The sequence below is a fragment of the Acidovorax sp. IB03 genome, assembly GCF_016406015.1.
Lineage (GTDB): Bacteria > Pseudomonadota > Gammaproteobacteria > Burkholderiales > Burkholderiaceae_C > Acidovorax > Acidovorax temperans.
In genome coordinates this window covers 1-47890 of the sequence record NZ_JAEFCH010000034.1, presented here as the reverse complement: position 1 = coordinate 47890, position 47890 = coordinate 1, and the positions used below count along the sequence as shown (strand labels likewise).

The 47890-nt window shown below is 64.1% G+C and carries 43 protein-coding genes, 2 tRNA genes and 2 pseudogenes; 16 read left to right on the top strand and 31 right to left on the bottom strand.

Features of this window, described 5'->3' with window-relative positions:
- Nucleotides 1-233 precede the first annotated feature (233 nt).
- The 3 genes from IHV84_RS16150 to IHV84_RS16140 all read right to left on the bottom strand — a co-directional run bounded on the left by IHV84_RS16150 (nucleotide 234) and on the right by IHV84_RS16140 (nucleotide 3247).
- Nucleotides 234-2177, bottom strand: a complete 1944-nt coding sequence (locus IHV84_RS16150) for a bifunctional sugar phosphate isomerase/epimerase/4-hydroxyphenylpyruvate dioxygenase family protein (protein ID WP_198847615.1) — start codon at nucleotides 2175-2177, stop codon at nucleotides 234-236.
- An 81-nt stretch (nucleotides 2178-2258) separates the two neighbouring features.
- Entirely contained in the window at nucleotides 2259-3092 is an 834-nt protein-coding gene (locus IHV84_RS16145) for a shikimate dehydrogenase (RefSeq protein WP_198847614.1), read from the bottom strand.
- Nucleotides 3089-3247 carry a hypothetical protein gene (locus IHV84_RS16140; RefSeq protein WP_198847613.1) on the bottom strand — a complete coding sequence of 53 codons (159 nt, stop codon included), beginning with the start codon at nucleotides 3245-3247 and terminating at the stop codon, nucleotides 3089-3091. Before IHV84_RS16140 ends, IHV84_RS16145 begins: the two co-directional genes overlap by 4 nt.
- A 604-nt stretch (nucleotides 3248-3851) precedes the next feature.
- Between IHV84_RS16140 and IHV84_RS16135 the strand changes: the two genes are divergently transcribed.
- Together IHV84_RS16135 and IHV84_RS16130 are read left to right on the top strand one after the other, a co-directional pair.
- Nucleotides 3852-5474 carry a sensor domain-containing diguanylate cyclase gene (locus IHV84_RS16135; RefSeq protein WP_198847612.1) on the top strand — a complete coding sequence of 541 codons (1623 nt, stop codon included), beginning with the start codon at nucleotides 3852-3854 and terminating at the stop codon, nucleotides 5472-5474.
- Between the two features lie 483 nt (nucleotides 5475-5957).
- The gene (locus IHV84_RS16130; RefSeq protein WP_198847611.1) at nucleotides 5958-6950 is read left to right on the top strand and encodes an endonuclease/exonuclease/phosphatase family protein; all 993 of its coding nucleotides are present in this window, start codon (nucleotides 5958-5960) and stop codon (nucleotides 6948-6950) included.
- A 20-nt stretch (nucleotides 6951-6970) separates the two neighbouring features.
- On the opposite strand, the gene IHV84_RS16125 is transcribed toward IHV84_RS16130, so the two are convergent.
- Nucleotides 6971-7924 carry a DMT family transporter gene (locus tag IHV84_RS16125; RefSeq protein WP_198847610.1) on the bottom strand — a complete coding sequence of 318 codons (954 nt, stop codon included), beginning with the start codon at nucleotides 7922-7924 and terminating at the stop codon, nucleotides 6971-6973.
- A gap of 89 nt (nucleotides 7925-8013) precedes the next feature.
- On the opposite strand from IHV84_RS16125, the gene IHV84_RS16120 reads away from it, so the two are divergent.
- Nucleotides 8014-8904: a LysR family transcriptional regulator gene (locus IHV84_RS16120; protein ID WP_198847609.1), complete on the top strand. Its 891-nt coding sequence runs from the start codon at nucleotides 8014-8016 to the stop codon at nucleotides 8902-8904.
- Nucleotides 8905-8926: 22 nt separating this feature from the next.
- On the opposite strand, the gene IHV84_RS16115 is transcribed toward IHV84_RS16120, so the two are convergent.
- Together IHV84_RS16115 and IHV84_RS16110 are read right to left on the bottom strand one after the other, a co-directional pair.
- Nucleotides 8927-9574 carry a DsbA family protein gene (locus tag IHV84_RS16115; RefSeq protein WP_198847608.1) on the bottom strand — a complete coding sequence of 216 codons (648 nt, stop codon included), beginning with the start codon at nucleotides 9572-9574 and terminating at the stop codon, nucleotides 8927-8929.
- 66 nt (nucleotides 9575-9640) lie between these two features.
- Complete coding sequence (locus IHV84_RS16110) at nucleotides 9641-10507, bottom strand: MBL fold metallo-hydrolase (protein WP_198847607.1); 867 nt, start codon at nucleotides 10505-10507, stop codon at nucleotides 9641-9643.
- A 116-nt stretch (nucleotides 10508-10623) separates the two neighbouring features.
- Between IHV84_RS16110 and IHV84_RS16105 the strand changes: the two genes are divergently transcribed.
- The gene (locus tag IHV84_RS16105) at nucleotides 10624-11517 is read left to right on the top strand and encodes a LysR family transcriptional regulator (protein ID WP_198847606.1); all 894 of its coding nucleotides are present in this window, start codon (nucleotides 10624-10626) and stop codon (nucleotides 11515-11517) included.
- 105 nt (nucleotides 11518-11622) lie between these two features.
- Here IHV84_RS16105 and IHV84_RS16100 read toward each other — a convergent pair whose 3' ends face one another.
- Genes IHV84_RS16100 through IHV84_RS16090 form a run of 3 tightly spaced genes read right to left on the bottom strand, consistent with a single transcriptional unit; the run spans nucleotide 11623 to nucleotide 14423 of the window.
- Complete coding sequence (locus IHV84_RS16100) at nucleotides 11623-12615, bottom strand: tripartite tricarboxylate transporter substrate binding protein (RefSeq protein ID WP_198847605.1); 993 nt, start codon at nucleotides 12613-12615, stop codon at nucleotides 11623-11625.
- A gap of 48 nt (nucleotides 12616-12663) precedes the next feature.
- The gene (locus tag IHV84_RS16095; protein ID WP_121730342.1) at nucleotides 12664-13017 is read right to left on the bottom strand and encodes a hypothetical protein; all 354 of its coding nucleotides are present in this window, start codon (nucleotides 13015-13017) and stop codon (nucleotides 12664-12666) included.
- Nucleotides 13018-13046: 29 nt separating this feature from the next.
- Nucleotides 13047-14423 carry an acyclic terpene utilization AtuA family protein gene (locus tag IHV84_RS16090; RefSeq protein WP_198847604.1) on the bottom strand — a complete coding sequence of 459 codons (1377 nt, stop codon included), beginning with the start codon at nucleotides 14421-14423 and terminating at the stop codon, nucleotides 13047-13049.
- Nucleotides 14424-14508: 85 nt separating this feature from the next.
- Between IHV84_RS16090 and IHV84_RS16085 the strand changes: the two genes are divergently transcribed.
- The 4 genes from IHV84_RS16085 to IHV84_RS16070 all read left to right on the top strand — a co-directional run bounded on the left by IHV84_RS16085 (nucleotide 14509) and on the right by IHV84_RS16070 (nucleotide 17611).
- Entirely contained in the window at nucleotides 14509-15414 is a 906-nt protein-coding gene (locus IHV84_RS16085; RefSeq protein WP_198847603.1) for a LysR family transcriptional regulator, read from the top strand.
- Between the two features lie 192 nt (nucleotides 15415-15606).
- Nucleotides 15607-15855: a DUF3297 family protein gene (locus IHV84_RS16080; RefSeq protein ID WP_066698259.1), complete on the top strand. Its 249-nt coding sequence runs from the start codon at nucleotides 15607-15609 to the stop codon at nucleotides 15853-15855.
- A gap of 31 nt (nucleotides 15856-15886) precedes the next feature.
- The gene (locus IHV84_RS16075; RefSeq protein ID WP_198847602.1) at nucleotides 15887-16387 is read left to right on the top strand and encodes a ribonuclease HI family protein; all 501 of its coding nucleotides are present in this window, start codon (nucleotides 15887-15889) and stop codon (nucleotides 16385-16387) included.
- A 411-nt stretch (nucleotides 16388-16798) separates the two neighbouring features.
- A complete protein-coding gene (locus IHV84_RS16070) occupies nucleotides 16799-17611 on the top strand; it encodes a PhnD/SsuA/transferrin family substrate-binding protein (protein ID WP_233100067.1) in 813 nt (270 codons plus the stop codon).
- Nucleotides 17612-17635: 24 nt separating this feature from the next.
- Here IHV84_RS16070 and IHV84_RS16065 read toward each other — a convergent pair whose 3' ends face one another.
- From IHV84_RS16065 to IHV84_RS16035, 7 genes are all read right to left on the bottom strand, one after another.
- The gene (locus IHV84_RS16065; protein WP_198847601.1) at nucleotides 17636-18583 is read right to left on the bottom strand and encodes a cation diffusion facilitator family transporter; all 948 of its coding nucleotides are present in this window, start codon (nucleotides 18581-18583) and stop codon (nucleotides 17636-17638) included.
- A gap of 98 nt (nucleotides 18584-18681) precedes the next feature.
- Nucleotides 18682-20316, bottom strand: a complete 1635-nt coding sequence (locus IHV84_RS16060) for an ABC transporter ATP-binding protein (protein WP_198847600.1) — start codon at nucleotides 20314-20316, stop codon at nucleotides 18682-18684.
- Nucleotides 20316-21392, bottom strand: coding sequence for an ABC transporter permease (locus IHV84_RS16055; protein ID WP_142081340.1), 1077 nt, complete (start codon nucleotides 21390-21392; stop codon nucleotides 20316-20318). The genes IHV84_RS16060 and IHV84_RS16055 overlap by 1 nt, the downstream gene beginning before the upstream one ends.
- A 29-nt stretch (nucleotides 21393-21421) precedes the next feature.
- Nucleotides 21422-21838, bottom strand: a complete 417-nt coding sequence (locus IHV84_RS16050; protein WP_066692162.1) for a DUF86 domain-containing protein — start codon at nucleotides 21836-21838, stop codon at nucleotides 21422-21424.
- Nucleotides 21828-22262 (bottom strand): nucleotidyltransferase domain-containing protein, encoded by a 435-nt coding sequence (locus IHV84_RS16045; RefSeq protein WP_082758637.1) that lies wholly within the window; start codon nucleotides 22260-22262, stop codon nucleotides 21828-21830. Before IHV84_RS16045 ends, IHV84_RS16050 begins: the two co-directional genes overlap by 11 nt.
- A 10-nt stretch (nucleotides 22263-22272) precedes the next feature.
- Entirely contained in the window at nucleotides 22273-23307 is a 1035-nt protein-coding gene (locus IHV84_RS16040) for a microcin C ABC transporter permease YejB (protein WP_198847599.1), read from the bottom strand.
- A gap of 73 nt (nucleotides 23308-23380) precedes the next feature.
- Nucleotides 23381-25207 carry an extracellular solute-binding protein gene (locus tag IHV84_RS16035; protein WP_198847598.1) on the bottom strand — a complete coding sequence of 609 codons (1827 nt, stop codon included), beginning with the start codon at nucleotides 25205-25207 and terminating at the stop codon, nucleotides 23381-23383.
- A gap of 102 nt (nucleotides 25208-25309) precedes the next feature.
- Here IHV84_RS16035 and fabI point away from each other — a divergent pair, with 102 nt between their 5' ends.
- Together fabI and IHV84_RS16025 are read left to right on the top strand one after the other, a co-directional pair.
- Nucleotides 25310-26110, top strand: coding sequence for an enoyl-ACP reductase FabI (gene fabI, locus IHV84_RS16030; protein WP_044400807.1), 801 nt, complete (start codon nucleotides 25310-25312; stop codon nucleotides 26108-26110).
- A gap of 98 nt (nucleotides 26111-26208) precedes the next feature.
- The gene (locus IHV84_RS16025) at nucleotides 26209-27105 is read left to right on the top strand and encodes a DNA ligase (protein WP_198847597.1); all 897 of its coding nucleotides are present in this window, start codon (nucleotides 26209-26211) and stop codon (nucleotides 27103-27105) included.
- A 69-nt stretch (nucleotides 27106-27174) separates the two neighbouring features.
- On the opposite strand, the gene IHV84_RS16020 is transcribed toward IHV84_RS16025, so the two are convergent.
- Nucleotides 27175-29544, bottom strand: a complete 2370-nt coding sequence (locus tag IHV84_RS16020; protein ID WP_198847596.1) for an arginine/lysine/ornithine decarboxylase — start codon at nucleotides 29542-29544, stop codon at nucleotides 27175-27177.
- Between the two features lie 157 nt (nucleotides 29545-29701).
- Between IHV84_RS16020 and IHV84_RS16015 the strand changes: the two genes are divergently transcribed.
- Nucleotides 29702-30127 (top strand): NfeD family protein, encoded by a 426-nt coding sequence (locus tag IHV84_RS16015; protein WP_198847595.1) that lies wholly within the window; start codon nucleotides 29702-29704, stop codon nucleotides 30125-30127.
- Nucleotides 30128-30167: 40 nt separating this feature from the next.
- Entirely contained in the window at nucleotides 30168-31085 is a 918-nt protein-coding gene (locus IHV84_RS16010) for an SPFH domain-containing protein (RefSeq protein WP_066698073.1), read from the top strand.
- Between the two features lie 233 nt (nucleotides 31086-31318).
- On the opposite strand, the gene IHV84_RS16005 is transcribed toward IHV84_RS16010, so the two are convergent.
- Both IHV84_RS16005 and IHV84_RS16000 read right to left on the bottom strand, forming a co-directional pair.
- Nucleotides 31319-32242 carry a ribose-phosphate diphosphokinase gene (locus IHV84_RS16005; RefSeq protein WP_198847594.1) on the bottom strand — a complete coding sequence of 308 codons (924 nt, stop codon included), beginning with the start codon at nucleotides 32240-32242 and terminating at the stop codon, nucleotides 31319-31321.
- 2 nt (nucleotides 32243-32244) lie between these two features.
- Nucleotides 32245-33840 (bottom strand): thymidine phosphorylase family protein, encoded by a 1596-nt coding sequence (locus IHV84_RS16000; RefSeq protein WP_198847593.1) that lies wholly within the window; start codon nucleotides 33838-33840, stop codon nucleotides 32245-32247.
- Nucleotides 33841-33955: 115 nt separating this feature from the next.
- Between IHV84_RS16000 and IHV84_RS15995 the strand changes: the two genes are divergently transcribed.
- The 3 genes from IHV84_RS15995 to galU all read left to right on the top strand — a co-directional run bounded on the left by IHV84_RS15995 (nucleotide 33956) and on the right by galU (nucleotide 38310).
- Nucleotides 33956-34045 (top strand) — tRNA-Ser (locus IHV84_RS15995).
- Nucleotides 34046-34286: 241 nt separating this feature from the next.
- Complete coding sequence (locus tag IHV84_RS15990; protein WP_198847592.1) at nucleotides 34287-37325, top strand: valine--tRNA ligase; 3039 nt, start codon at nucleotides 34287-34289, stop codon at nucleotides 37323-37325.
- A gap of 97 nt (nucleotides 37326-37422) precedes the next feature.
- On the top strand, nucleotides 37423-38310 hold the full coding sequence (gene galU, locus IHV84_RS15985) for a UTP--glucose-1-phosphate uridylyltransferase GalU (RefSeq protein ID WP_198847591.1): 888 nt from the start codon (nucleotides 37423-37425) through the stop codon (nucleotides 38308-38310).
- A gap of 133 nt (nucleotides 38311-38443) precedes the next feature.
- Here the strand turns inward: galU and IHV84_RS15980 are convergent, their stop codons facing one another.
- The 3 genes and pseudogenes from IHV84_RS15980 to cysM form a co-directional block, all read right to left on the bottom strand.
- Nucleotides 38444-38671: a sulfurtransferase TusA family protein gene (locus IHV84_RS15980; RefSeq protein ID WP_044401862.1), complete on the bottom strand. Its 228-nt coding sequence runs from the start codon at nucleotides 38669-38671 to the stop codon at nucleotides 38444-38446.
- 5 nt (nucleotides 38672-38676) lie between these two features.
- Nucleotides 38677-39245: pseudogene (locus tag IHV84_RS15975) on the bottom strand (NUDIX domain-containing protein).
- Between the two features lie 114 nt (nucleotides 39246-39359).
- Nucleotides 39360-40262, bottom strand: a complete 903-nt coding sequence (gene cysM / locus IHV84_RS15970; RefSeq protein ID WP_198847590.1) for a cysteine synthase CysM — start codon at nucleotides 40260-40262, stop codon at nucleotides 39360-39362.
- Between the two features lie 41 nt (nucleotides 40263-40303).
- Here cysM and IHV84_RS15965 point away from each other — a divergent pair.
- A tRNA-Leu gene (locus IHV84_RS15965) sits at nucleotides 40304-40388 on the top strand.
- 799 nt (nucleotides 40389-41187) lie between these two features.
- Here IHV84_RS15965 and IHV84_RS15960 read toward each other — a convergent pair.
- The 9 genes and pseudogenes from IHV84_RS15960 to IHV84_RS15920 form a co-directional block, all read right to left on the bottom strand.
- Complete coding sequence (locus IHV84_RS15960) at nucleotides 41188-44082, bottom strand: DUF927 domain-containing protein (RefSeq protein WP_198847589.1); 2895 nt, start codon at nucleotides 44080-44082, stop codon at nucleotides 41188-41190.
- A gap of 157 nt (nucleotides 44083-44239) precedes the next feature.
- Complete coding sequence (locus tag IHV84_RS15955) at nucleotides 44240-44530, bottom strand: hypothetical protein (RefSeq protein WP_198847588.1); 291 nt, start codon at nucleotides 44528-44530, stop codon at nucleotides 44240-44242.
- 181 nt (nucleotides 44531-44711) lie between these two features.
- Nucleotides 44712-44951 (bottom strand): hypothetical protein, encoded by a 240-nt coding sequence (locus IHV84_RS15950; protein WP_198847587.1) that lies wholly within the window; start codon nucleotides 44949-44951, stop codon nucleotides 44712-44714.
- A complete protein-coding gene (locus tag IHV84_RS15945) occupies nucleotides 44948-45169 on the bottom strand; it encodes an AlpA family transcriptional regulator (protein ID WP_198847586.1) in 222 nt (73 codons plus the stop codon). The genes IHV84_RS15950 and IHV84_RS15945 overlap by 4 nt, the downstream gene beginning before the upstream one ends.
- A 200-nt stretch (nucleotides 45170-45369) precedes the next feature.
- The gene (locus IHV84_RS15940) at nucleotides 45370-46143 is read right to left on the bottom strand and encodes a hypothetical protein (protein WP_198847585.1); all 774 of its coding nucleotides are present in this window, start codon (nucleotides 46141-46143) and stop codon (nucleotides 45370-45372) included.
- 9 nt (nucleotides 46144-46152) lie between these two features.
- Nucleotides 46153-46584, bottom strand: a pseudogene (gene radC / locus IHV84_RS15935) (DNA repair protein RadC); the annotation flags it as partial.
- Nucleotides 46585-46716: 132 nt separating this feature from the next.
- Nucleotides 46717-46989: a hypothetical protein gene (locus IHV84_RS15930; protein ID WP_198847583.1), complete on the bottom strand. Its 273-nt coding sequence runs from the start codon at nucleotides 46987-46989 to the stop codon at nucleotides 46717-46719.
- The gene (locus tag IHV84_RS15925) at nucleotides 46986-47243 is read right to left on the bottom strand and encodes a hypothetical protein (RefSeq protein ID WP_198847582.1); all 258 of its coding nucleotides are present in this window, start codon (nucleotides 47241-47243) and stop codon (nucleotides 46986-46988) included. Before IHV84_RS15925 ends, IHV84_RS15930 begins: the two co-directional genes overlap by 4 nt.
- Nucleotides 47240-47497 carry a hypothetical protein gene (locus IHV84_RS15920; RefSeq protein WP_233100066.1) on the bottom strand — a complete coding sequence of 86 codons (258 nt, stop codon included), beginning with the start codon at nucleotides 47495-47497 and terminating at the stop codon, nucleotides 47240-47242. The genes IHV84_RS15925 and IHV84_RS15920 overlap by 4 nt, the downstream gene beginning before the upstream one ends.
- Nucleotides 47498-47890: the final 393 nt, after the last annotated feature.

The following is a 47890-nucleotide window of genomic DNA, read 5'->3' as shown; positions in this document are numbered from 1 at the left end:
TGGCAGCAGTGAGTGAGGGCTTGGCTTATTCGGGGCGTCCATATAAGGTTCTTACACCCAAGGGCATGGCAGGGGTACCCAGCCGCGCAGGGGATGGCTGCATGGGTCAGGGCTGCGGCTTGGCTCCAGGCAATAGCACTATCAAATCAATAGCTGCCAGCGCTTATGCAGCAAGCGCCAGTGCCGTTTTTGTCCATATTCCCACCCCAACAAGAGGCCCACGGGCATCCCTCTCACGGCCCAGCACCGGCGCGCTGGTGCGCATTCTCTTGCGCGGCCATGCGCACAGCGGCGTTCACCGCGCCATAGCCGTCGTAACCGCCCTCGCGCTGCACCACTTCAAAGAAGAAGCGGTCGGCAAAGGGTTCGGTGTAGGCGTGCAAAAAGCGCCCGCCGCCGGGCGACACATCGGCCACGATGTTCAGCGCCTGCATGCGGCGCACCAAGTCTTCATCCAGATCCAGGCGTGCCAGCAGGTCTTCGTAATAGTTGGGGCTGATGGGCAGCCACTTCACGCCATGGGCCTGCAAAGTCTGCACGGTGGCAAAAATATCCTGCGTGGCCAGCGCAATATGGTGCACACCCCCGCCCGATCGGCCCGTGGCCCGCACCTGCTGCGCCGTGCGCGTGCGCTGGCTTTTGGAGACATTGAGCACCATGCGCAGGCTGCGTTGGGCATTGCTCAGCGCGCAGCTGCGTACCAGCCCGAACGGGTCGGCCAGCTCCAGGCTTTCGCCCGCACTCAGGCCCAGGATGGACTGGGCAAACAGCGTCCAGGTGTCGAGCTGGTCGTGCGCCAACGCCAGCGCCATGTGGTCCACATGCGTGAGGCCGCCTGCCTGCGGCACCGGCGCGCGCGGCACGGGCGCCACAAAGTCGGCATCCAGCGTGGAGCCCGCGTGCACAAAGTGCACCACCGCGCCGCCGGGCGAGATGATGGCGGGCAGCTGCAGCTCGTTCGGCCCCAGCGGGCTGGTGTGCCGGGCCGACAGCAGGGCTGCTGCGCGGTTGGCGGCCTGCACCGGGTCGGGCGCGACCAGGCCCATGGCACACACCGACGGGCCCAGCTCGTCAAAGCGCTGGCGCGCCTCCGACCCCGGCTGGGTGTTGATGACGAACTGGATGTCGCCCTGGCAATACAAATCCACCGCCTTGCTGCGGTGGCGGCCCGTGTGCTCAAAGCCCAGGGCGGTGAAGGTGCTGGCGAGGGCCTGGCCCGCGGCCTCGTCCACACCAAATTCGATGAAGCTGAAGCCACCCAGCGGCTGCGCAGCGGGCGGCGCGGCCAAGTCCAGCCGCTGCAAGGCGCGGGTGGCGGCAGGGGCGCGGGCCTCGGCAGATGCGGCCTGCGTGCGGGCCGTCAGGCGGTTCTTGCATTCGCTCTCCAAAAACAGCAGCGAGCGCATGGCGTCCAGCGCCGTGCGGCGGTTGGGCGTTTCGCGGAACACGTCGTTGAAGATTTCGAGCGACAGGTTGCCGGTGTAGCCCGCCAGCAGCGCCTGCTCAAAAAACGTCACCACATCCAGCTGCCCCTGGCCCGGAAAGTTGCGGTGGTGGCGCGCCCACTGGATCACGTCCATGGCCAGCAGCGGCGCATCGGCCATCTGCACAAAGAAGATGCGGTCGCCGGGAATGTCGGCAATGCCCGTCGGGTCGTCGCGCAGCGACAGGGTGTGAAAGCTGTCCAGAATCAGCCCCAGGTGCGGGTGGTCGGCCTTCTCGACAATGTTCCACGCCTGCTTGTAGAGGTTGACCCACTTGCCCCAGGCCAGGGCCTCGTAGCCAATGCGCAGGTTGCGGCGGCTGGCGCGCTCGGCCAGCTCGTGCAGTTGCGCCGCCGCGCGCTCGGCATCGCCCAGCGATGCGGGCGAGGTGTTGGAGCACACCAGCATCAGCGGGCAGCCCAGCTCTTGCATCACATCGAACTTGCGCTCGGCGCGGTACAGGCTGCGGCGAAACAGCTCGTCGGGCATGCCTTCAAAGTCGCGAAACGGCTGGTACAGGTCAATGCCCAGGCCCAGGTCAGCGGCTTGCTGGCGCAGCTCGCGGGCGCTGCCGGTGAAGCTGATGAAGTCGGGCTCAAACAGCTCAATGCCATCGAAGCGCGCAGCGGCAATGGCTTCGAGCTTCTGGCGCAGGGTTCCGCTCAAAGAGACGGTGGCAATGGATCGGCGCATGGGTACACCTCGTGTCTCAGCAATCAATGGTTCAGAAAAGCCAAGGGCCGGGCACCGCGCCCCGCCCTGCGGGCGGCAGCGTCAATACTTGATTTGCGCCACAGCGCGCAGCTCATCGGCTGTGGCGGTGCCGTAGCCAAAGAATTCGAGGTAGGCCGGAATCATCTCGAACAGCATGTCGGTACCCACCTGCACGCCGCAGCCCTTGGCCAGCGCGGCTTGCAGCAGGGGCGTGTATTCGGTCTTCATCACCACTTCGCCCACCATGGCCGCAGGGTCGATGCGAGTCACATCAAACGGCAGCGGGTCGCCCTCTTTCATGCCCAGCGGCGTGGCGTTCACCACCACATCAAAACCGGCAGGGTCGTTGGAGCCCGTCTGCACCACCAGCTTCGGGTAATGGGTACGCAGGCGCTCGGCCAGCCCTTCGGCGCTGGCGGCACAGGTGTCATACAGGCTGATGTGGGCCACACCCTCGGCCGCGAGCGATGCCGCGATGGCCGAGCCTACGCCGCCCGCCCCCGACACGATCACCCGTGCCCCGCGCAACGTGCGCCCCTTGCGCAACAGCCCGCGCACAAAACCCGATCCGTCAAATTGGTCACCCAGCCAGGTGCCATCAGGCCGCAGCAGCAGTGCGTTGCAGGCCCCGGCAATGCGGGCGGTGGGCGTGATTTCATCGGCCAGCGACAAGGTGGTGACCTTGTGCGGCATGGTCACCAGGGCGCCCTTGAGGTTGGTCACACGCGCAAGCGCCGCCAGCGTGCCAGCATAGTCGCCGGGCTTCACGCCCATGGGCACCACCACGGCGTCAATCCCCCGCTTTTCAAACCAGGGGTTGTAGATCATGGGCGCCTTGAACGACTCCGTGGGGTAGCCCAGATGGGCAATCAGTTGCGTGGTGCCCGAGATCATGCGGTGTGCACTCCGCGCAGTACCCATGCCAGTGCAGGAGCCAGCGCCACCCCGCAGCCCCACCCCGCCGCCAGCCCGGCGGGCCCATGCGGCTTGGCGGGGGAGGTAGCGGGTGGTGCCAGCCGCTGCGGCTGGCCTGGAAGATTGGAAGTCATGCACATCCAGCACAGAAAAGTGCCTTGGTTGATGGGAAGTGCATGAAATGTACGAACTAGTACGTTATTCAATGATTAGGGCAAACCCTGAACTGCTGTGAACATGGGTAACGCGGTGTGCAGCGCGACTTGGGCGGGTTAGGTGCCAGAACCGCCAACCTACAGCGTTCAGGGATGGAGCCGCTTCGCAGCGTTTGAAGTCAGTCGCCGTTTTCGCTGGTACTCGCGCTGAATGCAGCGAAGCGGCTGTTGGACGCTTCAACTTTCCCCGGCCCGAGTGCCGGCTGGAGAAGGTACTGCTGCCATATCGTTTCGCGACCCAACTGGTACCCCGCAGCCGAGCCCCACTCAGTAACTTAGACTGACGGTTTCGACTCGTAGCGGTCGCTGGCGACCAAAGAAAAGCCGTCGCTCAGCGTTAACTGCAGTCATTCAAGATCGACGGGCTGAGCCACTGCTTCGAGCATGACCAGCCAATCGACTAACGACTTGTCAGTGGTGTATGGCACGAGCCTGCCCAAAACCCCTGCCATACTTGATCGGGTGTGGTTGATTTTCCTATCCGTTGGCTTCACCTGACCCCGTTTTTTTGCGACAGCCCTGCATGCTTCCCACTTCCCCTCCGTCCGCAAAACTGCTGCAACTGCTGCCCGAGGCGGTGGTGCAAACCGATGCGCTGTGGGAGATCACTTATCTGAATCCAGCGTGGCACAAGCTCACCGGCCATCCGGTGGCTGCGGCACTCGGCAGGTCTTTGCTGGAGTTCGTACACCCCGATGACGTCGGCACCATGCGTTCGGGCATGCCGGTGTTCCGCTTGCGCTTTGCCGACGCGGACTACTGCTGGGTGCGCCTGCAACTCCACCCCGAGACAGACGCAGCGGAGCGGGTGATCAGCCGCCAGGGTGTCCTGATCGAGATTGCCGACGTCACCGAACAGGTGCTGGTGGAGATTCGCCAGCGCTTTTTGCGCTTGCTCGAAACGATTGATGGCGTGGTGTGGGAGGCTGAGATCGGCGTGGGCAATACCTTTCTGAGCCCGCAGGTCGAGCGCTTGTTCGGCTACTCCGTGGAAGAGTGGCGGGCTGACCCGAACTTCTGGCGGGCGCATGTGCACCCCGATGATCTGGAGGAGGCTCTGCGCATCGACGATGCCGCCTACAACGCCACGCACAGCCATGCCTACGAGATGAGCTACCGGCTGATTGCCAAGTCTGGCAAGGTCGTGTGGGTGCGTGATCTGTGCCGCGCCGTGGTCGAGCCGGGGCGGCCGAACCGCATGATCGGCCTGATGATCGACGTGACCCAGCAGAAGAACACCGAGCTGGAGTTGTTGCGCTCCGAAAACCGCTATTCGCTGGCCACGCGCGGGTCCAACGACGGCATCTGGTACTGGGACTTGCGCACGGACGCGCTGCATGTGTCCGGGCGCTTTCACCAAATCGTCGGGCTGGGCAGCTTCGATCTGGTGCATAGCGGTGGCTGGCGCTTTCTGGAGCAGTTCATCGATCCCGAGGACCGCGCCCGAGTGCAGGCGGCCTACCGCAGACACCTGGCGGGGAACAGCCCGAACTTTTCGGTGGATTTCCGGGCGTTCCACGGAGATGGGCGGCTGGTGTGGGTCAACTGGCGCGGGCTCGCCGAGTTTGAAAACGGCATTGCGGTGCGCATGGCGGGGTCGCTCAGCGATCTGGCCGAGCGTGGCAGTTCCTACGATGCGCTGACCAACTTGCCGGGACGGCCGTTGTTCCGCGATCGCCTTGCGCAACTCATCGCGCTACAGCAGAGCGAGGCGGTGAACGATGATGGTAGGCCGACACGCGGCGAAACCACGATGTTCGCCGTGCTGCTGCTGGACCTCAATGGGTTCAAGGCCGTCAATGACACCTACGGGCACCATGTGGGCGACCAGCTTTTGCAACAGGTGGCGCGGCGGCTCGAATCCTGCGTGCGGTCGGTGGATCTGGTCGCCCGCATGAGCGGCGACGAGTTCAATGTGCTGCTGGAGTCCATTGACCCCGCGGAAGCCAGCCAACGCGCAGAGCAGATTGCCGCCGCCCTCGCAGCGCCTTATGTGGTCGGCGAACACACCGTGATCAGTGGCGCGAGTATTGGATTGGTCAGCAGTGCATCCAGGCTGGCGACGGTGGACGACTACCTGCGCGCTGCAGACGCCGCCATGTACCGGGCCAAAAGTCAGTCATCGGGCGTGTGCGTGTTTCAGTAAAAGATGGTCGAGGCAGACTTTCTGCGCGGCTGTCGCATGGCTCGTTGCACTCGGCCCCTTATGGCCCGGGCAGAACATGACCCTGCCCCCGTTTGATGCCAAAGTTCACTGCTGCGGAGACTGACTGAATGACCACAAACGGGCTTCGCAACGATGGGACGCCGCCATCACCGGATGCCTCAGTTCAGCCTGAAGCTGCCTGCCGGACAAACATGCTCGCCGGTTGCTCATCGCCGAAAACAGTCTTTATTCACGAACACCCGTACGCCGCCTCCCCCCGAGACGCAAACCCCACATACAACACCCGCACATGGTTGAGCCTCGACTGGAATAGCACAGCCTCATCCTCCTCCGGAGTCAGCACCACCAAATACCATGCGGCCTTGTCTCGCGCCCAGCCCGCATACTCCGGCACTGCGCCGCATGCCACCCGAAGCGCTGCATAGCGCGACAGCCACAAATCCCTCTCCCTTGCACCCCACCATGCCCAGCCGCTCCTCCGTTTCTCAGTTCTTCGCCATCAGAGCCCAGTGGCTTGTGTGGCTGTGCGCATTGGGTGGGCTGACGGCGCCCTTGTCGCGCGCGCTGCCCACAAACCATGTGCCTTGGCTGCAGTGGCTGGTGGAGCTGGCAGCGCATTGGCAGTGGATCTATGCCACGTTGGGCGCTGTGGCGATGGGCCTGGCGGCGTGGATGTTGCGGCGCAGTGCATGGCGGCTGGCTGTGCCCGCGCTGGTGGTGGCGGGGTCATTCGTGTGGCAGCCCGCTACCCTGCCCCCAGCAGCCGAGCCTGACATCGCCAACGCGAAGGTGCTGAAGGTAGGCACCGCCAACTTGAACCTGGACACCACCGACTTCACGCCGCTGCGGCAATGGCTGGCATCTGCCGATGCGCCGGATGTGGTGTTTTTGCAGGAATTCACCGAACTGGCCCAGCGTGCACTGGTCGATGACGCAGCCATTGCCGCGCACTACCCCCACCGCCTAGCCGTGCCGCAGTCCGACCCGTTTGGGCTGGCGATTCTCTCGCGCCACCCGCTGGCTGATGCGAAGGTGCTGCAGCCCGCCACGGACCTCGATACCCTGCGCCTGCGCGCCACGCTGCTGTGGAACGGCCAGCCCGTGCACCTGAGCGCCCTGCACCCCATGCCGCCCATCAGCAGCGCCTTTGCCCAGGCGCGCGACAAGGCGCTGGAGGATGAAGCCCGGCACCTGGCCCAGGCCGGCGGGCTGGCCGTGATGGCGGGTGACCTGAACACCACGCCCTGGGCGCGCGGCCTGTGGGGCACGGAGCAAGCGCAGATGCGCCGCGCAGGCCCTGGGGTGCCCACCTGGCCCAACGCCTGGGGCTGGCTGTCGGTGCTGCCGCTAGACCATGTGCTGGCCTCGCCGGGGTGGCAACTGGTGGAGGCACACACGGGGCCGGACCTGGGCTCGGACCACCGGCCGATGGTGGTGCGGCTGGTGGCGCGGTAGTCCCTAGCGACCTGCGGCCGTCAGCTTGCCAGCCGGGGCCGCCGCAGCGTCCACAGCGCAGCCGCCATCAACCCCACGCCCGCCAACTGCACGGGGCTGAGTGTGCGGCCATACACGGCCCAATCCACCAGCACCGCAGTGAGCGGGTACACAAACTGCAGCACTGCAATGCGACCCAACCCCAGGCGCGCCATGCCCGCAAACAGCACCACATAGGCCAGCCCCGTGTGCAGCACGCCCAGGCCCAGCAACCAGCCCCAGGCGGCGCCCAGCGGGGGCCAGCCCAGCACCCAAGGGGCCCAGGCCAGCGCCACCGCCCCCACCAGGCACTGCCACAGCGCCATGGCATAGGGGCTGATGGCCTTTTGCGTGTTGGCCAGCAGCGTGACGCCCGCGTAGCAGAGCGATCCGCCCAGGCACATCAGCACACCGGCCAGATAGCCTGGGCTGTGGCTTGCGGCGGCAGCAGCGGCTGCGCCATCGAGCAGCCCGGTGGTCAGCACCAGGCCCGCCAGCGCGGCCACCGTGGCCACCCATTGCAGGAGCGAGATCGCCTCGCGCAAAAACAGCGCGCCAAACACGATGACCCAGATGGGCTGGATGTGAAAGATGACCGTGGCCACGGCGATGGAGGTGCGCGGGATGGCCGCAAAGAACAGCGCCCAGTTCAGCACCATGAGCACGCCCGTGGCACAGGCCAGCCAGCGGGCTTTGCCGCTGAGCAGAAGCTCGCGCCCCCGCCCCGTGCCCAGGCACCACGCCAGCAGCGCCAGTGCGCCAAATGCACAGCGAAACCAGACGGTGACCAGTGGGTGCTGGCCCGCCTCTTCCACAAACACGCCGATGGTGCCCAGCAGCACACCACCAGCAATCAGCAGCCATTGGCCGTCGCGCTCGCGGGTGCTACTGTTGGCGGGCAGCGGTTTGGCGGCAAGGGGCGCTGTTGCCGTGGCGCGGGATGGGGAGTGATTCATGCCGCCGATGCTCAGGCTTTGCGGCCAGCCTGTAAAACGGATAAATCGAACAGCTACCATTCGATAAACGAATTCAAAGCCAACCGCCCATGAACTACCCAGACTTTCAGATCGACTGGCTGCGCGCCTTTCTGGCGGTGGTGGATGCAGGCTCGCTCTCGGGTGCAGCGCCACTGGTGCACCGCTCGCAGTCGGCCGTGAGCATGCAGATCAAGAAGCTGGAGACGGCGCTGGGCCGCCCGGTGCTGCTGCGCGGGCCGCGCCACCTGGAGGTAACGCCTGCCGGGGCCGAGCTGCTGTCGTACGCACGCCGTGTGCTGGACTTGCAGGCCGAGGCGCATGCCGCGCTGTTTGGCCCCCAGCTGGCAGGCCGGGTGCGGCTGGGGGTGCCGGACGACTACGCCAGCGCCTACCTCACGCCGGTGCTGCGCAGCTTTGCGCACCGTTACCAGGGGGTGGAGATTGAGCTGACCTGCGAGCAGTCCACGTCACTGATCCCGCGTGTGGTGAAAGGCGAGCTGGACTTGGCCCTCATCTCGCGCGACAAGCCGCAGCGGGGGCATTTTCTGTTTGACGAACCGTTGGTCTGGGTGGGCTCCGCGCAGTACGAGGTGTGGCGGCGCGACCCACTGCCGATTGCGGTGTATGAATCGGCCAGCATGGCGCGGCAGGCCACGTTGTCTGCGCTGGCGGCGCGGCGCCGGGCCTACCGCATCGTTTACCACAGCTCCAGCCTGGTCGGGCAGCTGGCTGCGGTGGAAAGCGGCCTGGCGGTGGCCGTGCTCACGCGGTGCAGCGCCCCAGCCCATTTGCAGATCTTGCAGAACCTGCCGGTGGAGTTTGACCTGCCGCCGCTGGCATCGATGAATGTGGCGGTGCTGCGCAGCAAGGTGTCGATACGCTCACCGGCCGTGGATGCGATGTATGAGCAGATGGTGCGGACCTTGGGGCGACGGGGCGAACTATCACCTAAGACCTGAGCACCGCCTTCCGCTCGGGGCGTCAGGCCGCCAGGATGTGATCCCGCAGTTTCTCGCGCGGCCCCAGCAGCTCATCGCTTCCGATCAACCGCAGCGCACCGCCCTGCCCCACCACCAGTTGTGGCACACCCCGTGCGCTCACGGCGCGCAACGTGGCCTGTGCGCGGGCCACGCGCTCGACCACCAAGCTGTGCAGCGCGGCATCTGGCGCCAGCGTCAACCCAGCAGCATCGGCCAGGCCCAAAGCACGCAACAGATCCGCCAGCACCTCGGGCTCTGCGGTGTCGCGGCCTTCCACATAGCGTGCATGCTGCAGGGCGTGCAAGGCTTCCAGTTCACGGTCAGGCGCAGTCTGGGCCACGGCGGTCAGAGCCAGCGTGGCGGGGCTGGAATCAAAACGCCGGTTGGCAGCACCGAGGATGTGGTCGCGGTATGCGCGCGTGAAAGGCTGGCCGGTGAGCTGCTGGATGCGCTGGTCGTTGGCCCAGGCATAGGCGGCAAATTGCGCGTCCATGGGACGTGCGCCCGCGCCAGCGAACAGGCCGGTGGGTGCGAGTGCCACCTCAATGACCTCCACGCCCTGCAGGTAATTGAGCGCAGGTGCTGCGGCGTAGCACCAGCCGCACAAGGGGTCGAACAGATAGGTCACCGTGATGGAGGGCGTGGTCATGGGCGTGTGTCTCTGGTAATCAAAGCGGTTGCAAGAGCCCCGTGGGGCGTGAACTTGTGGCCGGTCTCACCATTTCATCTCGCCCTTGTTCACCTTGGCGCCGATGTCCAGCGACAGGCCCATAGGGGCGGCGGGGTAGGCCTTTTTCATGGCGTCGATGAGTTCGGCACTGTTCTTGGCGGCAGCGGCGTTCTTCTCGAACGCTTGCAGGTAGCCCTTGGTGTAGGTCACGTTGGTCACGTCCAGCGCCGTGCCTGCGGGCATGTGGCCAGGCACGACCATGGCGGGCTGCAGGGCAGCCATTTCGTCGAGCTGGGCCACCCAGGCACTGCGCTCGGCCACGGTCTGGGTGTCGGCCGTCCACACATGCATGTTGGTGCCGAACACGCCGATGTTGCCCACCACGGCCTTGATGGATGGAATCCACGCGTATGGGCGGTGCCCCAGTGCGCCTGTGGCGCCACGGATCTCCACCGTCTGGCCATCCACCGTCAGCGTGTTGCCGCTGATGGCCTTGGGCAGCACGGGGGTGCGGGGTGCGTTGGCGCCCATCTTGGGGCCCCAGAAGGCGATCTTGCCTGCCAGCTTGGCGTTGATCTTTGCCAGCACGGCGGGGGTGGTCACCACCTCGGCCTTGGGGAAGATTTCCTTGACGGTCTCCACGCCAAAGTAGTAGTCAGGGTCGGCCTGGCTCACGTAGATGGTTTTGAGTTCCTTGCCGCTGTCGAGCACATTGGCAGCGATGCGCAACGCGTCGGCACGGGTAAAGCCAGCGTCAATCACCATGGCTTCTTTTTCGCCATAGACCAGGGTGGAGTTGACGTTGAAGCTGTTGCCATCGGCGTTGTAGACCTTGACCTGCAAGGGCTGCGCGGCATGGGCGCCAGCGAAGGCGATGGACAGGGTGGCGGCGATGAGGGTGGTGCGGAACATGGTGTTTTCTCCAAGGGGTGTTTGAAGGATGGGAGAAAGTTTATTTGCGCCATTCGATCTAATAAACCCGATAATTCGCGCATATTTATTTCATCAATAGAACAAATAAGCAGACTATGGACCGCCTGACCGCCATGCGCGTGTTTGCCGAAGTGGCCACCAGCGGCAGCTTCAGCGCCACCGCCGACAAGCTCGATATGTCGCGCGCGATGGTGACGCGCTATGTGGCCGAGATGGAGCAGTGGCTGCAGGCCCGCCTGCTGCAGCGCACCACCCGCAGCGTGACGCTGACCGACGCGGGCGAGCTGGCGCTGCGCCGCTGCCAGCAGATGCTGGCGCTGACCACCGACCTGGAAGAAGAAACCGCCACCACCGCCGAGGGCGAGCTGCGCGGCCAGCTGCGGCTGACGTGCAGCGTGTCGTTTGCCTATGCCCAGCTGGGCGCGGCGATTGCCGACTTTCTGGCCCGGCACCCGCAGCTCAAGATTGACCTGGACGCGAGCGAGGGCTCATTGAACCTGGTGGAGCGGCGCATTGATCTGGCCATCCGCATCAGCGCCGAGCCGGACTCGATGCTGATTGGCCGCCCGCTGGCGCAGTGCGATTCGGTGCTGGTCGCATCGCCCGCCTACTTGGCCGCCCATGGCACCCCGCAGCAGCCCGCCGACCTGGCCCGGCACCGCTGCCTGAGCTACGCCAACTTTGGCAAAAGCGTGTGGCAGCTTTCACGGGGCGATGTGGTGGAGCGCGTGAGCGTAACGAGCCCCTTCAGCGCCAACGAGGCCACGACGCTGATGCGCGCGGCCCTGGCGGGTGGCGGCATTGCGCTGCAGCCCACCTACCTCGTGAACCCGTACCTGCGCAGTGGCGAGTTGCAGGCGGTGCTGCCTGGCTGGGATCTGCCGGTGATGACGATCTATGCGCTGTACCCCTCGCGCAGGCACTTGTCACCTGCGGTGCGAGCGCTGCTGGACTTTTTGGTGCAGCGGTTTGAAGGGGTGCCGTGGTAGCGCCCGCCCGCCTGCCACGGCCCTTTTTGCTACGCTATTGATAGCTGCCTGCGCTTATCCAATAAGCGCTGCAGGCATTTTTTACCTAAAACCTGCCAGCGGCACTCACTCCGCCTCAATCCCGGCGGCCTTGATCACCTTGCCCCACTTCAGGGTCTCGGCGGCCTGGAACTTGGCCAGGTCGGCGGGGGTGGTGGTCCAGGCCTCAGAGCCGGACATGTCGAAGAACGACTTGGCCGTGGCGCTCTTGGTGGCGGCCTGCATCAGCTCGTTCAGGCGGGTGACCACGGCAGCGGGCGTGCCTGCAGGGGCGTAGGCGGCAAACCAGTAGCCCATGTCGTAGCCCTTGACGCCCGCTTCGTCGATGGTGGGCACCTCGGGCAACTGCGCGCTGCGCTTTTGCGTGGAATAGCCCAGCGCCCGCAGCTTGCCTGCGGTGATTTGCGGCATGCCGGTGGAGGTGTCGGTGATCATCAAATCGATCTGCCCGGCCAGCAGGTCGGTGATGGCAAACGGGTTGCTCTTGTACGGCACATGAAGGATGTCCACGCCCGCGAGCTGCTTGAACATTTCGCCCGCCACGCGGCTCGATGCACTGCCGCTGCCAAAGGTCAGCTTGCCGGGGTTCTTCTTGGCAAAGACCACCAGGTCGCCCACGCTCTTGTGCGGCGATGCGGGGTTGACCACCAGCACCTGCCCGCCCTTGCCCAGGCCAGTGATAGGCGCGAAGTCTTTCACCGGGTCGTACGAGAGCTTTTTGTACAGGTGCTCGTTGGCAGCGTGCGTGGTGTTGGTGGTGATAAGAATGGTGTAACCATCGGGCGCGGCCTTGGCCACGGCGGCGGCGGCGATCATGCCGCTGGCACCGGCCTTGTTGTCCACCACCACGGCCTGCTTGGTGTCGTTGGTGATGGACTGGCCGATGGCGCGGGCCAGCTGATCGGTAGCGCTGCCTGCGGCAAACGGCACCACAAAGGTGATGGGCTTGGCCGGAAAGGTTTGGGCGGCAGCGGGCGCGGTGATGGACAAGGCCATCAGGGCACCGGCGGCGGCAGTCAGCGCATGGCGTCGGGTCAAGGCAAAGCGGTTGGCGGGCATGTTGTCTCCTTCTGTTCTATGGGTCATGTCAAACGAAAACGGGGGGCATCACGTCGCAGGCCCGGCTAGGTGCTGGCGCAGCGCAGCGGGCACCTGCACAGGCAACGACAGCAGCCAGTAGCTCAGCGTTTTGCCGTGGCTGTCGAGGTTGAGAGCGTCGTTCACGCCGCCGTCCAGCACGTCGTCCAGCACCAGGTTCATGGCGTGCAGCTGGGGCAGCAGGTAGCGGGCGACGCGGCTGGGTTGGCGGGCGGCAAAGTGGCGGGCTACGGCCTCTTCGGTCACTTGCTGCACCAGCACATCCCACAGCGCGGGGTGCCAGGCGATGACGCTGAGGTTGGAGCGGTTGCCCTTGTCGCCGGTGCGGCTGTGGGCCAGGCGATACAGCGGAACGGTGAGCATGGGGGCGGCCTCGGCATTGCGCGTGTCGGTCACTGCAGGCCTCCTTCATTCCACATCTGGTAGCCGGTGACCACGGCACTGCGCGGCACCAGGCACGACACGGTGCCCAGGCGCGGGCGCATGGCGGTGCGCACACCGCCGCCGCCTGCGGGGCCGCAGGTGTAGAGGGCCGTCACCTCGCGCACCAGGCGCTGGGCGCTGGCGTGGTCGCGGTGCTGCAGGGCCACGCGCAGGCGCACATCGCGGGCTTCGTCCAGGCCCGCAGCGGGCGCATCCAGCCAGGTGCTGGCGTCGTCGCCCAGCACGCTGGTCACGCCAATCAGGTCCACGCGCACGGGGCCCAGGCCCTGCAGCCGCTCGCGCAGCACCTGGCCTGCCAGTCGGGCGCGGGCCTCGGCGCGGGGGCCTGCGTAAGAGATTTCGCCTTCGGCAAACCAGCCAGATTCAAAGCACACATTCACCTTGAGCGTGGGCGGCTGCGGATGGCCACACACGCCTTCCAGCCGCACGGCATCGGGCCCCACGGGCAGCACCTGCGCGGCGGTGATGTCGGCCACCACATCAGGGGTCAGGTAGGCAGCGGGGTCGTGCAGCTCGTACAGCAGCTGCTCTTTCACCGTGCGCTCGTTGATGCAGCCGCCGGTGCCTGCGGGCTTGGTGATGGTGCAGTGGCCGTCGGGGTCGATCTCGGCAATGGGGTAGCCCAGCGTGGCCAGGCCGGGCACATCTTTGTAGCCGGGGTCGGCAAAGTAGCCGCCGGTGACTTGCGCGCCGCATTCGAGCAAATGGCCCGCCATGGTGGCGCGGGCCAGGCGGTTCCAGTCGTCGGCCGCCCAGCCGTAGTGCGCCATGGCCGGGCCCAGCACCAGCGATGGGTCGGCCACGCGGCCGCAGACCACGATCTCGGCCCCGGCGCGCAGCGCATCGGCAATGGCCTGCGCGCCGATGTAGGCGTTGGCGCTGACGATGGGCTCGGTGGGCATGGCGGGGCCCAGGGCACGCTCCAGCAGCGCCCGGTGATGGGGGCCGCTCAGGTCGTCGCCCTGCACCACCGCTATGCGCGGGGCGCGCAGGCCCAGCGCAGCCGCCAGTTGGTGAATGCGCCTTGCTGCGCCCGCAGGGTTGGCCGCGCCAAAGTTGCTGACGATGCGCACGCCATGCGCCAGGCAGTCGGCCAGCACGGGCTGCAGCAAATCCACCAGCAGCGGCTCATAGCCTGCATCGGGCTGGGTGCGGCGGGCCAGTTGGGCCAGCGCCAGGGTGCGCTCGGCCAGGGTTTCAAAAATCAGCACGGCAGGCTGGCCGCTGGCAATCAGGGCCTGCACCACGGGCGCAGCGGCATCGGTGCGGTCGCCCGAAAAGCCTGCCGCGCAGCCAATGCGCAGGTGGGGTATGTGTTGTGACATCAGTCGCTGTCTCCTGCGGCGCAATGTACGCAGGCTGCGCTATTCTGTGAAATCGATTGTTGCAATCAATCCATCTGCTAAACAAATGAATGAGAACCCCGCCCTTTCCACCCGCCAGCTCGATGCGTTTGTGGCGCTGGCCGAGCACCGCAGCTTTACCCGCGCGGCCATGCAGTGCCATTTGTCGCAGCCCGCGTTCAGCGCGCTGATCAAGGCGCTGGAAGATGCCCTGGGCGCGCGCCTGTTTGACCGCAGCACACGGCATGTGGATTTGACGCCCGAGGGGGTGAACTTTCTCGAATCGGCCCACCGCATTCGCGCCGAGATGCGCGCCGCCGTGGCGGCCCTGCGTGATGCCGTGACGCTGCAACGCGGCCGCGTGGGCGTGGCGCTGCTGCCATCGCTGGCAGCGGGCTGGCTGCCGCAGGTGCTGGCCAGCTACCAGCAAGCCCACCCCGGCATTGCGGTGGACATTGCCGATGTGCTGTCGGAGCCCTGCATTGACCGCGTGGCCAGCGGCACGGCCGACTTTGCCCTGGCCGCCATCCGCGCCGACACACCCGCACTGCAGGCCGAGCCGTTTTGCAGCGATGGCTTTCACCTGGTGTGCCCCGACGCCCACCCGCTGGCGCGGCGCAGAAAGCCGCTGGCGGTGGCCGACTTGGCGGGCTACCCGTTCATCCACCTGGCACGCCACAGCAGCGTGCGCCAGTACCTGGAGGCGGCCTTTCGCCCGCAGGCCATGCGCACGCTGATGGAGGTGGAGCAACTGGCCACGGTGACCGGCATGGTGCGCGCGGGCCTGGGCATCAGCGTGGTGCCAGCGCTCACGCTGTTTCACTTTCAGCAGCCCGGCGTGGTCACCCGCCCGCTGCAGTTGCCGGGTTTGCAAAGGCAGATCTATCTGGTGCGGCGTCGCGACCAGAGCCTGTCGATCGCGGCGCAGTCGCTGTACGAATGGATGGTGGCGCGGCGGCCTCGGCCAGGCTAGGCAGTGCCTGCGCCGCTTGCTACAAACTCAATAGCTGCTAGCGCTTTAATGGCGGGCGCTACAGGGCATTTTGATGAAAAACATCGCTCACACCCAAGCACACTCGCCCCGGCCCAGCAGCCCCAAGGGCCCAACGGGTGGGTAAATCCGCGAGAATCTTGGCCCTTAGCATTTCTTCTGCACCAGGCTCCCATGACCGACGCAACCTCTGCACCCGCCCTGCCCGACCACCTCTCGTCCGACCCGCGCAGCCCGCACCACAATGCCGCCGTGTTCGAGCACGACATTGGCATCCGCTTCAACGGCAAGGAACGTTTTGATGTGCAGGAATACTGCGTCAGCGAAGGCTGGGTCAAAGTGCCCGCTGGCAAGACGGTGGACCGCAAGGGCCAGCCCCTGCTGATCAAGCTCAAGGGCACCGTCGAGGCGTTTTACCGCTGACCCAGCCCAGCGCTGCCGCCCTCATGCCTGCATGACCCATACCGCCGCTTTGCCCGTAGCGCAGCCCGCGCCGCCGGGGCTGTGGGTCATCCACTGCGATGGCAGCGCCATTCCCAATCCTGGCCGCATGGGCTTGGGTGCCACGCTGCTGGCCCCCGATGGGCAGCAGCACGCCCTGTCGCACAGCAGCAGCCTGGTGGGCTGCAACAACGAGGCCGAACTGCGCGCCTTGATGGCCGCGCTGCAGCAAGCCCACGCCCTGGGCGCACGCGCGATTGCCGTGCGCAGCGACAGCAGCCTCCTCATCGAGCAATTGCAGCCGCTGCAACCAGGCCAGCGTCCCGCTGCCCCGATTGCCCGGCTGGCCGAGCTGTTTGACAGCGCACGCGCCTGGCTGGCGCGCTTTGACAGCGTGCAGTGGCAGTGGATTCCGCGCCACCGCAACAGCGCCGCCGACACCCTGGCCCGCGCCGCCCTGGGCGCACCGGCCAAGGTGGCCCCACATCCCAGCCACAAGAAAAAGAAGCGCTGAACCTCTGTTCAAAGACGCTGCTAGCACCTTGGCTTGGGGCGGCGATGTCGCTCCTGCGTCATTGAAACGTCACAAAGTTGACGTTTTTGCAACAATTTTCCTGCATGCTTTGCCGGTTTGGGCCCTTCTGCACGCATCCAGCCCCAGGGCGCGGTGATGGGTGCAGGCGGTCTATCGAAGGCCGCGGAGCAGATGCTCTGCTCCTGCCCGGGTCTTGGAAACTGTTTTCACATCTTCAGGAAGGAACGACATGGGACGTAATGCACGCTGGGTGGTGCTTTTGGCAGGCGCTGGCACGGTGCTGGGCACTGCCGTGGCACAGAACAACAACGCAGCCGCCCAGGCGCGCGCCGCTGCAGCCAGCCCGGCCCCCAACTTCGCCAGCAGCCCCCGCGAAAAGCTGTGGTGGCCATGCCCAAGACATATGCGCGGGCCGAGACCATGCTGCTGTGGGGCGACTACTTCAACCACTTGGCACGCTGCGGCAACCTGGACTTGCAGAACCAGCATGGCGAATCGCTGGAGCGCAGCTCCAACATCGACCTGCTGGGCGAAAAAGAGCTGATCGATGGCATCACGTCGGGCAAGGTGCAACTGGCCCAGGTCAACCCTGGCCTGGTGCCGCAGCTGGTGGCCGCAGGCCAGCCCACGCCGTTCGCTGTGCCGGGCAACAAGGCATCGGGCAAGCGCAACTCTTACCACCTGATCCTGATTGCGCGGGTAGACAGCCCCTACAAGGAACCCAAGGACCTGATCGGCAAGAAGATTGCCCACTCCACACCCACCTCCAACTCGGGCAACCTGGCGCCGCGCGCGCTGTTCCCGGCCATTGGGCTGGTGCCGGACAAGAACTACGAAGTGGTTTTCTCCAACGGGCACGAACGCTCGGTAACGGGCGTGATGCACGGCTTTTACCCCGCCGCCGCCGTGGCCAGCGACCTGTACCAGCGCATGGTGCTCAAGGGTGACGTGAAGGGTTCAAGCATTCGCACGCTGTGGGAAAGCGCCCCCTTCATGACCGAGACCTGGACGCTGGGCAAATCGGCATCGCCCGATGTGCAAAACCGCGTGCAGAAATGCTCGTACGCCTACAGCTTCTCGCCCAAGCTCAAGCAGTTGCTGCCCGGCAACGACACCATGCTGCCCGTGAATTTCGAGCGTGATTTTGCGACGGTGATGGAGGTCTACAAAAAGACGCAGCAAGCCCAGGCTGCTGCGAAGTAAAGCCCCCGCGTCCGGCCCGCTGCGCTACCTGGGCTGGACGGTGTGGTCCCGGTCTGGTTTGCGCCAGGGGTCCACATGGGTCATCAGGTTGAGCACCCGGTGGCGCTGCATCACGCGCTGGCGGGCTTCCACCGCAATGTCGTGCCCCTCTTCCACGGTGATCTGGGCGTCCACCTCCAGGTGGGCATCCACCACCACCACCATGTCGCCCATCTTTCGGGTGCGCACATCGTGCACGCCAGCCACGCCGGGGGTGTCCAGCAAGGTCTGGCGAATGGCCTGCACCTCCTGCTCATCCACCGCGCGGTCCATCAGGTCGTGCATGGCGTCCCAGCCAAATTCCCAGCCCATCTTGCCCACCATGAAGCCCACGATCAGCGCGGCTATCGGGTCCAGGATGGGGTAACCGGCCAGGTTACCCGCAATGCCCACGCCCACGACGAGCGACGAGGCCGCATCCGAGCGCGCATGCCACGCATTGGCCACCAGCATGCTCGACTTGACCTTTTTGGCCACTGCCAGCATGTAGCGAAACAGCACTTCCTTGCCCACCAGCGCGACGCCCGCCACCCACAGCGCCACCGAGTGCACCTGGGGCACGGATTCGGGGTTTTCGAGCTTCACCACCGCAGACCAGACCATGCCCACGCCCACGGCGAGCAGCAGCAAGCCCAACACCAAAGATGCAGCGGTTTCAAACCGCTGGTGCCCGTAGGGGTGGTCTTCGTCCGCGTCTTTTTGCGAGTGGTGGTTGGCAAACAGCACCACAAAATCGGCCACCAGATCGGACAGAGAGTGGATGCCATCGGCAATCAAGCTCTGCGATTTGGCCCACACCCCCACCACGATCTGCACGGTGGACAGCACCAGGTTGACCACCACGCTGACCCAGGTGCTGCGCGAGGCGGCAGCGGCACGCTCTTGCGGCGTGTGCTCGGTGTCTTCGGTGTCGTCCAGTTCGTTGAAATTCATAGGTTGCAACCCAGGTACCGCAAAACCCTGAAGGCTACACGCGCAGTCTTAAGAATGCATTGAGACGCCGCAGCTTTTTGCCCGTACGGGCCAAGCCGTCAGCCCGGCACCGTCGCCGCAGCCACCAGCTTTTGCGTGTAGGGGTGCTCAGGGCGGTTCAGCACCGCTTCCACCGGGCCGCATTCCACGATGGCACCGTCCTTCATCACAAGCACGTCGTGCGCCATGGCGCGGATGACCTCCACATCGTGCGTGATGAGCAGGTAGCTCAGGCCCTTCTCTCGCTGCAGGCGCTGCAGCAAGGCCAGCACCTGTTGCTGGATGGTGACATCGAGGGCGCTGGTGGGCTCGTCCAGCACCAGCACCTGGGGCTGCACGATGAGGGCGCGGGCCACGGCCAGGCGCTGGCGCTGGCCGCCTGAAAATTCATGCGGGTAGCGCGCGAGCAGGCCAGGGAACTGCGCCTCCGTCAGGCCCACCTCGGCCAGGGCGGCTTCCACGCGGGTGCGGCGCTCGGCAGTGTGGATGCCGGGTTCATGCACCAGCAGCCCCTCGCCCACGATTTCTTCGACCGTGAGGCGCGGCGAGAGCGACGAGAACGGGTCCTGGAACACCACCTGCACCCGCTTGCGCAGTGCCTGGTTGGCGGGTGTGTTGCGGGTGGCTGGCTGCTGCCAGGCCTGGCTGTTGACCTGCAGATCGCCCTGCGACGGCAGCAGGCCCAGGATGGCCTGCGCCAGGGTGGACTTGCCCGAGCCCGATTCGCCCACCACGCCCAGCGTCTGCCCCGGCAGCAATTGCAGATCGGCACCCTGCACGGCCACAAACTCGCCCTTCTTGAACCAGCCGCGCACGCCCGGCAGCGGCGTGGGGTACGCCACGCGCAACTGGCGCGCTTGCACTACGGGCGGTGTACCTGCGGGCGGGGCCGCCTCCACCACATCGCGCCGGGGCTGGCTGGTGATCAGGCGGCGCGTGTAGGGGTGCTGCGGGTTGGCGAACACCTCGGCCACAGCGCCCTGCTCTACCAGCACGCCCTGCTCCATCACCGCCACGCGGTCGGCAAAGCGGCGCACCAGGTTCAAATCGTGCGTGATGAGCAGCACGGCCATGCCGGTCTGGCGTTGCAAGTCGGAGAGCAAATCCAGAATCTGCCCGCGCAGCGTCACATCCAGCGCGGTGGTGGGCTCGTCGGCCAGCAGCAGTTGGGGTTCGCTGGCCAGGGCCATGGCAATCATGGCGCGCTGGCGCTGCCCGCCCGAAAGCTGGTGCGGAAAGCTGCCCGCGCGCCTGGCAGGCTCAGGAATGCCGGTTTTTGCTAGCAATTCAATAGCTGCTTGCGCACATTCTGCGCCGGTCAAACCCTTTTTTAGTATCAAGATCTCGGCGATCTGCTGGCCGATGGTCATGAGCGGGTTGAGCGCGGTCATGGGCTCCTGGAAGACCATGGCAATGTCTCCACCGCGCACGCCGCGCATTTCACGCTCGGAAAGCTGCAGCAGGTCGCGCCCGGCAAACAGGGCCTGGCCCTCCACCGCTGCATCACCCAGCAGGCGCAGCAGGCTGAGCGCGGTGATCGTCTTGCCCGAGCCAGACTCGCCCACCAGCGCCAGCTTTTCGCCCCGTGCAATCTCGAAGCCCACGCCACGCACCACCGACTTGGCGCCAAAGCGAACCTGCAGGTCACGCACCTGCAGCAAAGGGGTGGCGGGGGTTGTGCTGTGTGCCTGCATCACTTGTCGGCCTTTCGTGGGTCCAGAGCATCGCGCAAGGCATCGCCCATGAAGGTCAGCAGCAGCAAGGTGACCACCAGCACCGCAAAGGTGGAGAGCGAAATCCACCAGGCGTCGATGCTGTTCTTGCCCTGGCTCAGCAGCTCGCCCAGGCTGGGGGTGCCGGGTGGCACGCCTAGGCCCAGAAAGTCGAGCGAGGTGAGCGCGAGGATGGCCGCGCTCATGCGAAACGGCAGGAAGGTGACCACCGGCGTGAGGCTGTTGGGCAGGATGTGGCGCCAGATGATGTGCCAGTTGCCCACGCCCAGTGCGCGGGCCGCCTTCACGTAGTCCAACTGGCGGTTGCGCAGAAATTCGGCACGCACATAGTCCGACAGGCCCATCCAGCCAAACAGGCTCAGCAAAATCAGCAGCAGCGCAATGCTGGGCGCAAACACCGCGCTGAAGATGATGAGCAGATACAGCTCGGGCATGGAGCCCCAGATCTCGATGAAGCGCTGAAAGGCCAGGTCCGTCTTGCCCCCAAAAAAGCCTTGGATGGCGCCAGTGACCACGCCCAGCACCACGCCCGTGGCCGTGAGCGCCAGCCCGAACAGAACGCTCACCCGAAAACCATAGAGCAATTGCGCCAGCAGGTCCCGCCCCCGGTCGTCGGTGCCCAGCCAGTTGTCGGCCGTGGGGGCCGAGGGGTTGGGCGACTTGGCAAAGTAGTTGAGCGTGTTGGGACCGTAGCGGTTCAGGGTGTAGAGCGCCCAGTTGCCATCAGCACTCAGCCGCTGCTGGATGAAGGGGTCGAGGTAATCGGTGGGCGTGTCAAAGTCGCCCCCGAAGGTTTTTTCGGAATAGTCCCGCAGCATGGGGAAGTAGGTTTGCCCTTCATAGCGCACGATCAGGGGCTTGTCGTTGCTGACCAGTTCGGCACACAGGCTGACCAGTACCAGTGCGCAAAACAGCCACAGGCTCCAGTAACCCTGCCGGTTGCGCTTGAAACGCAGCCAGGCGCGGCGGGAGGGCGACAGTGAAGCGGATGCAGCGCTGTCAGATGCAGCGGGTAAAGAAGGTGTGGTGGAACCCATGGTGCGGATGGTTGCTTCGTCTTCCAAAGTCACACAGCGTCGTGCAGCAAGAGGGCCTTGCTGTACTGCAAAAATTCGTCCAGGTGCTTTTCAATGATGGCGACAGTGATGGGCAGTTGCAGGCTCTGGTAATCGTGCACCGCAATGTTGCGAAAGCCCACCATGCGCTGCAAGCCTGCAGCCAGCTCCTGTTCAATCCGGCCTGCACGGGCCAGCAGAGCAAACACATCCCGCGCACTTTGCGGAACGCCCAACCGGTCACGCCGGATCAGGTGCTGCCCCATGTCCAACGCGGCCTCACAGGCGCGTTGGATGTTCAAAATTGCGGCGTCCTGGCGGCTGAAATTGGTGGCAAAACTGGCGGGGTCACTGAAATACTCTTCGCGCGCGCGCTGCACGCAGCGCTCAATCGTTGCGGCCTTGTTAATCAGAACGTCATCCACCATACACGCTCCCACGCTGTTGAATGTCCGCCAGCAAGCCAGTCCGTGCAGCATCCAGCTCAGTCTTATCACTCAGGACAGCGCTCTCAAAAATAGCCGCCTGGGCATCTCTGGCCCACCAGCGCACGCCCTGCGTGATGACCTGGTACTGCATCACGGTGGAAGCAGCACGCAAATCCAGCAAATCGACAGGACAACCGGCCACATCAGCCAACTCGCCCGACAAGCTCCACAGCTGGTGCACATCGGCGTAACCAGCCACCAGGACTGCCAAGTCCAAATCACTCTGGGGCGTTGCCACACCGTGCACCCGGCTGCCAAAGGCATACACCGCCAACAGCCCAGGCAATTGAGCTTGTAGCAGGTGCACGGTGCGCTCTATCCCCTCAAGGGACAAAGGTGCGGGGAGCGTGTGCGTCGAGGGCATTACGAGTCTTTCAATCAAACTTCACGCGGGGGTCTACCCACACGTAGCACAGGTCGCTCACCAGCTTGGTCACCAAGCCGATCAGCGTGAACAAATACAGGGTGCCCAGCACCACCGGGTAGTCGCGGCGGATCACGCTTTCGTAGCTGAGCAGGCCCAGACCGTCGAGGGAATACAGCGTCTCGATCAGCAGCGAACCTGTGAAGAACGCACCAATGAACGCCGCCGGAAAACCGGTGATGATGGGGATGAGCGCATTGCGCAGCACATGCTTCCACAGCACCTGCCGGTCGCTCAGCCCCTTGGCACGGGCGGTGAGCACGTATTGCTTGCGGGTCTCTTCCAAAAAGGCATTTTTGGTAAGCATGGTGGTGACGGCAAAGCTGCCCAGCACCATCGACGTAATGGGCAAGGCGATGTGCCAGAGGTAGTCCGTCACCTTGCCCCACATCGACAGTTCTTCCCAGTTGGCCGAGGTGAGCCCGCGCAGCGGAAACCACTGCAACTGCCCGCCAAACACCACCAGCAGCGCCACGCCCAGCACAAAGCCCGGAATGGCATAGCCCACCAGCACCAGCAAGGTGGTGACCAGGTCAAACCGCGAGCCCGCCCGCACCGCCTTGGCCACGCCCAGCGGCACGGCCACCAGGTAGCTGATGAAGAAGGTCCACAGGCCCAGGCTGATGGAGACCGGCAGCTTCTCTTTCACCAGCTGCCACACATCCTTGTTCTGGAAGAAGCTGCGGCCCAGGTCAAACCGTGCGAACTGGCCCAGCATCTGAAAGAAACGCTCGTGCGCAGGTTTGTCGAAGCCGTACAGCGCCTTGATCTGCTCCAGCCGCTTGGGATCCACCCCCTGCGCGCCGCGGTAGCCCATGCCGCCGCCTTCGGCACCGCCGCCGCCAGCCATCCCGGCCTTGGCTTCGGCCATGTACTGCTCCACCGGGCCGCCGGGCACGAACTGCACCACCACAAAGGTGAGCAGCAGCACGCCCAGCAGGGTGGGAAACATCAGCAAAAAACGTTTGAGGATGTAGGCAAACATGGGCTGGTTGGGTGAAATCCGAGCGTTGGGCTGTGGGGCAAGAAGGCGCTGGAGGCAAACGCTGCGCTGCTTCTCACTTCTTGTCAGGCGCCGTCTGCGGCGGGTTGCGCGCCCACCACGTGTCGATCGCCCAGCCCTCGCCACTGGCGTAGGGCGGCATGGCGTCCGGCCGCGCCAGCCGCCATGCGTTGTAGGCCATGCGGTGCGTGCCCGCCGTCCACTGCGGAATCAGGTAGTGGCTGTGGGCAATGATGCGTTCGAGCGCATGGCAGGCGGGCAGCAGTTGCGCCTCGGTCTTGGCCGACGTCATGGCCTTGATCATCGCGTCCACCGCAGGGTTCTTCACGCCGGGGAAGTTGCCGGAGTCTTCCATGTCGGCCGCCGCGCTGCCAAACATGTCAGCAAACTCCTGGCCCGGGTTGTTGGTGCCCTGGTAGGCCATGGAGGTAATGTCGAAGTCAAACTTCTGCAGCCGCTGCTGGTACAGGGCAAAGTCCACCGAGCGGAACTTGAGCGTGATGCCGAGCTTCTCCAGCGCGCGCATCCAGGGCGTGACGGTGCGCACGCCGCCTTCGTTGCTGTCCATGTATTCCAGCACCATGGCCTGGCCCTGGGCGTTGCGCAGGGCACCGTCGCGCACCTCCCAGCCTGCTTCCTTGAGCAAGGCCTGGGCCCGGCGAAGGTTGGCACGCAGGGAAGAATCTCCATCGGTGCGCGGTGGCACCGTCATAGGGCCAAACGCTGCGGCGGGAATGTGCTTGCGCCAGGGTTCCATCAGCGCCAGTTCTTCAGGCGACGGGGTGCCCCGGGTTTCGCAGGCCGTGTTGCCAAACAGGCCGTTCACCCGCTGGTAGGCACCGTAGAACAGCTGGCGGTTCATCCATTCATAGTCCACCGCCAGGCCCAGCGCCTCGCGCACGCGCACGTCCTGCAGGAAGGGGCGGCGGGTGTTGAGCACGTAGCTTTGAAACCCTGCGGGCAGCTTGTGCTTGAACTCGCCCTTGACCAGCTCGCCGGTATCGAACTTCTTGCCGTTCACGCGCCGGGCCCAGTCGCCCGCGCTGAAAAAGCGCATCAGGTCAAACTCGCCCGCTTTCAGGGCCTCGAGCCGTGCCGTGCTGTCTTTGTAGATCTTGACCAGGATGCGGTCAAAGTTGGCCGTGCCTTTGCGCACATTCAAATCGCGCGCCCAGTATTGCGGGTCACGCACGTAGGTGATGTCTTTGCCAAACTGCACCGGGCCGATCTTGTAAGGGCCGCTGCCAATCGGGATGTCGGTGACCACCTGATCGAACGGCTTGGCCTTGCCGTTTTCTACCCCCCAGTCGCGGCTGAACACCGGCAGGCCACCCACGGTGAGGGGCAACTCGCGGTTGGGCAGCTTGAAGCGGTAGCGCACCGTGCGGTCGTCCACCACGTCCACCCCGGCCACCTCGGCTAGCAAGGTTTTGTAGGCGGGCGAGGTGAATGGGCCCACCAGGGTGTCGAAACTGTGCTTGACGTCCTGCGCCAGCACCGGCTTGCCATTGTGAAAGCGCGCCTCGGGCCGCAGGCGGAAGGTCGCCGACAGGCCATCGGCAGCCACGTCCACATCTTCGGCCAGCAGACCGTAGCCGGTGGCAGTTTCGTCTTGCGCACCCACCAGCAAAGAGTCGAACATCAGCGACGACAGGTAGGCCGGCGCATTGCCTTTGATGGTGAAGGGGTTGTACTTGTCGAACGTGGACACGCGCAGGTTGCTCACCAAACGCAGCTCACCGCCCTTGGGGGCGGCGGGGTTCACGTAGGCAAAGTGGTCAAACCCGGCAGGGTATTTGGGCTCGCCCCACAGGGCATAAGCGTGCGCTGCCCAGGCAGGGGCCGCGCATCCCATCAGCAAAAAAGTAAGCCAAAACCGCATGAGACAATTCTGCACTACGTTCATTGGCCACCGCACCGCTTGGCGCATTCCCCTATGCGCTAAGCCCGTGGGCCCCACCCCCATCCCCGAAGGAGAAGAAACATGGGTTTTCTGACCGGCAAGAAACTGCTCATCACCGGCGTGCTGTCCAACCGTTCCATCGCCTATGGCATTGCCAAGGCCTGCCACGAACAGGGTGCCGAGCTGGCTTTCAGCTACGTGGGTGAGCGCTTCAAGGACCGCATCACCGAGTTCGCTGCCGAGTTCAATTCCAAGCTGGTGTTTGACTGCGACGTGGCCAGCGACGAGCAGATTGCCCGCATGTTTGCCGACCTGAGCCAGGTCTGGCCCAAATTCGACGGGTTTGTGCACGGCATTGGCTTTGCGCCCCGCGAAGCCATCGCCGGCAACTTCCTGGACGGCCTCTCGCGCGAGAACTTCCGCATTGCGCATGACATCAGCGCCTACAGCTTCCCTGCCATGGCCAAGGCTGCCCTGCCTTACCTGAACGACAAATCGTCGTTGCTGACGCTGTCTTACCTGGGCGCGCTGCGCTCCATCCCCAACTACAACACCATGGGCCTGGCCAAGGCCAGCCTCGAAGCATCGGTGCGCTACCTGGCCGAAGCCGTGGGCCGCACCGAAGACGGCCGCAGCATCCGCGCCAACGGCATCAGCGCCGGCCCCATCAAGACCCTGGCCGCCAGCGGCATCAAGGACTTTGGCAAGCTATTGAGCCGCGTGGCCGACGCCTCACCCTTGCGCCGCAACGTGACCATTGAAGACGTGGGCAATGTGGCGGCCTTCCTGCTGTCCGACCTGGCCAGCGGCATGACGGCTGAAATCACCTACGTGGACGGCGGCTTCAGCCAGACCGCAGGCCTGAGCGCAGACCAGGTGTAAAACTGCGCAGGGCTGAACAGGCTCCACATCAAATTGGCTGCTAGCGTTTATTTAACAAGCGCTAGCAGCTATTTTTTTGATAGCAACACACTTCCACGATGCACCGCAGACGCTGCCTGACCTGGCTGGGCCTGATGCCCCTCGGCACGCTCACGCCCCTGCTCCCGCTGTCCACCCCTGCGGCATGGGCTGCCGATGCACCCGCCCTGTTGCTGGCCAACGTGTACCGCCCCGGAATGCCATTGGCCGACTACTGGGTGAGCGAGAAATACGACGGCGTGCGCGGCTATTGGGATGGGCACACCTTGCGCACGCGCGGCGGCGAAACCGTGGCGGCACCCGCGTGGTTTACCGCAGGCTGGCCCACCACGCCCATGGACGGCGAGCTGTGGGCCGGGCGTGGCCGCTTTGCCCATGCCCAGTCCACCACCCGGCAACAGCAACCTGACGATGCCGCGTGGCGACAGATGCGCTTCATGGTGTTTGACCTGCCCGCCCACGGCGGTGTGTTTGACGAACGCCTGGCTGCCTTGAAAACGCTGGTCGCATCCATCCAGCAAGACTGGGTGCAGGCCGTGCCACAGCAACGTGTGGCCACCGATGCCGCCTTGCAGGCCCTGTTGCAACGCACGGTGCGATCGGGTGGCGAGGGGCTGATGCTGCACAAAAGCAGCTCGCTGTACCGATCAGGCCGCAGCGATGACCTCATCAAGCTGAAGACGCATGACGACGCGGAGGCCCTGGTCGTAGGCCACCTGCCCGGCAAAGGCAAGCACGCCGGGCGGCTGGGCGCCCTGTTGGTAGAGATGCCCACAGGCCAGCGCTTCAAGCTCGGGGCCGGGCTGACCGACGCAGACCGCGACCAGCCGCCGCCGCTGGGCAGCTGGGTGACTTACCGCTATCGAGGCACACACGACGGGGGCCTGCCCCGGTTTGCGAGCTTTGTGCGGGTGCGGCTCGACATGCCCCCTGCCTCGCCTCAAAACCCCCAATAAAAAACGCTCCGAGGCACGCCAGGGAGCGTTTGCAGCGGCTGGCGCGCTCACCGCGCCACGCTGTTCGTCTCAGATGGTGCGGCCGTAAGGGCCGTCGTCTCCCAGCTGCACGATGTTGTCGGCCGTGACACGCGGAGTCTTCGCTGCCCTGGATGGCTTGTCTTCGGCGGCCACACAGTCGGCATAGAAGCGCACCTGGCCGTTCTCGTCTTCCACCTCCACCAAGCCGTGGATGTCGGTTTCAAAGCCGGGGCACAGCTTGGCGAATTCGCGGGCGAACTTGAGGTAGTCCACGATCTTCTTGTTGAACACTTCGCCAGGAATGAGCAGCGGAATGCCGGGTGGGTAAGGCGTGACCAGACCCACGGTGATGCGGCCTTCCAGATGGTCGATTTCCACACGCTCGGTCTTGCGCTGGGCAATGTGTGCGTATGCGTCCGAAGGCTTCATGGCCGGCGTCAGGTCCGACAGGTACATCTCCGTCGTCAGGCGGGCAATGTCGTACTTGGCGTACATCTCGTGCACGTGCTGGCACAGGTCGCGCAAGCCCATGCGCTCGTAGCGCTTGTGCTGCTGGCAGAACTCGGGAAGGATGCGCCACATCGGCTGGTTCTTCTCGTAGTCGTCCTTGAACTGCTGCAGCGCCGTCAGCAGCGTGTTCCAGCGGCCCTTGGTGATGCCGATGGTGAACATCACAAAGAAGCTGTACAGGCCCGTCTTTTCCACCACCACGCCGTGCTCGGCCAGGTACTTGGTGACGATGGAGGCGGGGATGCCCGTCTTGTCGAACTTGCCATCCAGGCTCAGGCCGGGCGTGACGATGGTGGACTTGATCGGGTCCAGCATGTTGAAGCCATCGGCCAATTGGCCAAAGCCGTGCCACTTGCTGCCCTTCTTGCCCTTGGCGTCGCTGCGGATGATCCAGTCCTCCGCACGGCCCATGCCCTCATCCACGAGCTTTTCGGGGCCCCAGACCTTGAACCACCAGTCGTTCTTGCCGAAGTCTTCTTCCACCTGGCGCATGGCGCGGCGGAAGTCGAGGGCTTCCAGAATGCTTTCTTCCACCAGCGCGGTGCCACCGGGCGGCTCCATCATGGCGGCAGCCACGTCGCAGCTGGCGATGATGCTGTACTGCGGGCTGGTCGAGGTGTGCATCAGGTAGGCCTCGTTGAACAGGGGCCGGTCGAGCTTCACCGTTTGCGAGTCCTGCACCAGCACATGCGACGCCTGGCTGATACCCGCCAGCAGCTTGTGGATGGACTGCGTGGCGTACACCACTGAGTGCTTGGGGCGCGCGCGCTTCTTGCCCATGGCGTGGTAGCTGCCATAGAACGGGTGGAAGGCCGCGTGGGGCAACCAGGCCTCGTCAAAATGCAGGTTGTCCACGTAGCCATCGAGCATGCCCTTGATGGTTTCGGTGTTGTAGAGCACGCCGTCGTAGGTGGATTGCGTGAGCGTCAGCACGCGCGGCTTGACCTTCTTGGCGTCCACGCCCTTGAGCAGCGGGTTGGCCTTGATCTTGGCCTGGATGGCTGCGGGCTCGAACTCGCTTTGCGGGATCGGGCCGATGATGCCGAAGTGGTTGCGCGTGGGCTTGAGGAACACGGGGATGGCCCCGGTCATGATGATGCTGTGCAGGATGGACTTGTGGCAGTTGCGGTCCACCACCACCACATCACCGGGCGCCACGGTGTGGTGCCACACCATCTTGTTGGATGTGGACGTGCCGTTGGTCACGAAGAAGCAGTGGTCGGCATTGAAGATGCGCGCCGCATTCCGTTCAGATTCGCCAATGGCACCGTTGTGGTCCAGCAGCTGGCCCAGTTCTTCCACCGCGTTGCACACGTCGGCGCGCAGCATGTTCTCGCCGTAGAACTGGTGGTACATCTGGCCCACAGGGCTCTTCAAGAACGCCACGCCGCCCGAGTGACCGGGACAGTGCCAGCTGTAGGAGCCGTCTTCGGCGTAGTCCAGCAGCGCCTTGAAGAACGGAGGCTGCACGCTTTCGAGGTAGCTCTTGGCCTCACGGATGATGTGCTTGGCCACGAATTCGGGGGTGTCCTCGAACATGTGGATGAAGCCATGCAGCTCGCGCAGGATGTCGTTGGGCAGGTGGCGGCTGGTTTTGGTTTCGCCGTGCACGTAAATGGGCACTTCGGAGTTCTTGCGACGCACTTCACCGATGAAGTGGCGCAGGTTCAGCACGATGGGGTCGAGCTCATCGCCGCCCGTGAATTCCTCGTCGTCAATCGACAAGATGAACGCGCTGGCGCGGCTTTGCTGCTGCGCAAACTGAGACAGGTCACCATAGCTGGTCACCCCCACCACCTCAAAGCCCTCGGCCTCGATGGCCTGCGCCAAAGCGCGGATGCCGAGACCCGAAGTGTTCTCGGAACGATAGTCCTCATCGATGATGATGATGGGAAAGCGAAACTTCATGCGCAGCCTCCGTGAAACCGTGCCCTGCCCGGCCAAAAAACAAAATAGGCGCGAAGTGTACGGAATAACGGTGTCCTGCCTTTGAAGCGCCATCCTTTTGACCCAGAATGTGGTGCACTAAACACATCACACAGGCGCATCTGCGCAAGGAGGCTCCATGGAGGAATCCACCATCTGGTGGTTGCTGGCGGGAGGTCTGGTGGTAGCAGAACTGCTCACCGGCACTTTTTATCTGCTCATGCTGGCCGTGGGCGTGGGTGCGGCGGGCATAGCGGCCCATCTGGGTGCATCGACCACCGTGCAAATCCTCACGGCGGCCCTGGTAGGCGGCGGCTCGGTGGTGGGCTGGCATGCCCTGCGGCGCAAGCGCCCAGGCGATCCATCTGCCAGGGCTGACCGCAGCGTGAACCTGGACGTGGGCGAAACCGTCATGATCGAAAGCTGGAATGCGGACGGCACCAGCTCGGTCAAATACCGGGGCGCCAACTGGGTGGCCATCCACCGGCAAGGCGTGCAGCCTTCGACCGGCCCACACCGCGTTGCCGAGCTGGTGGGCAACCGTCTGCTGGTTGATCCGCTCTAGTCACCCCTCTGTTTTCACATCGCAACCGAAAGGCGCATCCATGGAAATTGCCATCGTCATCCTGATCATCGCGGTCATCTTCATTGCCCGATCCGTCAAGGTCGTTCCACAACAGAACGCCTGGGTCAAAGAACGCCTGGGCAAATACGCTGGCACTCTCACACCCGGTCTCAACTTTCTGGTGCCTTTCGTCGACCGGGTCGCCTATCGGCACAGCCTCAAGGAAATTCCGCTCGACGTGCCCAGCCAAATTTGCATTACCAAGGACAACACACAGTTGCAGGTAGACGGCATCCTGTACTTTCAGGTCACAGACCCCATGCGCGCCAGTTACGGCTCCAGCAACTACATCATGGCGGTGACCCAGCTGGCGCAAACCTCGCTGCGTTCAGTGATCGGCAAGCTGGAGTTGGACAAGACCTTTGAAGAGCGAGACATCATCAACGCCCAGGTGGTGCAAGCCATTGACGAAGCCGCCTTGAACTGGGGCGTGAAAGTGCTGCGCTACGAAATCAAGGACTTGACGCCCCCGAAGGAAATCCTGCACGCCATGCAGCAGCAGATCACGGCCGAGCGCGAGAAGCGCGCGCTGATCGCCGCCTCCGAGGGCCGCCGCCAGGAGCAAATCAACATCGCCACCGGCGAACGCGAGGCCTTCATCGCCCGCTCTGAAGGTGAAAAGCAGGCCGTCATCAACAAGGCCCAGGGCGAAGCCGAATCCATCAAGGCCGTGGCCGAGGCCACCGCACAGGCCATTGAACGCGTGGCTGCGGCCATCCGCCAGCCAGGGGGAGAGCAAGCCGTACAGCTCAAGGTTGCTGAAAAAGCCGTGGATGCCTACAGCCAGGTGGCCGCCGATGCAGCCACCACCCTCATCGTGCCGAGCAACATGACCGAGGTGTCCGCCCTGATCGGGTCGGCCATGAAGATGGTGCAGACGACACAACGCGCTTCTTGAGCGCAGCACATGCGCAAAGAAATTTGCAAGCTGCGTCATCGGTGCATCAATCGCTAGGCTAGTGGTGACACTTGGTCTTATCCTGCAACCCACCCATTGCCCTGGCCCTTTGCAAGCTATCGAACGCATGGCTGTAGCTTTTGCGGCGGGCTGCCTGAGGGGTTTGAAGTGAAATATGGCACCGGCCCTTGCTGAGCAAGCGCCAGCAGCTATCAAAAAAGGAGTTTCCCAGATCAATCCAGCGCGGTAGCCACCTGCGCCAAGGCCTCGGCCAGGGCCGGTGCCATGGCCACGGCATTGCTGGCATGGGCCACGCAATCGGTGCTCCAGAAACAGCCTACGCCTGCCTCGTGCAGCGCGGCAAGCGCGTCGGGCGCGATGAGGGCATGGGTCACCGCCACATCGACCGAGGCGGCGCCCGCCTGCAGCAGCAGGCGCGTAGCCTGCGCCAGGGTATGGCCAGTGCTGGCCATATCGTCGAGCAGCACCACGGCCCGGCCCCGCACGTCCAGCGGCGGCAGAGCGATGGTGACGCTGCGGTCGCCATGGCGCTCTTTGGTGCACACGGCATGCTGCAGCCCGTGGCGCTGTGCGGCCTGGGCCACCCACTGGGCCGATTCGCCATCAGGGCCCACCAGCAGCGCGCCAGGGCGCTGCTGCACGACCCAGTCGGCCAGCAGCGGTGCACCGCTGACCACCACGGCCTGGGCTGCGGGTACAGCCTCGGGCAGCGTGGCAACGCGGTGCAGGTGCGGATCGACGGTGACCACAGCGTCAAACAGGCTGGCCAGGAACGGGCCGACGATGCGCTGGCTCACGGCTTCGCCGGGATGGAAAGCGATGTCTTGGCGCATGTAAGCCAAGTACGGCGCCACCAGCGTGAGGTGGCGCACGCCCAGGGCACGCGCGGCGCGGGCGGCCAGCAGCAGTTCAACCAGCTTGTCGTTGGGCTGGTAGAGGCTGCGCAGCAACACGGCGCGCACGGGCAATTGGCCCGCCCCGTCCACCGGCAAAGTCAGTTTGAGCTCGCCATCCGGAAAGCGATGGCGCTGCACGGGCCGCAGGGCCAGGCCGCTGGCGGCGGCCAGACGCTCGGCAGCAGGGCGTTCGTCGTCGAAGTACAGCAGACAGGTTTGGGCTGGGGGCAATCCGGTCATGTTCAAAACTCCACAAAAACGCGCGGCACCTCGTCGGCGATGCCCAGGCGATAGCCGCTGCCCTGCGCGCAGGCCTGGCGAGCAAATTCCAGATCAGCCGGGAAGTCGGCATACACGCGGTACAACGGCTGGCCGCTGACCACGGCATCGCCCAGCTTGCACAGCAAATCGACGCCCGCGCCCTTCACCTTGGGCGCGCCAGCCAGGCGGGCGATGCGGGCAATCTGCTGGTTGTCAATGCCCGCCACCACACCGTCAGCCGGGGCGCAAACTTCAAAATGCAGCGTGCCCAGACGCGGGTGGTTGTGGTCAAACGCCTTGCCGCCCTGGGCCGTGATGATGGCCTGCATGCGCGCCAAGGCGCGGCCGGAGTCAAGGATGTCGCGTGCGATGGCGTAGCCGTCGCCGCCGCGCACGTCTGGGTCGCATTCGATCAGGCGGCCTGCCAGGCGCAGGGATTTCTGGCGCAGATCATTGGGCGCGCGCGGATCGTTTTCCAGCACCCGCATCACGTCGCGCGCTTCCAGCACCGGGCCAATGCCGTTGCCGATGGGCTGACGCCCGTCGGTAATGACCACGTCGAGCGACAGGCCCAGGCGCCGCGCCACGTACTCAAACAGGCGGCGCAGGCGCTGCGCTTCAGGCATGGAGCGCACTTTTGCCGTGGGGCCGATAGGGATGTCGAGCACCAGGTGGGTGGAGCCTGCGGCGATCTTCTTCGACAGGATGGACGCCACCATCTGCCCCGGCGAGTCGATGGACAGCGGGCGCTCGACAGAGATCAGCACATCGTCGGCGGGCGAGAGCTGCGCCGTGCCCCCCCAGGCCAAGCAGCCGCGGTGGTCGCGCACGATGCGCTGCAGGTCTTGCAGCGGCAGCTCGACATTGGCCAGCACCTCCATGGTGTCGGCTGTGCCCGCCGGCGATGTGATGGCGCGCGACGACGTCTTGGGGCACAGCATGCCGTGCGCCGCCACAATAGGCACGACCAGCATGGAGGTACGGTTGCCCGGGATGCCGCCGATGCAGTGCTTGTCCACCACCAAGCCTTCGTGCCAATCGAGCCGCTGGCCCGTGGCCACCATGGCGTCGGAGAGGAAGAACACTTCTTCGCGGTCCAACTCGTCGCGGTTGCACGCGACAACGAAGGCCGTGAGCTCGATCTTGGAATAGCGGTGCTCGGCGATATCACGCACGATGGCACGCAGGTCCTCGCGCCGCAGGCGCTCCCCCGCGATCTTGCGGAACAGCGCCCCCATGGATTCGGGAGGCTCGGCCTGCGCTACCGCCACCTTGTAGCCAGCCTCCACACCCAAAAGGGCAAAGGCGTCTTCGGACAGCCCCAGCTCATCGCACGCAACGATGCCGAGGTCATCCACCACGTTCACCGTGGCCAGAATGCGCCGGCCATTGGCGCGCACCTCAATCTTGGACAACGCCTGGAAACCCTCCGCACGGTACACAGCACAGTCACGGTGCAGGTAAGCGACGTTCTCGCGCCAGGTGTCGATGGCCACACGGCGCACCGCCAAGCGCGAGACGGAAGCACCGCCGTCAGGAGGCGCCTGTGAAGGACTAGGAATGATGGAACTGGTCATGTAAACAGCCTACACCCAATCATTCCCAGGGCGGCCATCGACCGCAGCGCGTGCGCAAAGAAATTCTGTGGGCTGCGCCATCCGATCCAAAAGCAATGTTATAGTAGCGGGCTTCGGAGAGGTGGATGAGCGGTTTAAGTCGCACGCCTGGAAAGCGTGTGTGGGTTAATCCCCACCGCGGGTTCGAATCCCGCCCTCTCCGCCATTGATGCAAGCCCAAGTGGTTCTCACCACTTGGGCTTTTTGCATTGGGCCGGACCCTCTGGTCGAGCGTTATCGACCGCGCTTGCGAAGTCATCGCTGCCGACATCGGCAAATCCTTCCGCCACGCCGCAGCTCCACGCTCGCATCAGCAAAGCCGTGGCGGCCCTGCCTTAAAATGGCTGGGTAACCTTCCTGTCTCTAGAGTCGGCCTACCAGGCCGTTTCCTGCACCAACTACCACCCATGAGCACGCCCCTGCAACAACCCGGCCTCGAAAGCCTGTCCAAGTCGTTTGAACCTGCTGCATTGGAAGCCCACTGGGGGCCTGAATGGGAAAAACGGGGATACGGCGCGGCTGGCCACCGCGGCACGGGCGCGCCAGTAGCGGGCGAGCCCGCGTTCTCCATCCAGCTGCCGCCCCCCAACGTGACGGGCACGCTGCACATGGGCCATGCGTTCAACCAGACGATCATGGACAGCCTGACGCGCTATCACCGCATGAAGGGCTTCAACACCGTCTGGGTGCCGGGCACCGACCACGCGGGTATCGCCACGCAGATCGTGGTGGAGCGCCAGCTGCAAGAGCAAGGCATCAGCCGCTACGACATGGGCCCCACCCCGCCCGAGGCGCGCAAGAACTTTGTGAGCAAGGTGTGGGAGTGGAAGGAAAAGTCCGGCAACACCATCACCACGCAGATGCGCCGCATGGGCGACAGCGTGGACTGGAGCCGCGAATACTTCACCATGGACGACAAGCTCAGCGCGGTGGTGACCGACACCTTCGTGAAGCTGTACGAACAGGGCCTGATCTACCGCGGCAAGCGCCTGGTGAACTGGGACCCCAAGCTGCAGTCCGCCGTGTCCGACCTGGAAGTCGAGAGCGAAGAAAAAGACGGCTCGCTGTGGCACATCGCCTACCCGCTGGCCGATGGATCGGGCAGCCTGACGGTGGCCACCACGCGGCCTGAAACCATGCTGGGCGACGTGGCGCTGATGGTGCATCCTGAGGATGAGCGTTATCGCAACCTGATTGGCAAGATGGCCGTGCTACCCCTGGTGGGCCGTCACATTCCAATCATTGCCGACGACTATGTGGACAAAGAGTTTGGTACCGGTGTGGTGAAGGTCACGCCCGCGCACGACCAGAATGACTACGCCGTGGGGCAGCGCCACAAGCTGCCTTTGGTGACGATCTTGGATCTTGATGCAACGATCTCTAAGGCCCCACTTCTTTCAATGCCCGTCGGCACCAAGTTCTATATGCCCGACGGTAGCTTGTGGAGTCAGGGTGGTGATGACAAGTACAAATCGCATGACGAGCACGGCGCCTTGCACAACTGGGTTGGCGAAAACATCCAGGAGTTGATGCCAGAGAAGTACCGAGGCATGGACCGTTTCGTGGCCCGCAAGGCCGTCGTGGCCGACCTCGAAGCCCTCGGCGCGCTGGTCGAGGTGAAGAAGCACAAGCTCATGGTGCCGATCTGCACCCGCACCGGCCAAGTGATCGAGCCCATGCTGACCGACCAGTGGTTCGTGGCCATGAGCAAGGTGAGCGACCAGGACCCCACCGGCAAGAGCATTGCGCAAAAGGCCATTGATGCCGTAGCCAGCGGTGATGTGAAGTTCGTGCCCGAAAACTGGGTGAACACCTACAACCAGTGGATGAACAACATCCAGGACTGGTGCATCAGCCGCCAGCTGTGGTGGGGCCACCAGATCCCAGCCTGGTACGACGAAGACGGCAACGTGATCGTCGCCCGCACCGAAGCCGAGGCGCAGGCCAAGGCCCCGGGCAAGACGCTGCGCCGCGACGAGGACGTGCTCGACACCTGGTACTCGTCCGCCCTCGTGCCCTTCAGCACCATGGGCTGGCCCAACCAAGGCACCGCCGAGACCGACGACTTCAACCTGTACCTGCCCAGCACGGTGCTGGTCACGGGCTACGACATCATCTTCTTCTGGGTCGCCCGGATGATCATGATGACCACGCACTTCACGGGCCGCGTTCCGTTCAAGCATGTGTACATCCACGGTCTGGTGCGCGACGCGCAGGGCAAGAAGATGTCCAAGTCCGAAGGCAACGTGCTCGACCCGGTGGACCTGATCGACGGCATTGCGCTGGAGCCGCTGCTGGACAAGCGCACCACCGGCCTGCGCAAGCCCGAGACCGCGCCCACCGTGCGCAAGAACACGCAAAAGGAATTCCCCGAGGGCATTCCAGCCTATGGCGCCGATGCGCTGCGCTTCACCTTTGCGGCGCTGGCGTCGCTGGGCCGCAGCATCAACTTCGACAGCAAGCGCTGCGAGGGCTACCGCAACTTCTGCAACAAGCTCTGGAACGCCAGCCGCTTTGTGCTGATGAACTGCGAAGGCCAGGACTGTGGCCTGAAGGAGCACACCAAGGAAGAGTGCCAGCCTGGCGGCAGCGCGCATGGCTACATGCAGTTCAGCCAAGCCGACCGCTGGATCACTTCGCTGCTGCAAAAGGCCGAGGCCGAAGTCGCCAAGGGCTTTGAGGAATACCGCCTGGACAACGTGGCCAACACGATCTATGACTTTGTCTGGAACGAGTACTGCGACTGGTACCTGGAGATCGCCAAGGTGCAGATCCAGAACGGCACCGAAGCGCAGCAACGCGCCACGCGCCGCACGCTGATCCGCACGCTCGAAGCCATCCTGCGCCTGGCCCACCCCATCATCCCGTTCATCACCGAGGCCCTGTGGCAGGTGGTGGCGCCTGTGGCCGGTATCCCGGGCGAGTCGGTCAGCATTGCCCGCTACCCAGAGGCGCAGCCCGAAAAGATCGACGAGGCCGCGATTGCCCATATGGGCCGCGTGAAGGGCCTGGTGGACGCATGCCGCGCGCTGCGGGGCGAGATGAACGTGTCTCCCTCCACCCGCCTGCCCCTGTACGTGGTGGGCGACACCGAGTTCATGCGTGGCGTGGGCCCGGTGCTGCAGGCACTGGCCAAGCTCAGCGAGGTCAAGGTGTTTGACGACGAGGCCGCCTGGGCCGCTGCTGCGCAGGCAGCGCCTGTGGCCGTGGTGGGCGAAGCTCGGCTGGCGCTGTACATGGAGATTGACGTGGCCGCCGAGAAGGCCCGCTTGTCCAAAGAAATCGCCCGCATCGAAGGCGAAGTCGCCAAGGCCAACAACAAGCTCTCGAACGAAGCCTTTGTGGCCAAGGCCCCACCGGCCGTGATCGACCAGGAAAAGAAGCGCATCGCTGACTTCGGCGCCACGCTGACCCGCCTGCGCGACCAGCTGGGTCGCCTGGGCTGACAGAACAAAAGTGAAGGGCCGGGCAGCTCTGGCCTGACACTTGCATATCCACGACGACCACAACACCCCGAATCCCTGTCTTCACTCAAGGAGTCCCATGACTGTTGCCACCACCGTTCGCAAAGCCGTTTTCCCCGTTGCCGGACTGGGCACACGCTTTCTGCCCGCCACCAAGGCCAGCCCCAAAGAGATGCTGCCCGTGGTGGACAAGCCGCTGATCCAGTACGCCGTCGAAGAGGCCTACGCCGCGGGCATCCGCCACATGATTTTTGTGACGGGCCGCAGCAAGCGCGCCATTGAAGACCACTTCGATACCGCCTACGAACTGGAAGCCGAGCTGGAAGCGGCCGGCAAGAAGGAGTTGCTGGCGCTGGCGCGCTCCATCCAGCCCAGCGACATGGACTGCGCCTTTGTGCGCCAGCCCCGCTCGCTGGGCCTGGGCCACGCCGTGTTGTGCGCCGAGCCGCTGGTGGGCAAGGAACCCTTTGCCGTGCTGCTGGCCGACGACCTGATGGTGGGCCCCCCAGGCGGCCAGCCCGTGCTGGCCCAGATGGCCACCGCCTTCCGCCAGCAAGGCCGCTCGGTCATCGCAGTGCAGGAAGTGCCGGAAGACCAGGTCCACAAATACGGCATCGTGGCCGGCGAGCCCGCTGGCGGCCCGCTGATCCGCATTGAACGCATCGTGGAAAAGCCCAAAGCCGACGTGGCCCCTTCCCGCATGGGGGTGGCTGGGCGCTACATCCTTACCCCAGGCGTCTTCGAAGAGATCCGCAACCAGCCACGCGGTGTGGGTGGCGAAATCCAGCTCACGGATGGCATCGCGCGGCTGATGGCACACGAAGCGGTGTACGCATTCCAGTACGAAGGCAAGCGCTACGACTGCGGCAGCAAAGAAGGCTTTCTGGAGGCCACGGTGGAACTGGCATTGCAGCACCCACAAGTGGGTGCGGCGTTCCGCACATACCTCAAAGGGCTGAGCCTCTGAGGCTAAGCACACGCCGTGCGCACATGACCAGCGCGCACAGCTAGCTATTCAATTGGCGTTAGCCGGGGATGGGCTTCCCGGCGCCCAACGCACGGTTCGGGACTGTAGGCCCCACCGTGCGCCGCACCCACCCTTAGCGGCGGCGCAGAACGTGGATGAACTCCTCACCCACGGTTTGCTGTTCCACCAGCTCATTGCCCGTTTGCTTGGCAAACGCCTGGAAGTCGCGCACCGACCCCACATCGGTGGCCAATACCTTCAAGAGCTGGCCGCTGGCCATTTCTGCCAAGGCCTTCTTGGCTTTGAGAATGGGCAAAGGGCAGTTCAAGCCCCGGGTATCGATTTCTTTGTGTGTTTCCATGGTCATCAATCCTTGCTCGGCAGGCCCAGCCCACGGCGCCGCTCTGCATTTTCTTCTTCGGTAAAAACACTGGCTCGTGCCCTCGGGTGCGCAGCCAGTCTGCCAACGCATAGCCTGTGCCAGCGGGCCAGCACTTGAGTTTGTCCAGATCGTACAGGCGATAGTCCACCAGTTCAGGGGACAGCTTCACCTGGCCTGTTGCCACGACATGGTAGGCAATGATCACTTGGTTCATGCGCAAAAACTCGTAGGCCCCCACAAGTTTGGCGCTCTGAACATCCAGGTTGGTTTCTTCCTTGACCTCGCGGGCAATGCCTTCCTGCGGCGACTCACCGGCTTCCATGAAGCCTGTGATCAATGCAAACATTTTCTCTGGCCAGGCCGCATTGCGTGCCAGCAGGACCTGGCCATTCACCTCCACGATGGCAGCCAACACGGGCGTGGGGTTGTTCCAGTGCGTCCATCCGCAAGCAGGACAGCGCAAGCGCGCCTTGTCGCCCCCGTCTTCCAACTGGGTGATCCACGCAAGGGCCGTGCCGCAGTGGGTGCAGTAGCGGGTTTCATACTGGGTCATGGGTGCTTCCAAAAAGATAGCTGGCTGCGCTTATCCATCAAGCGCCAGAGCCATATTTCATTCAAAATTCAAACCCCAGCGCACCAGCCCATATCAAGATGGCCTGAGCCTGCTTCAGGCAGGGAACACCCCTGTAGAGAGGTAGCGATCGCCCCGGTCGCACACCACAAAGACGATGGTGGCATCTTGCTCACGCAGCGCGATCTGCTGGGCTACCCAGCAAGCGCCAGCGGCAGAGATCCCCGCGAAAATGCCTTCCTCACGGGCCAGGCGGCGGCACATTTCCTCGGCATCGTCCTGGCTCACGTACACCAGTTCGTCCACCGCGCGCGGGTCGTAAATTTTGGGCAGATATTCCTGCGGCCACTTGCGAATGCCCGGAATGCGCGAGCCTTCCTGGGGCTGGGCTCCGATGATCTGGATGCCCGGATTTTTTTCCTTGAGGTAACGCGACACCCCTGAGATGGTTCCAGTGGTGCCCATCGCACTCACAAAGTGCGTGACGCGTCCGCCCGTCTGCTCCCAAATCTCGGGGCCCGTCGTTTCGTAGTGAATGCGGGGGTTGTCCTCATTGCCGAACTGGTCCAGCACCTTGCCCTCTCCGCGCTTTTGCATGGCCTCAGCCAAGTCGCGGGCATGCTCCATGCCACCACTCTTGGGGGTCAGCACCAGCTCGGCGCCAAAGGCCTTCATGGTCTGGGCCCGCTCAATCGACAAATCCTCAGGCATCACCAGCACCATGCGATAGTCCTTGATGGCAGCGGCCATGGCCAGCGCAATGCCGGTGTTGCCCGACGTCGCTTCGATCAGCGTATCGCCCGGCCGAATGTCACCACGCTCCTCCGCACGACGGATCATGGACAGCGCAGGCCGGTCCTTCACCGAGCCCGCAGGGTTGTTGCCTTCCAACTTGCCCAAAACCACATTGCCACGCGCCGCATTTTCCTGCGCACCAATGCGCTGCAAGGCCACCAGTGGCGTGTTGCCAACCGCTTGTTCGATAGTTTGGTAATTCATGGTCACTACTGTGCCATAATTTGCGTCTTCACAAATTACCCGCCCGGGTGGTGAAATTGGTAGACGCAGGGGACTCAAAATCCCCCGCCGCAAGGCGTGCCGGTTCGATTCCGGCCCCGGGCACCACAGATAAGGCCGGAAGCTTCCACGAGCTTCCGGCCTTTTTCTTTTTCCCTATGGGAAGTGGCTTTGACTAGTGCGTGAACGTGCGCCGAAGTGTGCCGGAATCCGGGGGTATGTGGGGGTACAAATGGGGGTACCTTCTGGGAAAGTGGGGGTACATCGCTACATGTACCCCCAACGAGGGCCGCACAGGCTGGGCCGCTTGTCTTGGTCGGCTGCCTTATGACACCAGTCGCCCGCCATTACCCCCCAGGATGGCCATGCCATAACTTAACCCCCCTAGGGAGAGTCACACAACAGTGCGCGGGTGCGGCTCGAATCACCCGCACCGCACAGAGCCAGGGAGAACCTACATCCGGGGGGGCAGGGCCAGCCGCAGCGCTCCACATGCCACGCCCAATAATGTGCATCGACGGTTTCACTCTCTGAGCGCATTCCTTCCCCCTCTCGCTTTTTTGCGTGGTAACAGTGGGAACAGTGGGAACACCGCATAAACAGGGGCCTAGCGCGTTACCACTCCTTTTTGAGCAGTGGGAACAGTGGGAACAAAATTCAGGCCAAACCGCATTTTTCGCACATTTCCGGGCGCAGCACCCCGCAACGCGCCCGACGACCAGAGCCCCAAGCGTTCAAATCAGCGAAGGCCCCGATGCACCTTTTGGTGCATTTCTTGATTTTTCAGCGCGAAGGGGTTTCATGCCCCGCCCCCCCCACGGGCGGCACCGCTGGCCAATGCTTGGCGCACGTATGCAAAGGCCCGTGCATACGTCAGCATGCACGGGCCTGGCAGGTGGTTGACGCCCTACACGTCCAGGGCGAACAGTGCGGGGGTGATGCGGTAGCAGTTGGACACGCCCAAGCCGGGCAAACGCTGCTTGCAGTCAAAGGCCCGGCCTGTGCCAGGCAGCAGAGCCCCATGCTCCAACAGGACGCGAAGAACGGCCTGATAGTCAAGGTTTAAGCAAACCTCGGCTCGGAACACCTCGGGCAGAAGGAAGTATTCAACGCTCACATCCTCGTCATCAACTGAGGTCAGAGCCTGATAAATGGACTTGTCATCGTTGGAGCCCCCGGACACAGCAGACGCCTTTACGATCTTCAAGGGCTTGCCGTCCTGGTCAACCATGCGCCTGAAACCCGCACGCTGCAGCGTCTTGGCGTTGTGGTCATCCGATGCACGGTGCCACCAAGTGAAGCGGCCTTCCCCGTGTGTCTCCAGGAAGCGGCGCACCGCCCGCAGCATGGACACCACTTCACCATTGCCAGCACCACCACGGGCAGCCAGCCATGCATCAAAGCAGGCGCGTGCGGCCCGCTCACTCTCGCCCGCTGGCCAGCCCGTAAGCCCCGCCTCCGTGGCCAGAGCCCCCGCAGCACCCACCAAGGCAAAGCGGGCGGCCACGCGCTCAACCTGGCCCGATGCACCTTGCGGCACCCACTCACGCGCCAGGGCATGCACTGCCGCCCGTGTGCGCCTGGCCAGGGTGTCGGCATTGGCGCAAGCCCATTCAATGAACGCACGGCCTGCCGCCCCGTGGCATACCTGCGCCTCGCGGGTCAAGTGGCTGGAGAAGGCAGCACCACCCGCAAAGCCGTGCAGGTTTTCAAAGGCACCCAGGCCCGCGCCCGCATCGGCTGGAATGTCGGCCATGCGCACCTCTTGCCCGGTGCGGGTGCGCTTCATGCCCTCGGCCATGTGGTCGGCCAAGCCCAGCTCACCAGCAGACAGGAACAGCAAGCGCCAGGACAGGCGGGCACGGGGTGCGCCGTTACGGGTAGCGCGGGCCTTGCTTTGCTCATTGGCCAGCATGTAGGCGCACTCCCCGGCCACCTTGCCCTCTACCTGCGCCAGCTCGTCCAGGATCAGCAGCGAATCGCAGTGCTGTGCGGCGATGGCTTCTAGGGCGTTGTCAGTGGTGCGCCAGCGCTGCATGTAGCTGGGGCCACCGTACACGCTGGCAGCCAGGCGCAGGGCTGTGGTTTTGCCGCTGGAGCTATCGCCCCGAATGTGAAAGCCCCCGCTCTCCATGCCCGCTGGGCGCAGCAGCGGCCCAGCAAAGGCGCTGGCCACGGCAAACACCAAGCGGGAATTACCCACGCACAGAGCCCCGATGCGGGCGCGCCAGTCGGCGGCATCGCGCTTGATGCGGAAGGTGTTTTCCATCTGGCTTTCAGACTGGAACACGATGCGCTCGGCATCATCGCCAATGGTTTCATGGGGCAGCACAAAGGCGTGGCCGTGCCAGCCAATGCGGTCGGTGCAGCTCGCAAACTCGCCGGGCTGGCGGGTCTGGATGTACTGGGTCAGCAGGTTGCGGGCGCTGGGCGATGGGGCAATGCGCAGCCCCATATTGAGCAGCGCGGCGCGGTATTCGCCCCCATCGCCAGACAACATGCGGGCAGGCATGGCCCATTGCTTGGGCTTGCCCAGCGGGTCGGCAAACGCCAGCAGATAGCCCCAGCCTGCGCCGTCCTGGTCGCGGGTCAGGGCTTGCACGTCCAGGCGGCTACACACCCACATGGGCGGCTTGGGCTGGCCCTCTTTGTCCACGCCTGAATGCCACACGCCCGCATCGTCCACCGTGAACGGATCAAAGGCGCGGCCCTCTGCAGGAGGATTGGCCGGGGGCTCATGGTCGGCAGGGGTGGTACTGGTGTGGCTCTGCATCGCCTGCGCCTGCCCCGCCTGGTGGGCTGCAATGGCCTGGCCTACCAGAGCCCCCACAGCATCCAGCCCTTGCGCCTGGTGCATGTCGTTGAAGTCGCTGCCGCCGTCGGGCAGGCCCTCGGGGAACACGGCCAGGCCACGCACGGCACGGGCTGCAGCCTCGGCCTTTACGCGCCCGGTGTTGGTGCCCGTGCGGGCTTCTGTGTCGCGGTCATCGTCACCGCACACCACCAGCAGCGCGGCGCGGTGTTGCTGGCGCAGGGCCTTGGTGACGTGGGCCAGGTTGCCCGCATCAAAGGCCACGGCCACCGGGTAGCCCGTGGCTTCATGCAGGCTTGCGGCTGTGGCGTAGCCCTCGGCCACCAGCAGCACCAGAGCCCCCGCAGGATCACCGCACCAGTGCCACAGGCCCGACTTACGCCCGCCCTTCAAAAACAGCTTGTCGGTGCCATCGGCGGGGCGCTCGGGGGCTATGCGCTGCAGGTTCCACAGCTTGCCCGCAGCATCGCGCACCGGCACCAGCAAACAGCCGTCAGGGGCAAAGCGCACACCGTGGGCGTGCACGCCCTTGCGGGTCAAATACGGGCTGTGGCCCGTGGTGCTGGCTGCATCCCACTGGCCCACCGCATCAGCCGCTGCAGCAGCGTGCGCGGCCTCTTGCTGGGCTTGCTCGGCCCGCTGGCGCTCTGCCTTCTCGCGCTCACGCTGGGCCAGCACTTCGGGGCTCGGGGGCTGGGGCGCTTCGGTGGGCTTGGGCAACACAAAGCCGTGTTCTTTGGCCAGGTGCAGCAGCGTGCCAATGCCCACGCCCCCGCCCGCTTTGATGCTGCGCCAGGTGCTGCGCGTGGCCCGTGGGTCGTGGTTGTCTGCCGTGGCGCTCCAGGCTTCAAACAGGTCTTGCCCGGTCGCATCGGGGTATTCGCTTTTGATGGCCATACCCACCCGCGCCCAATCCTCACGCGCCAGGTTAGCGGGGATGTGCGCCAGGGCTGCGCGGATCAGGTCGGGGGTGATGGTAGTTTTTGTCATAGGGCCGTGAATAGGTCAGGCTGGGAGCGGGGTCGATACAGCAGCGTGTATCCTTTTGTGTGCTGGCGGGGTGCTTTTCGAGAAAGTCCGCCACACGTGCGGCCTGAAGGGGGCGGGTATCGTCTTGCTGCTTTACTGGTGCCATGACGAGCCCCACCTACCCACGTACGGGAGTACACGCCGCAGCAGGCACAAAACCCGCCTTGAGCTGCAGGGGCCGGCCTGGCTCAGATTCGGCCAACACATCGCCCGTTTGGGGGTCACACACCACCAGCACCCCAGGCCATACAAAGCGCACCAACACAGGCGCAGATTGCGGGCGGCGCATGGTGCGCTGAAACAGCGGCCCGCCGCTGGCATGCAAAGCAGCAAAGGTAAAAGCGTGCCCCAGGGTACGGGCTGCTGCTTGCATGGCAGCGTCGTGTGCTGCTTGCTGTGCAGGCGTCATGGCTGCACCTCCATGGCCCCGGCAGCAACAGCTACGGGCTTGCACTTGCGCCCCACGAGACAGACAGCCAATACAGCCTGTGCCCCACCCTGATATGCCGCGACAACCTCACCAAGGCCAGGCAAACCAAGCCCTGCCACAGCACCTGCCAGCACATCCAATACAGCGTTTATGGTGTGACTCATGCCACCCCCTCTACACCCTGAGGTGCGATGGATTGGGGCTCCACAGCAGCCCCATCGAGGAAGTCCGAGTAACGCAGTAAATCAGCAGCCAGTTGCCGGGCTTCAAGCGTCGATAGCGATGCAATCTCAAAGTGATTGGTGCTGCCAACACGCAGCGTCATGCTTCGGGCTTGGGGCTCCAAGGTGATACGAATTTCCTTCATTCCATCCCCATTTCTTGGGCGTGCGGCGCTCATTGCTGGGCCTCTTTGATTCGGTCTTGCACCCACTGCAAAACGGCGCTTTCTGGCCAGGCCACGTGCCGGGCAGACAAGCGCACAGGCTTGGGAAAACGCCCCGCTTTCATCAGTTCGTAAATGGTGGATTTCTTGCACCCGGTTGCGCCCTCCACATCAGGCAGGCGGATCAGGCGATCACGAGGGACGACCGGGCGGGACTGGTGAACTACTTGCATGGCGATGTTTACTCCGTTGGAAATCCCCGCACGTCCTTACAAGACCTGGCGGGTATGAACGGAAGTTTTTCAGTGCCTCGAACAAAAATCACGAGGCATGCCACGAGGCAAAGCCCAAAGAAGCCCGCAACGCCTGGCGATGGCCTGCCATGGCGGGGCGGTTGCCTCGCGGCCTGCCACGCCACCAGGGCTGTAAAAGCTCAGCGCGTACCTGTCAGGGCACCAACAGCAGAAGACATAACCGCTGAGCCACGATCCGGCCCATCGCCAAGATGGCGATCCAGCGCAGAGCGTGCAGAAAACCCCAGCTCAGTCGCCATATCGCTCTGAATGCTGGAGTTCTTCACCCATGGCTGGCCGTTAGCCTCTCGGCTCCACCCGCCCCGCCGCGCAAATTCGGCACGCAAAATAGCCACCTCCCCCTCAGTCCAGCGGGTGCCTTTCTTTCGGTTCTTCACCAAAACAACGAGCCCCGGCCAATCGGCCACGGTGTCGGCATCTACCGCCAACACAGGAGGCCAGGCCACGCCACGCACTTCAAACCACACAGCAATAGGGGCGCTAGGCTCCTCGTGTGCAGCGTGTAGCCAAGCTGCAAAGTCACCGGGTGCGATGCTGAAAAACCTTGTTTCAATGGTTCTGGCTTCGGTGGTGTATGCCAAAGGCCTGCCGTCGCGCACGTAGGCAGCAGGCCAGTTTTCCGCCGTGGTTGAAAACCCCGGGTTGTAGGTTTTGGAAGGCTGGACGAACTGCTTTACACCCACTGCATGCACCAAAGCCCCTTGCTTACAAGCGGTATCAATGGCGGAAGCCAGCCGCGCCCGCTTTCGTTTTTGCTCCAGCTCCTTGCCGGGCCGCTGTAGCGCTGCCAGTTGCTCGGGCTTCATGGCGTCAGGCCAACCGGCGTCTTTCTCAGCTTGCGAAAAGCAACCCGCCTCACTCCAGGCATCCAACCACCGAAGATCAACAATCATGATTCCCTCCTAGATCAAACCTTGCTCCGCCATGCTCAGCGACCGCAGGCTACCCACAATCACATGATCTAAAACACGCACATCCACAAGCGCAAGCGTCTGCTTCAGAGTGTTGGTCAAGGCTTCATCTGCCTGGCTGGGTTTCACGATGCCGCTCGGGTGGTTGTGTGCCAGGATCACAGCGCTGGCGTTGTGGCGCAGCGCGGCTTGGGCCACCTCACGGGGGTACACGCTGGTTTGCGTCAGGGTTCCCGTGAACATGCGTTCAAAGGCTATAGCGCGGTTTTGTGAATCCAAGAAAAGCACTGCAAAGTGTTCCACGGGTTCAGCTCCCAGGTGCAAGCGCAGGTAGCTTTCCACCGCATCGGGATTGTCGAAAACGCTGCCGGGTTCCGTCATCCACCTTCGCAGAATTGAAAGCGCCTTTTCAACAATGGCGAGATCACGCGCATACAGGCGCTGCCTGTAGCTGTGCGAAGTGCTGCCCGTACCGTACTCGGGCAACAACTCGCCCGCCTTGGGATGTCGAACGGGCGCAGGTTTGCGTCGGGTCGTGCTTGTTGTTGCCATGGCTCAGCCCCCCTTGCCAGCAAAGAGAGGCCCGTAAACCCAGTGGCGCATGTCACCAGCCACATCGCCGCCCGTCGCGTCATCCGCGATGCCGCCGATCACCTCAACCATGCACTTCACAGCCCCCAGGTGGGCGCACAGGTCTTGCTGCTTGCCGAACTGCTCCTGCAGGCTCATCAGCACGTCATTCAGCGTTATCGCATGCTCTGCAATGACAGTCAGCGCTAGCTGCATTTGCTCCACGGTGTAAGGCTGATTGTTTACATGTGCGCTCATGCCGCACCCCCTGGCTTTGCAATGTTCAGCGCATCGGCACAGGCCAGCAGTTCAGCCGCTATGGCCCGCACTTGCGCGGGCGAAAACTCAAGCTGCACGGCCATGAAGTCATGCGACAAACCTAGCCCAATCAGGCGCGTGCCCCGGCAGGCCGTCATGCTCAAGTGCACCTGCCCAGGCAGGTTTGCCGACGACTCGCGCACCCGGTTAGTGCCTTCCTCATGTCCTCGCGTGGTGAAAGTGATACCGCTCATGCTGCACCCCCTTGCGTGCTGGGGCTCGTGCAAACGTCTGCACCGTCCAGGCTGCGCAGTGCAGCCAGGGCTTGCACCGCTTTGCGGGCAGCGCCGGGCACATTGGCGCGGGGCTGGCGCAGGTAGTGCAATGCCATGGACAAGGCGTTGTGCGCATCGGCATGCAGTTGAATGGGGTCGGGGGCTCCAAGGCGGGCACCTTGGGCGGGTGTGGGCGCAGCGCGGCGGCTGGCCAAGGGGATGACGTTTGTCATGGCTTCTTGCTCCTAACTGAGACTGAAACCACCAGCCCACGTTTTCAAGCGCAGGCAGGTGGGCGGGATGTTGAAAACACGCAGTTAGACGTGCGCCAGGCGTTACCGCTCTGGCCATCCCGCCCGAAACCTTGCGAACACCCGCAACACGGATATTCAAAAAATCCAGACGTGACAAAACCTCACTAACGGGGAGGTTGCACCGCTAACTGAAAAGGTGTTTTCAAGCACCGGCCCTTTCGGGTTGCGCGGATTATGGCATGCGCTGGGGGCTGGGTGCAATCAAAGGTGGAAATATTTCCACCTTTGATCTGAGGGGTGCTACGCGCGCGCGGGGGCTAGGACGTGTTGAGAATCAGCGAGAGTTGATAACCCCAGCTGCGAGATAGATCA

What these genes read in the sequence shown, in the direction of transcription:
- fabI (WP_044400807.1), top strand. Translation starts at nt 25,310, where the DNA reads ATGGGTTTTCTGACCGGCAAGAAACTGCTCATCACCGGCGTGCTGTCC.
- IHV84_RS16045 (WP_082758637.1), bottom strand. Translation starts at nt 22,262, where the DNA reads ATGCCCTCGACGCACACGCTCCCCGCACCTTTGTCCCTTGAGGGGATA.
- IHV84_RS16150 (WP_198847615.1), bottom strand. Translation starts at nt 2,177, where the DNA reads ATGCGCCGATCCATTGCCACCGTCTCTTTGAGCGGAACCCTGCGCCAG.
- IHV84_RS16135 (WP_198847612.1), top strand. Translation starts at nt 3,852, where the DNA reads ATGCTTCCCACTTCCCCTCCGTCCGCAAAACTGCTGCAACTGCTGCCC.
- IHV84_RS16105 (WP_198847606.1), top strand. Translation starts at nt 10,624, where the DNA reads ATGGACCGCCTGACCGCCATGCGCGTGTTTGCCGAAGTGGCCACCAGC.
- IHV84_RS16055 (WP_142081340.1), bottom strand. Translation starts at nt 21,392, where the DNA reads ATGGGTTCCACCACACCTTCTTTACCCGCTGCATCTGACAGCGCTGCA.
- IHV84_RS16110 (WP_198847607.1), bottom strand. Translation starts at nt 10,507, where the DNA reads ATGTTCCGCACCACCCTCATCGCCGCCACCCTGTCCATCGCCTTCGCT.
- IHV84_RS16000 (WP_198847593.1), bottom strand. Translation starts at nt 33,840, where the DNA reads ATGACCAGTTCCATCATTCCTAGTCCTTCACAGGCGCCTCCTGACGGC.
- IHV84_RS16090 (WP_198847604.1), bottom strand. Translation starts at nt 14,423, where the DNA reads ATGTCACAACACATACCCCACCTGCGCATTGGCTGCGCGGCAGGCTTT.
- IHV84_RS15920 (WP_233100066.1), bottom strand. Translation starts at nt 47,497, where the DNA reads ATGACAAACGTCATCCCCTTGGCCAGCCGCCGCGCTGCGCCCACACCC.
- IHV84_RS16005 (WP_198847594.1), bottom strand. Translation starts at nt 32,242, where the DNA reads ATGACCGGATTGCCCCCAGCCCAAACCTGTCTGCTGTACTTCGACGAC.
- IHV84_RS16140 (WP_198847613.1), bottom strand. Translation starts at nt 3,247, where the DNA reads ATGACTTCCAATCTTCCAGGCCAGCCGCAGCGGCTGGCACCACCCGCT.
- IHV84_RS15930 (WP_198847583.1), bottom strand. Translation starts at nt 46,989, where the DNA reads ATGAGCGCACATGTAAACAATCAGCCTTACACCGTGGAGCAAATGCAG.
- IHV84_RS16015 (WP_198847595.1), top strand. Translation starts at nt 29,702, where the DNA reads ATGGAGGAATCCACCATCTGGTGGTTGCTGGCGGGAGGTCTGGTGGTA.
- galU (WP_198847591.1), top strand. Translation starts at nt 37,423, where the DNA reads ATGACTGTTGCCACCACCGTTCGCAAAGCCGTTTTCCCCGTTGCCGGA.
- IHV84_RS16050 (WP_066692162.1), bottom strand. Translation starts at nt 21,838, where the DNA reads ATGGTGGATGACGTTCTGATTAACAAGGCCGCAACGATTGAGCGCTGC.
- IHV84_RS15980 (WP_044401862.1), bottom strand. Translation starts at nt 38,671, where the DNA reads ATGGAAACACACAAAGAAATCGATACCCGGGGCTTGAACTGCCCTTTG.
- IHV84_RS15945 (WP_198847586.1), bottom strand. Translation starts at nt 45,169, where the DNA reads ATGCAAGTAGTTCACCAGTCCCGCCCGGTCGTCCCTCGTGATCGCCTG.
- IHV84_RS16075 (WP_198847602.1), top strand. Translation starts at nt 15,887, where the DNA reads ATGACCCATACCGCCGCTTTGCCCGTAGCGCAGCCCGCGCCGCCGGGG.
- IHV84_RS16120 (WP_198847609.1), top strand. Translation starts at nt 8,014, where the DNA reads ATGAACTACCCAGACTTTCAGATCGACTGGCTGCGCGCCTTTCTGGCG.
- IHV84_RS15940 (WP_198847585.1), bottom strand. Translation starts at nt 46,143, where the DNA reads ATGATTGTTGATCTTCGGTGGTTGGATGCCTGGAGTGAGGCGGGTTGC.
- IHV84_RS16025 (WP_198847597.1), top strand. Translation starts at nt 26,209, where the DNA reads ATGCACCGCAGACGCTGCCTGACCTGGCTGGGCCTGATGCCCCTCGGC.
- IHV84_RS15960 (WP_198847589.1), bottom strand. Translation starts at nt 44,082, where the DNA reads ATGACAAAAACTACCATCACCCCCGACCTGATCCGCGCAGCCCTGGCG.
- IHV84_RS16040 (WP_198847599.1), bottom strand. Translation starts at nt 23,307, where the DNA reads ATGTTTGCCTACATCCTCAAACGTTTTTTGCTGATGTTTCCCACCCTG.
- IHV84_RS15925 (WP_198847582.1), bottom strand. Translation starts at nt 47,243, where the DNA reads ATGAGCGGTATCACTTTCACCACGCGAGGACATGAGGAAGGCACTAAC.
- IHV84_RS15990 (WP_198847592.1), top strand. Translation starts at nt 34,287, where the DNA reads ATGAGCACGCCCCTGCAACAACCCGGCCTCGAAAGCCTGTCCAAGTCG.
- IHV84_RS16060 (WP_198847600.1), bottom strand. Translation starts at nt 20,316, where the DNA reads ATGCAGGCACACAGCACAACCCCCGCCACCCCTTTGCTGCAGGTGCGT.
- IHV84_RS16095 (WP_121730342.1), bottom strand. Translation starts at nt 13,017, where the DNA reads ATGCTCACCGTTCCGCTGTATCGCCTGGCCCACAGCCGCACCGGCGAC.
- IHV84_RS16100 (WP_198847605.1), bottom strand. Translation starts at nt 12,615, where the DNA reads ATGCCCGCCAACCGCTTTGCCTTGACCCGACGCCATGCGCTGACTGCC.
- cysM (WP_198847590.1), bottom strand. Translation starts at nt 40,262, where the DNA reads ATGAATTACCAAACTATCGAACAAGCGGTTGGCAACACGCCACTGGTG.
- IHV84_RS15950 (WP_198847587.1), bottom strand. Translation starts at nt 44,951, where the DNA reads ATGAGCGCCGCACGCCCAAGAAATGGGGATGGAATGAAGGAAATTCGT.
- IHV84_RS16130 (WP_198847611.1), top strand. Translation starts at nt 5,958, where the DNA reads ATGCCCAGCCGCTCCTCCGTTTCTCAGTTCTTCGCCATCAGAGCCCAG.
- IHV84_RS16145 (WP_198847614.1), bottom strand. Translation starts at nt 3,092, where the DNA reads ATGATCTCGGGCACCACGCAACTGATTGCCCATCTGGGCTACCCCACG.
- IHV84_RS15955 (WP_198847588.1), bottom strand. Translation starts at nt 44,530, where the DNA reads ATGACGCCTGCACAGCAAGCAGCACACGACGCTGCCATGCAAGCAGCA.
- IHV84_RS16070 (WP_233100067.1), top strand. Translation starts at nt 16,799, where the DNA reads ATGCCCAAGACATATGCGCGGGCCGAGACCATGCTGCTGTGGGGCGAC.
- IHV84_RS16035 (WP_198847598.1), bottom strand. Translation starts at nt 25,207, where the DNA reads ATGCGGTTTTGGCTTACTTTTTTGCTGATGGGATGCGCGGCCCCTGCC.
- IHV84_RS16020 (WP_198847596.1), bottom strand. Translation starts at nt 29,544, where the DNA reads ATGAAGTTTCGCTTTCCCATCATCATCATCGATGAGGACTATCGTTCC.
- IHV84_RS16085 (WP_198847603.1), top strand. Translation starts at nt 14,509, where the DNA reads ATGAATGAGAACCCCGCCCTTTCCACCCGCCAGCTCGATGCGTTTGTG.
- IHV84_RS16125 (WP_198847610.1), bottom strand. Translation starts at nt 7,924, where the DNA reads ATGAATCACTCCCCATCCCGCGCCACGGCAACAGCGCCCCTTGCCGCC.
- IHV84_RS16010 (WP_066698073.1), top strand. Translation starts at nt 30,168, where the DNA reads ATGGAAATTGCCATCGTCATCCTGATCATCGCGGTCATCTTCATTGCC.
- IHV84_RS16115 (WP_198847608.1), bottom strand. Translation starts at nt 9,574, where the DNA reads ATGACCACGCCCTCCATCACGGTGACCTATCTGTTCGACCCCTTGTGC.
- IHV84_RS16080 (WP_066698259.1), top strand. Translation starts at nt 15,607, where the DNA reads ATGACCGACGCAACCTCTGCACCCGCCCTGCCCGACCACCTCTCGTCC.
- IHV84_RS16065 (WP_198847601.1), bottom strand. Translation starts at nt 18,583, where the DNA reads ATGAATTTCAACGAACTGGACGACACCGAAGACACCGAGCACACGCCG.